54 protein-coding genes, 1 tRNA gene and 3 pseudogenes (1 of these 58 cut by a window edge) are annotated in these 56293 nt (G+C 66.9%); 35 read left to right on the top strand and 23 right to left on the bottom strand.

Translation table 11 applies throughout. The features are described from left to right. Positions 1 to 688: the 5' portion of a M18 family aminopeptidase gene (locus A5681_RS03640; RefSeq protein WP_197498499.1), read on the bottom strand. The gene continues 572 nt to the left of window position 1, outside the view; 688 of the gene's 1260 nt are visible here — the first part of the coding sequence; it begins with the start codon at positions 686 to 688; its stop codon lies off the left edge, out of view. 166 nt (positions 689 to 854) lie between these two features. Between A5681_RS03640 and A5681_RS03635 the strand changes: the two genes are divergently transcribed. From A5681_RS03635 to A5681_RS03625, 3 genes are all read left to right on the top strand, one after another. Beyond that, complete coding sequence (locus tag A5681_RS03635; RefSeq protein WP_067269460.1) at positions 855 to 1862, top strand: Dyp-type peroxidase; 1008 nt, start codon at positions 855 to 857, stop codon at positions 1860 to 1862. Continuing rightward, entirely contained in the window at positions 1862 to 2659 is a 798-nt protein-coding gene (locus tag A5681_RS03630) for a family 1 encapsulin nanocompartment shell protein (protein ID WP_067269458.1), read from the top strand. The genes A5681_RS03635 and A5681_RS03630 overlap by 1 nt, the downstream gene beginning before the upstream one ends. A 67-nt stretch (positions 2660 to 2726) precedes the next feature. Beyond that, positions 2727 to 3467, top strand: a complete 741-nt coding sequence (locus A5681_RS03625) for an SDR family NAD(P)-dependent oxidoreductase (RefSeq protein WP_067269456.1) — start codon at positions 2727 to 2729, stop codon at positions 3465 to 3467. A gap of 14 nt (positions 3468 to 3481) precedes the next feature. Here the strand turns inward: A5681_RS03625 and A5681_RS03620 are convergent, their stop codons facing one another. Further along, entirely contained in the window at positions 3482 to 5185 is a 1704-nt protein-coding gene (locus A5681_RS03620; RefSeq protein ID WP_067269454.1) for an MOSC and FAD-binding oxidoreductase domain-containing protein, read from the bottom strand. Positions 5186 to 5407: 222 nt separating this feature from the next. On the opposite strand from A5681_RS03620, the gene A5681_RS03615 reads away from it, so the two are divergent. From A5681_RS03615 to A5681_RS03585, 7 genes are all read left to right on the top strand, one after another. Further along, entirely contained in the window at positions 5408 to 6280 is an 873-nt protein-coding gene (locus A5681_RS03615) for an alpha/beta fold hydrolase (RefSeq protein ID WP_067269452.1), read from the top strand. Between the two features lie 77 nt (positions 6281 to 6357). Continuing rightward, a complete protein-coding gene (locus tag A5681_RS03610; RefSeq protein WP_067269450.1) occupies positions 6358 to 7047 on the top strand; it encodes a TetR/AcrR family transcriptional regulator in 690 nt (229 codons plus the stop codon). Next, complete coding sequence (locus A5681_RS03605) at positions 7044 to 7718, top strand: TetR/AcrR family transcriptional regulator (protein ID WP_067269449.1); 675 nt, start codon at positions 7044 to 7046, stop codon at positions 7716 to 7718. The genes A5681_RS03610 and A5681_RS03605 overlap by 4 nt, the downstream gene beginning before the upstream one ends. A gap of 142 nt (positions 7719 to 7860) precedes the next feature. Next, positions 7861 to 8907 (top strand): zinc-binding alcohol dehydrogenase family protein, encoded by a 1047-nt coding sequence (locus A5681_RS03600; protein WP_067269448.1) that lies wholly within the window; start codon positions 7861 to 7863, stop codon positions 8905 to 8907. 40 nt (positions 8908 to 8947) lie between these two features. Beyond that, positions 8948 to 9628: a haloacid dehalogenase type II gene (locus A5681_RS03595; protein ID WP_067269447.1), complete on the top strand. Its 681-nt coding sequence runs from the start codon at positions 8948 to 8950 to the stop codon at positions 9626 to 9628. Positions 9629 to 9655: 27 nt separating this feature from the next. Then, complete coding sequence (locus tag A5681_RS03590) at positions 9656 to 11110, top strand: dihydrolipoyl dehydrogenase family protein (protein WP_067269445.1); 1455 nt, start codon at positions 9656 to 9658, stop codon at positions 11108 to 11110. A 3-nt stretch (positions 11111 to 11113) separates the two neighbouring features. Continuing rightward, the gene (locus tag A5681_RS03585) at positions 11114 to 11572 is read left to right on the top strand and encodes a cupin domain-containing protein (RefSeq protein ID WP_067269443.1); all 459 of its coding nucleotides are present in this window, start codon (positions 11114 to 11116) and stop codon (positions 11570 to 11572) included. On the opposite strand, the gene A5681_RS03580 is transcribed toward A5681_RS03585, so the two are convergent. Next, positions 11566 to 12003 (bottom strand): VOC family protein, encoded by a 438-nt coding sequence (locus tag A5681_RS03580; protein WP_067269442.1) that lies wholly within the window; start codon positions 12001 to 12003, stop codon positions 11566 to 11568. The two genes, A5681_RS03585 and A5681_RS03580, sit on opposite strands and share 7 nt — an antisense overlap. A 64-nt stretch (positions 12004 to 12067) precedes the next feature. On the opposite strand from A5681_RS03580, the pseudogene A5681_RS28105 reads away from it, so the two are divergent. The 4 genes and pseudogenes from A5681_RS28105 to A5681_RS03565 form a co-directional block, all read left to right on the top strand. After that, positions 12068 to 12140, top strand: a pseudogene (locus A5681_RS28105) (hypothetical protein); the annotation flags it as partial. Positions 12141 to 12314: 174 nt separating this feature from the next. Beyond that, the gene (locus A5681_RS03575) at positions 12315 to 12779 is read left to right on the top strand and encodes a YbjN domain-containing protein (protein WP_067269440.1); all 465 of its coding nucleotides are present in this window, start codon (positions 12315 to 12317) and stop codon (positions 12777 to 12779) included. A gap of 251 nt (positions 12780 to 13030) precedes the next feature. After that, positions 13031 to 13846, top strand: a complete 816-nt coding sequence (locus A5681_RS03570) for a lysophospholipid acyltransferase family protein (RefSeq protein ID WP_067269438.1) — start codon at positions 13031 to 13033, stop codon at positions 13844 to 13846. 72 nt (positions 13847 to 13918) lie between these two features. After that, complete coding sequence (locus A5681_RS03565) at positions 13919 to 15298, top strand: WS/DGAT/MGAT family O-acyltransferase (RefSeq protein ID WP_067269436.1); 1380 nt, start codon at positions 13919 to 13921, stop codon at positions 15296 to 15298. Here the strand turns inward: A5681_RS03565 and purQ are convergent. The 3 genes and pseudogenes from purQ to A5681_RS03550 all read right to left on the bottom strand — a co-directional run bounded on the left by purQ (position 15295) and on the right by A5681_RS03550 (position 17003). Then, positions 15295 to 15969, bottom strand: a complete 675-nt coding sequence (gene purQ, locus A5681_RS03560) for a phosphoribosylformylglycinamidine synthase subunit PurQ (RefSeq protein WP_067269434.1) — start codon at positions 15967 to 15969, stop codon at positions 15295 to 15297. The two genes, A5681_RS03565 and purQ, sit on opposite strands and share 4 nt — an antisense overlap. Further along, positions 15966 to 16205 carry a phosphoribosylformylglycinamidine synthase subunit PurS gene (gene purS / locus A5681_RS03555; RefSeq protein WP_067269430.1) on the bottom strand — a complete coding sequence of 80 codons (240 nt, stop codon included), beginning with the start codon at positions 16203 to 16205 and terminating at the stop codon, positions 15966 to 15968. Before purS ends, purQ begins: the two co-directional genes overlap by 4 nt. 61 nt (positions 16206 to 16266) lie before the next feature. Then, a pseudogene (locus A5681_RS03550) lies at positions 16267 to 17003 on the bottom strand (ATPase). Here A5681_RS03550 and A5681_RS03545 point away from each other — a divergent pair. Then, positions 16980 to 17618 carry an MBL fold metallo-hydrolase gene (locus A5681_RS03545; protein ID WP_067269425.1) on the top strand — a complete coding sequence of 213 codons (639 nt, stop codon included), beginning with the start codon at positions 16980 to 16982 and terminating at the stop codon, positions 17616 to 17618. The pseudogene A5681_RS03550 and the gene A5681_RS03545 sit on opposite strands and share 24 nt — an antisense overlap. A 51-nt stretch (positions 17619 to 17669) precedes the next feature. Here the strand turns inward: A5681_RS03545 and A5681_RS03540 are convergent, their stop codons facing one another. Together A5681_RS03540 and A5681_RS03535 are read right to left on the bottom strand one after the other, a co-directional pair. After that, positions 17670 to 19337, bottom strand: a complete 1668-nt coding sequence (locus A5681_RS03540; protein ID WP_067269423.1) for an FAD-binding dehydrogenase — start codon at positions 19335 to 19337, stop codon at positions 17670 to 17672. A 48-nt stretch (positions 19338 to 19385) separates the two neighbouring features. Then, positions 19386 to 20090 carry a DUF2334 domain-containing protein gene (locus A5681_RS03535; RefSeq protein WP_067269421.1) on the bottom strand — a complete coding sequence of 235 codons (705 nt, stop codon included), beginning with the start codon at positions 20088 to 20090 and terminating at the stop codon, positions 19386 to 19388. 146 nt (positions 20091 to 20236) lie between these two features. Between A5681_RS03535 and A5681_RS03530 the strand changes: the two genes are divergently transcribed. Then, the gene (locus A5681_RS03530) at positions 20237 to 21856 is read left to right on the top strand and encodes a DHA2 family efflux MFS transporter permease subunit (RefSeq protein ID WP_067269419.1); all 1620 of its coding nucleotides are present in this window, start codon (positions 20237 to 20239) and stop codon (positions 21854 to 21856) included. Between the two features lie 215 nt (positions 21857 to 22071). Next, on the top strand, positions 22072 to 23703 hold the full coding sequence (locus A5681_RS03525; protein ID WP_067269418.1) for a DHA2 family efflux MFS transporter permease subunit: 1632 nt from the start codon (positions 22072 to 22074) through the stop codon (positions 23701 to 23703). A 78-nt stretch (positions 23704 to 23781) separates the two neighbouring features. On the opposite strand, the gene A5681_RS03520 is transcribed toward A5681_RS03525, so the two are convergent. Both A5681_RS03520 and A5681_RS03515 read right to left on the bottom strand, forming a co-directional pair. Beyond that, a complete protein-coding gene (locus A5681_RS03520) occupies positions 23782 to 25920 on the bottom strand; it encodes a S9 family peptidase (RefSeq protein WP_067269417.1) in 2139 nt (712 codons plus the stop codon). Further along, the gene (locus A5681_RS03515) at positions 25917 to 26804 is read right to left on the bottom strand and encodes a phosphoribosylaminoimidazolesuccinocarboxamide synthase (protein ID WP_067269416.1); all 888 of its coding nucleotides are present in this window, start codon (positions 26802 to 26804) and stop codon (positions 25917 to 25919) included. The genes A5681_RS03520 and A5681_RS03515 overlap by 4 nt, the downstream gene beginning before the upstream one ends. Positions 26805 to 26868: 64 nt before the next feature. Here A5681_RS03515 and A5681_RS03510 point away from each other — a divergent pair, with 64 nt between their 5' ends. Continuing rightward, a complete protein-coding gene (locus tag A5681_RS03510) occupies positions 26869 to 27489 on the top strand; it encodes a hypothetical protein (RefSeq protein ID WP_067269415.1) in 621 nt (206 codons plus the stop codon). Here A5681_RS03510 and A5681_RS03505 read toward each other — a convergent pair. The 3 genes from A5681_RS03505 to purB are packed head-to-tail and all read right to left on the bottom strand — an operon-like array spanning position 27454 to position 31132. Continuing rightward, positions 27454 to 28473 (bottom strand): tellurite resistance/C4-dicarboxylate transporter family protein, encoded by a 1020-nt coding sequence (locus A5681_RS03505; protein WP_067269414.1) that lies wholly within the window; start codon positions 28471 to 28473, stop codon positions 27454 to 27456. The genes A5681_RS03510 and A5681_RS03505 overlap by 36 nt on opposite strands. Next, positions 28470 to 29717 (bottom strand): cytochrome P450, encoded by a 1248-nt coding sequence (locus A5681_RS03500; RefSeq protein WP_067269413.1) that lies wholly within the window; start codon positions 29715 to 29717, stop codon positions 28470 to 28472. Before A5681_RS03500 ends, A5681_RS03505 begins: the two co-directional genes overlap by 4 nt. Then, positions 29714 to 31132: an adenylosuccinate lyase gene (gene purB, locus A5681_RS03495; protein WP_067269411.1), complete on the bottom strand. Its 1419-nt coding sequence runs from the start codon at positions 31130 to 31132 to the stop codon at positions 29714 to 29716. Before purB ends, A5681_RS03500 begins: the two co-directional genes overlap by 4 nt. Positions 31133 to 31359: 227 nt before the next feature. Here purB and A5681_RS03490 point away from each other — a divergent pair, with 227 nt between their 5' ends. Further along, positions 31360 to 32106, top strand: coding sequence for a DUF429 domain-containing protein (locus tag A5681_RS03490; protein ID WP_067269409.1), 747 nt, complete (start codon positions 31360 to 31362; stop codon positions 32104 to 32106). Here the strand turns inward: A5681_RS03490 and A5681_RS03485 are convergent. Beyond that, the gene (locus A5681_RS03485) at positions 32040 to 32702 is read right to left on the bottom strand and encodes a TetR/AcrR family transcriptional regulator (RefSeq protein ID WP_055401730.1); all 663 of its coding nucleotides are present in this window, start codon (positions 32700 to 32702) and stop codon (positions 32040 to 32042) included. The genes A5681_RS03490 and A5681_RS03485 overlap by 67 nt on opposite strands. A gap of 73 nt (positions 32703 to 32775) precedes the next feature. On the opposite strand from A5681_RS03485, the gene A5681_RS03480 reads away from it, so the two are divergent. After that, on the top strand, positions 32776 to 33687 hold the full coding sequence (locus tag A5681_RS03480; protein WP_067269407.1) for an alpha/beta hydrolase-fold protein: 912 nt from the start codon (positions 32776 to 32778) through the stop codon (positions 33685 to 33687). A 172-nt stretch (positions 33688 to 33859) separates the two neighbouring features. Further along, positions 33860 to 35443: a gamma-glutamyltransferase family protein gene (locus tag A5681_RS03475; RefSeq protein ID WP_067269405.1), complete on the top strand. Its 1584-nt coding sequence runs from the start codon at positions 33860 to 33862 to the stop codon at positions 35441 to 35443. On the opposite strand, the gene purD is transcribed toward A5681_RS03475, so the two are convergent. Both purD and A5681_RS03465 read right to left on the bottom strand, forming a co-directional pair. Beyond that, positions 35437 to 36708, bottom strand: a complete 1272-nt coding sequence (gene purD / locus A5681_RS03470) for a phosphoribosylamine--glycine ligase (protein WP_067269404.1) — start codon at positions 36706 to 36708, stop codon at positions 35437 to 35439. The two genes, A5681_RS03475 and purD, sit on opposite strands and share 7 nt — an antisense overlap. 49 nt (positions 36709 to 36757) lie before the next feature. Next, a complete protein-coding gene (locus A5681_RS03465) occupies positions 36758 to 37189 on the bottom strand; it encodes a MarR family winged helix-turn-helix transcriptional regulator (protein WP_067269402.1) in 432 nt (143 codons plus the stop codon). A gap of 58 nt (positions 37190 to 37247) precedes the next feature. On the opposite strand from A5681_RS03465, the gene A5681_RS03460 reads away from it, so the two are divergent. Then, positions 37248 to 38333, top strand: a complete 1086-nt coding sequence (locus A5681_RS03460; RefSeq protein WP_067269399.1) for an aldo/keto reductase — start codon at positions 37248 to 37250, stop codon at positions 38331 to 38333. A gap of 9 nt (positions 38334 to 38342) precedes the next feature. Here A5681_RS03460 and A5681_RS03455 read toward each other — a convergent pair whose 3' ends face one another. From A5681_RS03455 to A5681_RS03440, 4 genes are read right to left on the bottom strand one after another with little or no spacing between them, the layout of a single operon-like run. Beyond that, positions 38343 to 38777 (bottom strand): carboxymuconolactone decarboxylase family protein, encoded by a 435-nt coding sequence (locus A5681_RS03455; protein WP_067269397.1) that lies wholly within the window; start codon positions 38775 to 38777, stop codon positions 38343 to 38345. Next, positions 38777 to 39634 (bottom strand): NAD(P)-dependent oxidoreductase, encoded by an 858-nt coding sequence (locus A5681_RS03450; RefSeq protein WP_067269396.1) that lies wholly within the window; start codon positions 39632 to 39634, stop codon positions 38777 to 38779. Before A5681_RS03450 ends, A5681_RS03455 begins: the two co-directional genes overlap by 1 nt. After that, the gene (locus tag A5681_RS03445; RefSeq protein WP_067269394.1) at positions 39631 to 40380 is read right to left on the bottom strand and encodes an SDR family oxidoreductase; all 750 of its coding nucleotides are present in this window, start codon (positions 40378 to 40380) and stop codon (positions 39631 to 39633) included. The genes A5681_RS03450 and A5681_RS03445 overlap by 4 nt, the downstream gene beginning before the upstream one ends. Positions 40381 to 40398: 18 nt before the next feature. Then, positions 40399 to 41865, bottom strand: coding sequence for an aldehyde dehydrogenase (locus A5681_RS03440; RefSeq protein WP_067269393.1), 1467 nt, complete (start codon positions 41863 to 41865; stop codon positions 40399 to 40401). A 208-nt stretch (positions 41866 to 42073) separates the two neighbouring features. Between A5681_RS03440 and A5681_RS03435 the strand changes: the two genes are divergently transcribed. From A5681_RS03435 to A5681_RS03395, 9 genes are all read left to right on the top strand, one after another. Continuing rightward, on the top strand, positions 42074 to 42712 hold the full coding sequence (locus A5681_RS03435; protein ID WP_067269390.1) for a TetR family transcriptional regulator: 639 nt from the start codon (positions 42074 to 42076) through the stop codon (positions 42710 to 42712). Next, the gene (locus A5681_RS03430) at positions 42709 to 43926 is read left to right on the top strand and encodes a cytochrome P450 (protein WP_067269387.1); all 1218 of its coding nucleotides are present in this window, start codon (positions 42709 to 42711) and stop codon (positions 43924 to 43926) included. The genes A5681_RS03435 and A5681_RS03430 overlap by 4 nt, the downstream gene beginning before the upstream one ends. Further along, entirely contained in the window at positions 43927 to 44751 is an 825-nt protein-coding gene (locus A5681_RS03425) for an SDR family oxidoreductase (RefSeq protein ID WP_067269386.1), read from the top strand. Then, positions 44748 to 46103, top strand: coding sequence for a cytochrome P450 (locus A5681_RS03420; RefSeq protein WP_067269385.1), 1356 nt, complete (start codon positions 44748 to 44750; stop codon positions 46101 to 46103). The genes A5681_RS03425 and A5681_RS03420 overlap by 4 nt, the downstream gene beginning before the upstream one ends. Positions 46104 to 46110: 7 nt before the next feature. Further along, the gene (locus A5681_RS03415) at positions 46111 to 46317 is read left to right on the top strand and encodes a ferredoxin (RefSeq protein ID WP_067269383.1); all 207 of its coding nucleotides are present in this window, start codon (positions 46111 to 46113) and stop codon (positions 46315 to 46317) included. A gap of 2 nt (positions 46318 to 46319) precedes the next feature. Further along, positions 46320 to 46859 (top strand): hypothetical protein, encoded by a 540-nt coding sequence (locus A5681_RS03410; protein WP_067269381.1) that lies wholly within the window; start codon positions 46320 to 46322, stop codon positions 46857 to 46859. Positions 46860 to 47112: 253 nt separating this feature from the next. Continuing rightward, positions 47113 to 48240 carry an NDMA-dependent alcohol dehydrogenase gene (locus A5681_RS03405; protein ID WP_067269377.1) on the top strand — a complete coding sequence of 376 codons (1128 nt, stop codon included), beginning with the start codon at positions 47113 to 47115 and terminating at the stop codon, positions 48238 to 48240. Positions 48241 to 48262: 22 nt separating this feature from the next. Next, positions 48263 to 50320, top strand: a complete 2058-nt coding sequence (locus tag A5681_RS03400) for an NAD(P)/FAD-dependent oxidoreductase (RefSeq protein ID WP_067269375.1) — start codon at positions 48263 to 48265, stop codon at positions 50318 to 50320. Positions 50321 to 50334: 14 nt separating this feature from the next. Further along, a complete protein-coding gene (locus A5681_RS03395; protein ID WP_067269373.1) occupies positions 50335 to 50754 on the top strand; it encodes a ketosteroid isomerase family protein in 420 nt (139 codons plus the stop codon). 16 nt (positions 50755 to 50770) lie between these two features. Here the strand turns inward: A5681_RS03395 and A5681_RS03390 are convergent, their stop codons facing one another. Then, the gene (locus tag A5681_RS03390; RefSeq protein WP_067269510.1) at positions 50771 to 51427 is read right to left on the bottom strand and encodes a dihydrofolate reductase family protein; all 657 of its coding nucleotides are present in this window, start codon (positions 51425 to 51427) and stop codon (positions 50771 to 50773) included. Between the two features lie 151 nt (positions 51428 to 51578). Between A5681_RS03390 and A5681_RS03385 the strand changes: the two genes are divergently transcribed. Next, on the top strand, positions 51579 to 51983 hold the full coding sequence (locus tag A5681_RS03385) for an HIT family protein (RefSeq protein ID WP_067269372.1): 405 nt from the start codon (positions 51579 to 51581) through the stop codon (positions 51981 to 51983). Here A5681_RS03385 and A5681_RS03380 read toward each other — a convergent pair. Together A5681_RS03380 and phoP are read right to left on the bottom strand one after the other, a co-directional pair. Then, a pseudogene (locus tag A5681_RS03380) lies at positions 51955 to 53413 on the bottom strand (sensor histidine kinase). The gene A5681_RS03385 and the pseudogene A5681_RS03380 sit on opposite strands and share 29 nt — an antisense overlap. 40 nt (positions 53414 to 53453) lie before the next feature. Then, a complete protein-coding gene (gene phoP / locus A5681_RS03375) occupies positions 53454 to 54173 on the bottom strand; it encodes a two-component system response regulator PhoP (RefSeq protein ID WP_067269368.1) in 720 nt (239 codons plus the stop codon). A 156-nt stretch (positions 54174 to 54329) separates the two neighbouring features. On the opposite strand from phoP, the gene A5681_RS03370 reads away from it, so the two are divergent. The 3 genes from A5681_RS03370 (at position 54330) to A5681_RS03360 (ending at position 56115) form a co-directional block, all read left to right on the top strand. Further along, complete coding sequence (locus A5681_RS03370) at positions 54330 to 55046, top strand: hypothetical protein (RefSeq protein WP_067269365.1); 717 nt, start codon at positions 54330 to 54332, stop codon at positions 55044 to 55046. Between the two features lie 28 nt (positions 55047 to 55074). Beyond that, positions 55075 to 55149, top strand: a tRNA-Thr gene (locus A5681_RS03365). Positions 55150 to 55266: 117 nt separating this feature from the next. Continuing rightward, complete coding sequence (locus A5681_RS03360; RefSeq protein ID WP_082968181.1) at positions 55267 to 56115, top strand: DUF4383 domain-containing protein; 849 nt, start codon at positions 55267 to 55269, stop codon at positions 56113 to 56115. The last annotated feature ends 178 nt before the right edge of the window (positions 56116 to 56293 follow it).

The following is a 56293-nucleotide window of genomic DNA, read 5'->3' as shown; positions in this document are numbered from 1 at the left end:
CATAACAGCTGGCTTGGTTGTCCAGGCGCGGCGCGCTGAGCAGGTCACGGTCGGCGCCGATCACCGTCGACGGGGTCAGGTCGTGGGTCATCAGGTCGGCGGCCAGCACGCTCGTCGGCGTCACGCCGGCGCGTTCGGCGACGAAGTCGATGAACCGCTTCATCTCGGCACCGGTTCCCCAGACCGCGTTAACGTGGCGTTGCGGGTCCAGCGTCAGCGATTTGCGGTCTTCGGCGAGGTGGATGGCCAGCTGGGGTACCCGCAGGATCGGGTCGTCGATGCGGACCAGCCGATGCTCGATCCCGGCGCCGTCCTGCACCGACAACCGTCCGCTGATACCCAGGTCGCGATCCAGCCAGGAGTTGAGCCACGCCCCGCCGTACGGCTCCAATGCGACCACGCGCCACCCGGCGACCACCCGATCGGGATACTGCTTGACCCGCAAGTTCGGGCTGTCGGTGTGCGCGCCGACGATCCGGAACGGGCCGTCGGCGCGCACGGAATTCCAGGCGACCAGCGAAGCGGCCCGCACCGTGAAATAGCTACCCGGTTCCGTCGGCCACCGGTCAGCCTCGCTCAGTTCGGTGAAGCCGGCAGCGGTCAGCCGCGCGGCCACCGTGGCGCAAACGTGAAAAGGCGACGGAGAAGCGTCGATGAAATCGCAGAGGCCTGCGGCGCTGGCCGACATGTTGATCATCATGGCTGTCGACGACGACCGTCGCCAGGCTGGGCCCGATTGCGCGGCTCCTTCTTCGCGCACTTCCTGCGCTCAGCGTCGCCACGCTAGGCCCGATTGCGCGGCTCCTTCTTCGCGCACTTCCTGCGCTCAGCGTCGCCACGCTAGGGTCAGCAGAGTGCCTTCCGTCCAGCCACAGCCCATCCTCGAGCCGTTGACGCCTGCGGCGGTCTTCTTGGTGGTGACCATCGACGACGGCGGAGAAGCGACAGTGCACGACGCGCTGCCGGACATTTCCGGGCTGGTGCGCGCAATCGGATTTCGCGAGCCGCCGAAACGGTTGTCGGCCATCGCCTCTATCGGCTCGCAGGCCTGGGATCGCTTGTTCTCCGGCCCCCGTCCGGCAGAGCTGCACCCCTTCGTCGAACTGAACGGCCCGCGGCACACCGCGCCGGCCACGCCCGGGGACCTGCTGTTCCACATCCGGGCGGAGAGCCTGGACGTCTGCTTCGAATTGGCCGACCGCATCCTGCGATCGATGGCCGGTGCGGTCACCGTCGTCGACGAGGTGCACGGATTCCGCTACTTCGACAACCGCGACCTGCTGGGCTTCGTCGACGGCACCGAAAACCCGGACGGCCCACTGGCCGTCAGCGCCACCACCATCGGCGCCGAGGATCCCGACTTCGAAGGCTCGTGCTACGTGCACGTGCAGAAGTATCTGCACGAGATGTCCTCGTGGAACGCGCTGTCGGTCACCGATCAGGAGCTGGTGATCGGCCGCACGAAACTGGAGAACCTCGAACTGGATGACGAGGAAAAGCCGGCCAACTCCCACATCGCCCTCAACGTCATCACCGATGCGGACGGCACCGAATTGAAGATCGTGCGGCACAACATGCCGTTCGGCCAGCTCGGAAAGGGTGAGTATGGCACGTACTTCATCGGGTATTCCCGCACGCCGCAAGTGACCGAGCAGATGCTGCGCAACATGTTTCTCGGCGATCCACCCGGCAACACCGACCGAATCCTCGAATTCTCCACCGCGGTCACCGGTGGCCTGTTCTTCTCGCCCACCGTCGACTTCCTCGACGATCCACCACCCCTGCCCGCAGTGCCGGTGGCCGAAACCCCTGCCGTGCATGACGGCTCACTTTCGATCGGCAGCCTGAAAGGAACCAGTTGATGAACAACCTTTACCGCGAGTTGGCACCGGTCACCGAAGCGGCTTGGAAAGAAATCGAAACCGAGGCGTCCCGGACGTTCAAACGCCATATCGCCGGGCGCCGGGTAGTCGACGTCAGCGAGCCGGGCGGTCCGGTGACCGCGGCGGTCAGCACCGGCCGCCTGGTCGACGTGACGTCACCCTCTGACGGCGTCGAAGCCCACCTGCGAGCGAGCAAACCCCTTGTCCGGCTGCGTGTTCCGTTCGCTCTGTCCCGTTATGAAATCGACAACGTGGAGCGCGGCGCGCAGGACTCGGACTGGGACCCGGTCAAGGCCGCCGCGAAGAAATTGGCGTTTGTCGAGGACCGCGCCATCTTCGAGGGTTACCCCGCGGCGTCGATCGACGGCATCCGCACCTGCAGCTCCAACAAGCCGCTGACCCTGCCGGCTGATCCCCGCGAGATTCCGGACGTCATCACGCAGGCGATTTCCGAACTGCGGCTGGCCGGTGTCGACGGTCCTTATTCGGTGCTGCTGTCCGCCGACGTCTACACGAAGGTCAGCGAAACCACCGAGCACGGCTACCCGATCCTCGAGCACATCGACCGGCTGGTGCCCGGGGACATCATCTGGGCGCCGGCCATCGACGGCGCGTTCGTGCTCACCACCCGCGGCGGCGACTTCGATCTGCAGCTCGGGACCGATGTGTCGATCGGGTACACCAGCCATGACGCGGAGACCGTGCAGCTGTATCTGCAGGAAACGCTGACGTTCCTGTGTTACACCGCGGAGGCGTCGGTCCCGCTGAGCTCCTAGGAATATTTGGCGGCGTCCGGCTGCTGTCGGGGAGACAAGTGAACTTCTCTCCCGGAGGCAGAGTTCGATGGCAACAACAATGGCCGGCTCCACCGCGTTGGTGACCGGAGCCACATCCGGTATCGGCCGCGAGATTGCGCTACAGCTGGCGGAACGCGGGGTGGCGGTGGTGGTGCACGGCCGCAGCGCCGAGCGCGGCGCCAAGACGGTCCGTGATATCGAAAACGCCGGTGGCACGGCCCGTTTCGTCGCGGCCGACCTCAACGACGCCGACGACGTGCGCCGCCTGGCGGCCGAGGCGGGACCGGTCGACATCCTGATCAACAACGCCGGCATCTACGAATTCGGAGCCACGATAGAGACGGATGACGCGGTATTCGACGAGCATGTGAGTGTGAACCTGCGCGCGCCTTACATCTTGGTCCAGCAGTTGGTGCCGGGCATGATCGAGCGCGGCGGCGGCTCGGTGGTCAGCGTGAGCACCGTCGCGGCTTCGGTGCCGGCGAGCGGTGCCGGCATCTATGGCGCCACCAAGGCCGGCCTCGAATTGCTGACCCGCGTATGGGCGGATGAGTTCGGGTCAGCAGGGGTGCGCGTGAACGCGATCTCCGTCGGACCCACCGACACCCCCGGTACCGCGGCGCTACCCGGCATGCTGGAGGCGGTTGCGGCCACCACCGCGTTGGGCCGACCGGCCGATCCGAGTGAAATCGCCAGCGTGGTCGTCTTTGTCAGCGCCGCCGACGCCAGCTACATCAATGGCGCCGTCGTGCCCGTGAGCGGCGGTCAACGCGCGATCAGCGCCTGAGGCAACGGTTTTCGCTACAGGTCCAGCACGAGCTCGGTTTCCGGAGCGGCCGAGCAGATGAGCACCGTGCCCTGCTCGGGCGGCTCCAGAGGTTGCTGGACGTAGGCGGTTCTGCCGGCAACGACGCCGGTGACGCACAGATGACAGACGCCGCTTCGGCAGGAAAACCGGGTGGGTACGTCGCAGGCTTCCGCCAGCTCGAGGATGCTTCCGTATGCGGACGACCAGGTGACCGTCAGGCCGCTGCGCGCGAACGTGATCGGCGGCCCCGTCCCTGGAAGCCCCGCTGGAGGGTGCGGCGCGTTGCGCGGGGTGTCGTCGACGACGCCGGGGTTGATCGGCGGCAGGGCGCCGAAAAGTTCGCTATGGATCCGCTCGGGGGCCAGACCGCCGGCGGCGAGTGCGTCGCGCATGTCGCTCATGAACTGGGTTGGGCCGCAAAGGTATGCAGTGGCACTGGCCGGGATACCAAGCGCCGCGATGGCGGGGCGGTCCAACCGGCCTTGGGTCTGCGTATAGAACACCGACAGCCGAGCACTCGGCAGGGATTCGACCAAACTGGCGACTTCCGTTGCGAATGCTTGCGTTTCGCGGTTACGGGTGGTGTGCAGCCACCAGATGTTACGGTTGCTGCCGGCCGCCGCGAGCGCGTGCAGCATGGCCAAGACGGGTGTGATGCCGATTCCCGCCGACATCAGCACCACCGGGCCGCCGCCGTCGGCGAGGCAGAAGTCGCCGCGCGGGGCAGCGGCCTCGACGACCGAACCCGGCTCGACGTGCTCGTGCAGCCACGAGCTGACCAGACCGTGCTCTTCCCGCTTGACGCTGATGCGGTAGCGCCCCGCTGCGGGGTCCCCGGAGAGGGAGTAACTGCGCAGCGGCGCCGGCGCACCGGCGCCGGGGATTCGCACCGTCAGATATTGCCCCGCCAGCGGCGCCGGCAGCGCGGAATGGTCCTCGGCCTCCAGCTCGATGGACATCACCTGTGGGCTTTCCCTGCGCACCCCCGTGACCCGCAAGGGCCGAAACCCAGCCCACGCGGGTATCGCGGCCGCAGGCTCGGAGGCCGATCCCTGCGGTGATGCGAGCATGTCCCGGAACGACTGTTGCCAGCCCGGACTGAGCGCGGGGACGTCGATGATCTTGTGGAGGAGCTCGAGATCACGGTCCGGCAAGTACAACAGCGCATCGACGTCGGCGACGCTGAGCGCATGGCGACCGCGGCGGGTACGCACGATGTCATCACCCGCGCGCACCTGCCCTTCGGAAATCACCCGAAAGTAAAATCCTGGCCTGCGTTGGGAGACAAGAAGATTCGGCATCCTGGGTTCGTTGAGGCGCATTCCAACCCGGAAGCAGGTGACGCGGGGTTGGGTGACCTCGAACTCGGCTTCACCGATACGGTAGCGGTCACCGATGCATACCTCGTCGTCGGGCAGCCCGCTGATGGTGAAGTTCTCCCCGAAGTGGCCCGGCACGAGGTCGTCGCGGCCCAGATATTTCTTCCAGAAGTCGTATGACTCGGTCTGATACACCATGACGGCGCGCTGCTCGCCGCCGTGGCCACCGAGGTCACCCTGACCGTCGCCGTCGATATTCAGCCGACGTACCGTGACCGGCCCTTCGACAGGAGTTTTCCAGATTCCCGTATAGACGGTCTTGTCCCGCCACTGCACGTTCTGGGGCAGCCCCACGTTCACCGATATCAGCTTGCCCACCGGGCCACCTCCGCAGGCCCTGACTGGAGGGCTGGCTCACACTATGCCAGCCAGAAGCCAACGGCAACATCGGACGACGACATCGCTAGGTGCGGCGCCGCGACTGTTGCGCGGAGCGCGATCCGGTGCATACTGGGTTGCATAACCCAGAACCTCGGCTCAGCGCGGCGTTCGTTGAAATTCGTCGCTCAGCGTTCGAGGGCGAATGCAGGGAGGAACGCCATGGCGGCTGTCCATCATCGTTACGTCACCGTCGACGGTCACCGGCTGTTCTTCCGCCAAGCGGGCGACCCGAACCATCCCGCGCTGGTGCTGTTGCACGGGTTTCCCACCAGCTCCTACATGTTTCGCCATCTGATCCCGATGCTGGCCGACCGCTACCACGTGATCGCACCCGATCACCTGGGCTTCGGGCTATCCGACGCGCCGTCCGCCGAGGAGTTCGACTACACCTTCGACGCGCTGACCGACCTCACCGCCGCACTCCTGCGCGCCGCCGACGTCGACCGGTACGCGATATACGTCCAGGACTACGGCGCGCCGATCGGCTGGCGGCTGGCGCTGCGCGACCCGTCGTCGATCACCGCGATCATCACCCAGAACGGGAACGGCTACGACGCGGGATTCGTCGACAGCTTCTGGAAGATCGTGCGCGCTTACCAAAGCGAACAAACGCCCGAGACCGAGGACGCGGTCCGGCAGTTCCTCACACTGGATGCCACTCGATGGCAATACGTCACCGGCGTTGCCGACGAGACCCTCGTCGACCCCGAATCATGGCACCACGATTACGCGCTCATATCGCGACCGGGCAACGATCTGGTGCAGCTGAAATTGTTGCGGGACTACGCAACCAACGCGCCGCTCTACCCGCGCCTGCACGAATACTTCCGCGCCAGCCAGGTACCGCTGCTGGCGGTGTGGGGCCGCGGGGACGAGATCTTCGGCCCGGCCGGCGCCCAGGCGTTCGCCGACGACCTCCCCAATGCCGAGATCCGCCTGCTCGACGGCGGACACTTCCTGCTCGAGTCCGCACTCGACGAGGTAGCCGAGCTGATCGGGGGCTTCCTCGCCAGGGCCGACATCGCTGCCTGACCGCGCCCGCCGGCCGCCGGAGCATCAATGGGTTGGATATCCCATAGTTCGGGGCGGCCGAGGGTTAGCCTGACGCGATGGCCCATCCCGATGTTCGCGACGAACAACGGTTGACCGCCAAGGGGCGTGCCACCCGGGATCGCATCGTGGAAGCGGCCGCCCGGCTGATCGTCACCGAGGGCCTGTCGGCTGCCAACATGGAGAACGTCCGCAGGGCGGCGTCGGTCAGCGGATCACAGCTCGCCCACTATTTCGCCGATAAGGCCGCACTCATTCGCGCGGTCATCCGACGCCAGATCGGGGTGGTTCTCGACTTTCACCGCCAGCCCAGGCTCGGAGGTTTGACCACGTTCGACGACTTCGAGCGGTGGGGCGATCTCAACATGCGATATCTCAGGCGCATCGGCTATTTCGGCACGCCGACCTACCACGCTCTCGCGGCCCAAGTGGCGAAGTCGGACGAGCCGACGCGGGAAACGCTGGCCACCGGCTATTGGCAGTGGATCGACCTGCTCGAGGCAGCGATCCGGCGGATGAAAGATAACGGCGTCTTGGTCGGTTCCGCTGACCCGAGACGGTTGGCAATGGTCATCGTCGCCGCACATCAAGGTGGTGGCACCCTGGCCTTCACCTACCGGGCGGAATGGCCGCACGCCGACGCGGTGCGCTTCGCGATCAACTACCTACGCACGTTCGCCACCGATCCGAACGAGCGAGCGCCCCGGCCGGCACGGCGTACCCGGCGCCGGGCGAGGACCGCCACGTGAATACCGAGAGCTCGCAACGATTTACCCGCAAGGGATTGGCGACGCGCGCACGCATCGTTGACGCGGCCGCGCGGCTCATGTTCGAGCGCGGCGTCGCCAACACGAGCATCGAGCAGGTACGGCGTGCGGCCCGAGTGGGCGGCTCGCAAATCGCGCATTACTTCCGGGACAAACGCGAGCTGACCCGTCAGGTCGTTGCCACTCGCCGCGACGACGTGCGCGCGTTCCACACCCAGCCACCGCTGGGTGCCCTGGACAGCATCGCCGCCCTGCAGGCCTGGGCCGACGCCTGCGTCGCCGAAGCCGACGCCGTGTATCGGGTCGGCGGTTGCGTCTACGGCTCCTTGGCGGGCGAGCTGATCGACTCCGACGACGAGATCCACGACGAGCTCTCCGCCGGTTACGACCAGTGGATCGAGCTGTTCGAGACCGGTCTTGATGCGATGCGCCGGCGCGGCGACCTGCGCCCCGACGCGGACCCGCGACACCTGGCGGTGTCGTTGGTTGTCGCTCACCAAGGCGGCGCCATGCTGACATACGCCACCGGGGATGCGGAACCGCTGCGCGCCGCTGTCAACGCCGGCGTCGACTACGTCCGCTCCTTCACAACACAGGCACGCGCGCGCCGAGCCACCTCGACGCGGCAGCGCGGCGCGGAACGATCCAAGTAGGCTCATGACTTCTCTGGACAGAATGGGATAGCTAGCCCATAATAATTGGGTTGGTTGGCCCAGTAAGGTCGGCGACGGCTCACCGGTTCGATGGGCAAGCCCGATTCCCCAACGCCTGCTGAAGATTTGGGAGGAGCGGCACGTGTCCACCACCAATGCACCCGAGGTACCCACCGCACCCGCGGTAGTCCGTGAGCGGCCCGGCGGGGAAACCATGCGGGCGATCATCCTCAAGGGATTCGGCGGCCTGGACAGCCTGGTCCACACCGACATCCCAAAGCCCCTGCCCAAGGACGGCGAAGTGGTGATCGAAGTCAAGGCCTTCGGCATCAATCACGCCGAGCTGCACATGCGCCGGGGCGAATGGGCCGAAGCCGCGGAGGTCAGTGGCATCGAATGCGTCGGCATCGTCGACTCGTGCCCGAGCGGTGAGTTCCGCGTGGGCGCCAAGGTGGCGGCGCTGATGGGCGGCCTCGGCCGAACCATCAATGGCAGCTACGCGCAGTACACCCGCGTGCGGGCGGCGAATGTCGCCCCCATCGAATCCGATCTGCCCTGGGCAGACTTGGCCGCGCTGCCCGAAACCTTCGCCGTCGCATGGACGTGCCTCTTCCGTAATCTCGACCTCGAGGCCGGGCAGACTCTGGTCCTGCGCGGCGCGACCTCGTCGCTCGGGCAGGCCGCACTCAAAATGGCCGTCGCCGCCGGCGCGCGCGTCATCGCCACCGCCCGAAGCCACGGCCGGTTTCCCATGCTCGAGGGGCTGGGCGCGTCGCGTGTCGAATTGGAAAGGCGCGACCTTGCCGACCACCTCCCCGAGGCCAAGCAAGTCGACGCCGTCCTGGATTTGGTCGGCAACAGCACCATCCTGGATTCTCTCGACATGCTGCGCCGCGGCGGAACGGCCTGCCTGGCGGGATGGCTGGGCGGGCTGGACCCGATCGGGGATTTCAATCCGCTGTTGCGCATGGCGAGCGGGGTCAATTGGAACTTCTTTGGCAGCTTCGTCTTTGGGACTCCCGGCTTTCCGCTGTCGGACGTCCCCCTGCAAGACATCGCGCGCCAGGTCGCCGACGGTGCGCTGGAGGCCAGGCCGTCCCGCGTCTTCGCTTTTGACGAGATCCGCGAGGCGCACCGCGTGATGGAAGCGGGGCAGGCGGGCGGCAAGATGGTCGTCGTTCTGCAATGAGGGGCTCACGGTCCCATACTGAAAAGATCGAGGCCTGACAATGCGCGTACCCTCCGTACTGGTTTTCGACGTCAACGAAACCTTGGTTGACATCGAGTCACTCGCACCACTTTTCACCGAACTGTTCGGCGATCAGCGGGTGCTCCGCGAGTGGTTCGCCCAGCTGGTCATGTACTCGATGTCCGCGACATTGGCGGACAGTTACGTGGACTTCTCCACCCTGGCCCAAGGCGTGCTTCGCATGGTCGGCGATATCCACGGCGTGGCCGTCTCCGACGATGACGCGCACCGCCTGAAGGCCGGCTTACTCACCATGCCGGCCCACCCGGACGCGGTGGAGGGGCTCACCATGTTGAAGAACAACGGTTTTCGTTTGGTCACGCTGACCAACTCACCACCCAACCCGGACGGCCCGACCACGCTGCAGAGTTCCGGGCTGGCCGAATTCTTCGAACACCAATTGAGCGTCGACGCCTGCCACGCCTTCAAGCCGTCGCCAACCGTGTACCGATACGCGTGCGAGACGCTCGAGGTGGCCCCGGCCGACTGCATGATGGTGGCCGCTCACGTGTGGGACACCCTTGGGGCCCAGAATGTCGGCTTCAGCACTGCGCTCATCACCCGCCCCGGCAATCCACCGCTGCCCGTCGACGCGCTGCCCCAACCGAACCTGGTAGCGAAAGACCTGCGCGAGCTGGCCGCGAAGCTCATCGCCAACTGAGGACAACCCGGGGGAGGACCACGGACCATGGCAGCACACGAGGAAGCCGGCTACGACGTCATCGTGCTTGGCGCCGGACCCGTCGGGCAGAACGCCGCGGAGAGCGCCCGGGCGGCGGGCCTGAGCGTCGCGCTGGTCGAGCGCGAACTCGTCGGCGGTGAGTGTTCCTATTGGGCCTGCGTTCCCAGCGAAGCAATGCTGCGTCCGGTGATTGCCGTATCGGAAGCCCGCCACGTCGACGGCGCCCGTGAGGCGGTCCGCGGGCGCATCAGCGTTGCGGGGGTCTTCGGCCGCCGAAACCGCTACGTCAGCAACTGGGACGACACCGGCCAGGCCGACTGGGTCGGCGGAATCGGGGCCACCCTGGTACGCGGCCATGGCCGGTTGGATGGCCCCCGACGAGTCGCGGTCACCGCGCCCGACGGAGCCACGTCCGTGCTGACCGCGCGGCACGCGGTCGTGATCTGCACTGGAAGCAAGTCTTCCCTACCCGACGTGCCCGGCATCGATGAAGCCAGGCCGTGGACCAACCGCCAAGCCACCGACAGCGGCTCCGTTCCCGAGCGGCTCGCTGTCGTAGGCGGCGGTGGCGTGGGCGTCGAAATGGCTACCGCGTGGCGGGGATTGGGATCTCAGGTGACCCTCCTCGCGCGGGGGCAGGGCCTACTCCCCCGGATGGAGCCCTTCGTGGGTGAACTCATCGGCCGCGGCCTCGCCGATGCTGGCGTGGATGTGCGCGTCGGCGTATCGGTCCGCGCGCTGCGCCGGCCCGACGGCGGGGCGGTGACCCTCGAATTGGACGATGGCTCCGAATTAGAAGTCAGCCAAGTGCTTTTCGCGACGGGCCGGGCACCGCTCACCGACGACATCGGTCTGCACACCGTCGGGCTGGCACCCGGCGACTGGCTCGAGGTCGACGACACCTGCCAAGTGCGAGCGATAGAAGACGGCTGGCTGTACGCCGCGGGTGACGTCAATCACCGGGCCCTGCTGACCCATCAAGGGAAATATCAGGGCCGCATCGCTGGAGCGGCCATCGGAGCGCGGGCCGCGGGCGCCCCGGTGGACACCGCGCCGTGGGGTAGGCACGCAACTACCGCCGACCATCACGCGGTGCCGCAGGCCTTCTTCACCATCCCCGAAGCAGCCGCGGTCGGGCTGACGGCCCGGCAAGCCGAACGGGCCGGGCACCGGGTGCAAACCGTCGATGTGCAGATTGGCGACGTCGTGATGGGGGCCAAGCTTTATGCGGACGGGTACTCCGGACGGGCAAGGATGGTGGTGGATCTCGACCGCGGGCGCTTGCTAGGGGTCACATTGGTCGGGCCGGGGGTCACCGAAATGCTCCATTCCGCCACCATCGCCGTTGCGGGCGAGGTGCCCATCGACCGGTTGTGGCACGCCGTGCCCTGCTTCCCCACGGTCAGCGAGCTGTGGCTGCGGCTCCTCGAGGCGTATCGGGATGCGTCGGACCATAATTGAGGCATGGCCACCGCGGACGGATTCCACCCCGATTTCGACGAGACAACGACGCAGTCCACCCCCAATCGGGTGCACCTCGTCAAGGCGGGGGACATCAGTTCCGACACCGCGCAATCCGAGGGACTCCGCCGGTTCGCCGCGCTCAGCGGAACGTCGGTCGGTGCCGAGAAGTTGTGGATGGGAGAGACACACGCGTCGCCCTCGACCGTCTCGTCCAACCACCACCACGGCGACTCCGAAACCGCTATCTACGTGCGCAGCGGCCACCCGGAATTCGTCTTCCACGACGGAGACCAAGAGGTGCGCATCTCGACTTCACCCGGTGACTACGTGTTCATCCCCCCGTATCTGCCGCACCGGGAGGAAAACCCCGATCCGAACACACCGGCGGAAGTCGTCATCGCGCGCAGCACCCAAGAGGCGGTCGTGGTGAACTTGCCGGCGTTGTATCCGCTTCAGTAAACGGCGATTTCGACGAGATTCCCGTCGACGTCGCGGCAGTAGTGCGAGGTCATCGGACCCAGAGCCCCTGTCCTGGCGACGGGCCCCGCAACGATCTCCGCTCCGGAGCGCACGAGGTGGGCACGCACCTCGTCCGGGCTGCACCGAGTGATGAAGCACAAGTCCTCGGACCCGGCCGCTTCGACCGACCCGGTGACCCATTCGGGATCGTCGCGCAGCGCCCCGACGGGCCGCAGGTTCAGTTTCTGCTCCCCGAACCGCAGGGCGACTCGGTTGGACGACCCGAACGTTTCCCGCCGCATCCCAAGAACCCGCTCGTACCACGCCGCGGTGGCCTCGACGTCTCGGCAGTTCAGCACCACATGGTCAATCCGTTCCACATTGAGCCCCACGTTCGGCCTCCCTACGGCTGGGCGAAAACCATTCGGCATCAGACTAATCCGACTTGGTGCAACGCGTTCGACGACGGCAACCGCGGCCACCGTCACGCATTAGCGCGTGCCGCGCGGCGGGCGGCTGCCCAGTGAGCGGGCTGATCGATCGCTCCGGTTTGAGCCGGGTGACCGTCTCCTCAACGACCATGCCGGGTCCCGGCGCCGGGATCGTCGAGCGGCGCCGCACTGACTGACCTCGGCGGCCGACGCAAGTCGCCCCGACCGCTCAGCCAATTCTCAACAGATTCTTCGGTGACTCATGGCTTGCCTCCCAGCATCCGCAAAGCCACTGGCCGCAGCATATTTCCATGACGAACGAGCCCATGTGCGCGAACCTGGTCGAACGGTACCTGCGCGCGCGAGGGCGGCGCTATTTCCGCGGCCACCACGATGGCGAATACTTCTTCGTGATCGGCGCCCACCGGCGCCTGCACGTCCATCTCGAGATCTCGCCCGCGCACGGCGATGTGCTGATCATCCGGGTGACTCCCGGCTGCTTCTTCCCCGCCACCGAGCGGCCCTGGCTGGTGCACTTCTCGGACACGTGGAACCGCCAGGATCGCGAAGTGACGGCGATCGTGCACGGCTCATCCGATCCGCAGCGGATCGGCGTGGTGGCGCGCAGGTCGCACTGGATCCGACGGAACGTCTCGTTCGATGATTTCGCCGCCTTCGTCGACCGCACCATCGCGGACGCGACCGACCTGTTCGACGAATTGAGCCCGGCCGTCGTGCTGCCGACGGCACACCCGTTGCTGCGCGACGCGGGCTGACGCATGCGATGGGGCGGACCCCCGCCGAACGCTAGCGACGTCTCCGTTCCGCGCCGATGAGCCGACAAAACCGAAATCCGGAGTGCCAACCGCCGTTTGAGGCGTGCCGCCCGGCGCGAAAACCGTCCAGCAAACGGATATGACATTCTCCTATTTGGAGAGTAGCCTATGTCGTGCAGGTACGGGGGTTTGAGATCTGGGTCACACCGGCAATCAATAGCAAAACGGATTGAGACGAACGGCGGGGAGCCATGGCGGGCAGCGGCGTTGAGGTGACCGACAACCACGAGACCACCAAATGGGACCCCGTGTTCACCGAGCAGGTCAGCAAGGCCCTCGGACCGCTCATCAAGCGGTGGTATCGCGCCGAGGTGCGCAACATCGATAACGTCCCGCCGTCCGGCGGCGCGTTGGTCGTCTCCAACCATTCGGGCGGCATGCTCACGCCGGACGTGTTGATCTTCTCCCCGGCGTTCTACAACAAGTTCGGCTACGACCGCCCGGTCTACACGCTGGGCCACTACGGCATCTTCATGGGCCCGCTGGACGGCTGGCTCCGCAGACTCGGGGTCATCGAGGCCAGCCGTGAAAACGCCGCAGCAGCGCTGCATTCTGGTGCCGTGGTGCTGGTCTTCCCCGGCGGCGACTACGACTCCTACCGGCCCACCTTCAGCGCCAACACCATCGACTTCAACGGCCGCACCGGCTACGTGCGCACAGCCATCGAGGCCGGGGTGCCGATCGTGCCCACCGTGTCGATCGGGGGCCAGGAGACACAGCTCTTCTTGAGCCGCGGAAATTGGCTGGCGCGCAAGCTGGGGCTGACCAGGGCGCGCATGGACATTTTGCCGGTGAGCTTCGGGTTCCCCTTTGGGCTCAGCGTGATATTCCCGCCGAACCTACCGCTGCCCGCCAAGATCGTCACCGAAGTACTCGAACCGATCGACGTCACCGCTCAGTTCGGTGGTGATCCCGACATCGACGAAGTCGACGCGTACGTGCGCGGGGTCATGGAGTCGGCCCTCAAACGGCTGGCCGGTCAGCGCCGGCTGCCCATCCTCGGCTGACCCCACGAAACCGGGGGTCGGCGACATGCGAAATCCACTGCAGCGCAAGGTGATCGCGTGGCGGGCTGAGGCATGAAACGGCTGAACGGCATGGACGCGATGCTGCTCTACAGCGAAACGCCCAACCTCCACACCCACACGCTGAAAGTGGCGGTCATCGACCCCGCTGACTCCGAGTTCGGCTTCGACGCATTCCGCGGCCACGTGCGTCGACGGTTGCACCTGCTGGAACCGCTGCGCTACAAGCTCGTCGACATTCCCTGGCAGCTGCATCATCCGATGTGGCAGGAGGACTGCGCGGTTGACCTCGACTACCACCTGCGGCGGGTACAGGTCCCGGCTCCCGGCGGGCGGCGAGAGCTCGACCGAGTGATCGGCGAGGTCGCGTCCACGCCGCTGGACCGCAGCCGCCCGCTGTGGGAGTTTCACTTCGCCGAGGGCCTGGCCGGGGGACGGTACGCGCTGATAGGCAAGGTCCATCACGCATTGGCCGACGGTGTGGCATCCGTGAACCTGTTGGCACGCGCCATGGATCTCGAGGACGGGCCCACCGACGAGCGCGACAACGACGAAGCGGGCGTCACCGCGTCGGCCGCCGACCTGCTGCGCGCCGCCGCTCGCGATCACGCCCGGCAGATCGCCGAACTCCCCGGGCTGCTCAGGGACGCCGCCACCGGATTGACGCGGGTGCGCCGCCGGTCCAAAGAACGCGGGGCACACCCGGATCTGGCCGAGGCCTTCGACGCTCCACCGACGTTCCTGAATCACGTGGTGTCGCCCCAGCGGCGGTTCGCCAGCGCGACGCTGCCGCTGCCCGACGCCAAGGTGACCGCCAAAGCGCTGGGCATCACCATCAACGACCTGATACTGGCCACAGCGACCGGCGGACTGCGCACGCTGCTGCTGGCCTACGACGGCGCGGCCGATCGGCCGCTCATCGCCTCGGTGCCGACCGCCACCGACAAGTCGAACCGCGTTACCGGCAACGAGATCAGCGGTCTGATGATTTCGCTGCCGGTGCACGTCGCCGATCCCGTCGAGCGGGCACGGCTGGTGGCACTGGCAACCCGGATCGCCAAGGAAGATCACGAGATCCTCGGCCCGGAGCTGTACGGCCGGCTGATGGCCTACCTGCCGACCGCCGTCGCCCCGGCCGCGTTTCGCTGGCTGGGTCGGCGCGACGCCCCCAACAAGCTGATGAACGTCGCCGTCTCGAGCGTGATGGGTCCGCGCGAGCGCGGCCATTTCGGTGGCGCGACGGTCAGCGAGATCTACTCCACCGGGGTGCTATCACCGGGCGCCCCGGTCAACATCACCGTCTGGAGCTACGTCGACCAGCTGGGCGTCGCCGTGCTCACCGATGACCGAACGTTCAAAGATCCGCACGAGGCGACCGACGCCATCTGCGCATCGTTCGCCGAATTACGCGCCGCGGCAGGGGTTTCCGCCTAGACCGAAAGCGCCGCGTCCAAAACCGAATAGAACAGGCCCAGTCCGTCGTCGGACGGGCCGGTCAACGCTTCGATGGCGTGCTCGGGATGCGGCATCAGTCCGACCACACGACCGTTGGCGGAGCTGACGCCGGCGATGTCATGCAGTGAGCCGTTGGGATTGTCGTGGTAGCGGAACACCACCCGGCCCTCACCCTCGAGCTCCTCGACGACGTCGGCGGGCGCCACGTAGCGGCCTTCGCCGGACTTCAGCGGCACCAGCAGGTCCGCGTCGGGCGCGAAACGCGACGTCCAGGCCGTCGATGTCGACGCCACGCGCAACCACACGTCGCGGCAGACGAAGTGCAAACCGACGTTACGGGTCAGTGCCCCCGGCAACAGCCCCGCCTCGCAGAGGACCTGAAACCCGTTGCAGATGCCCAATACTGGCATGCCGCGGTTCGCGGCGGCCACCACTTCGCCCATCACGGGGGCGAACCTGGCGATCGCGCCCGCGCGCAGGTAGTCGCCGTAGGAGAAACCGCCGGGCACCACCACCGCGTCGACACCCTTGAGGTCGGCGTCGGCGTGCCACAGGCTGACGGCCTCGGCACCGACACGCCGCACCGCGCGGGCGGCGTCGACGTCGTCCAGGGTTCCGGGGAACGTGATGATGCCGATCCGCGCGTTCACTGAGTCTCCCGGCTGATCGTCCAGTCCTCGATCACGGTGTTCGCCAAAAGGGTCTCCGCTATGTCGGCGAGCACGGAGTCGTCGACGGTTTCGTCCACTTCGAGTTCGAACCTTTTGCCCTGTCTGACTTCTGAGATCCCCGGATGACCCAGCCGGCCCAGCGCGCCGACAATAGCCTGACCCTGCGGGTCGAGAATCTCCGCTTTGGGCATCACATGAACGACTACCCGGCCCACCGGCGCTCCTCCTCAGATTTGTCTCCGCGCCAACTCTACCGGCGAAAGCGCAGCTGGGCCGCTACGGGCACGAGGCAATGTAGGCATCACACAGGGGCGCAGTCATCGCGTTCAGCACCGGGTCGTCGGCCATGGCAGGCCAAGCGACCTGCGGCGGCGCCGACGACCAGAGTGTGAGCTCGGTGATCGTGCTGCTCGACGGGTGGGCGACCAGGTACGTATGCATGATGACGGGGCCGCTGATCACCGCGGCCATCCGATTCGATTCGTCGGTGGTGATCGACGGGGATTGCAGCGGTGCCCGCTGCTGGCAGGAGCGCAGCGCGGCAACGGCAGTGCTGAACGCCGAAGACGCGATCGCGCCGCCGTTGGCGGTATCGCCGCGCCAGTGCAGGATCTGCGCCTGCAACTGCCACTGCCCGTCGGGATGGGTGACGGTCGCGCGCGCCGCGACCGCCGAGTCGCGGGGGTCGTGCGGCACCGGGGCTGTGGCGCACAGCTCCTCGAAGCGGAATCGGGGCCCGGGCGCCGCGCCGGTCACCTGCGCCGCCAGCCCCGCCAGCGCCGGCCAGCCGTAAACGGGGTCCAGTGGCACGGCTCGTCGCTGCATCCAGGCGGAATCCGGAATCTGGTCGCATACGGGCGGGCAAGCCTGCGGCTCGGCATGTGCGGGCACCGCGACGATGAACGCCACCGCGAGGCCGCCGACCACAACCATGGTCGCCAGGATCACCCGCATCGGCATCACTCTCCCGTCAGGGCACAATCGTAAACATGCAACTGACGCATTTCGGCCACTCCTGTCTACTTGCAGAATTCGACCACACCCGCGTGCTCTTCGATCCCGGAACGTTCGCGCACGGTTTTGAGGGCATAACGGGGTTATCGGCCATCCTGATCACCCATCAACACCCCGACCACGTGGACGGGGCTCGCCTCCCGGCGCTGCTCGATGGCAACCCGGGGGCGGCGCTGTACGCCGACCCGCAAACCACCGCCCAGCTCGGGGCGCCGTGCCAGGCGGTGCACGTCGGTGACGAACTGCGCATCGGTGAACTGACGGTGCGCGCCGTGGGCGGCAAACACGCCGTCATCCACCCGGAAATCCCTGTGATAGAGAACATTTCGTTTTTGGTGGGCGACGGTGACCATCGGGCCAGGCTGATGCATCCCGGTGATGCGTTGTTCGTGCCCGACGAGCCGGTGGACGTGTTGGCTACGCCGGCGGCCGCCCCGTGGATGAAGATCTCCGAGGCCGTCGACTACCTGCGCGCGGTCGCCCCCGCGCGCGCCGTGCCCATCCACCAGGGCATCATCGCCCCCGACGCGCGGGGCATCTACTACGGCCGACTCACCGAGATGACCACCACCGACTTCCAAGTGCTTCCCGAAGAAGACGCGGTCAACTTCTGACTCGGCCGAGCGTCATGCCCGCGTGACGTTCGGCGCCGCCGCTCGGGCGCGCTAGGCGATATCGTCGCCGACACCGCGGCCGGCGGATCGCCCGGAGAATATGCAGCCCCCCAGGAAGGTGCCCTCCAGGGCGCGGTAGCCGTGCACGCCGCCGCCGCCGAACCCGGCCACCTCACCCGCGGCGTACAGCCCTGTCAGCGGCGTTCCGTCGGCCTTCAGCACGCGGCCCGCCAGGTCGGTCTCTATGCCGCCCAACGTTTTGCGGGTCAGGATGTGCAACTTGACCGCGATCATCGGCCCCGCCTTGGGGTCGGTCAGCCGGTGCGGTGCCACCACCCGGCCCAGCCGGTCGCCGAGGTAGCCGCGCGCGGCGCGGATGGCGGTGATTTGTCCGTCCTTGCTGAACTTGTTGGCCACCTCGCGGTCGCGGGCGGTCACCTCGGCCTCCACGGTGGCATAGTCCAGCGGCGCCACGTTGGGCAGCTTGTTCATCGCGGTCACCAACTCGCGCAACGAGTTTGCAGTTACGAAGTCCACTCCGCGGTCGACGAATGCCTGCACCGGCCCGGGTGGTCCGGAGCGCGCCCGGTTACGCAGCAGCTCTCGCAGGCTCTGCCCGGTCAGGTCGGGATTCTGCTCCTGCCCGGAGAGCGCGAATTCCTTCTCAATGATCTTGGCGTTCAACACGAACCACGTGTAGTCATACCCGGATCTGGTGATGTATTCCAACGTGCCCAGGGTGTCGAAGCCGGGGTAGAGCGGTACCGGCAACCGCTTGCCGGTCGCGTCCAGCCACAGCGACGACGGTCCGGGGATGATGCGGATGCCGTGCATCGGCCAGATCGGGTCGTAGTTGGTGATGCCCTCGGTGTAGTGCCACATCCGGTCCGGATTGATCACCCGGGCACCGGCCCGCTGGGAGATTCCGATCATCCTGCCGTCAACGTGGGCGGGCACCCCGCTGAGTAGCTGCTCGGGTATGCGGCCCATGCGCTGGGGCCAGTTCTTGCGCACCAGCTCGTGGTTCCCGCCGATGCCGCCGCTGGTCACGATGACCGCGGGTGCGCGAAATTCGAATTGCCCCACGGGAGTTCGCGACGACGCGACACCCCTGGGTGCGGCCGAAGGCTCGAGGACGGTGCCCCGGACGCCGGTCACCGCCCCACCCTCGACGATCAACTCGTCGACCTGGTGGCGGTGCGCGAAGCGCACAGTGGAGCGGTCCCGCAGCTGACGGGCGAAGGTCTCAACCAAGGCGGGCCCGGTGCCCCAGGTGATGTGGAAGCGCGGGACCGAATTGCCGTGTCCCTGTGCGTCATAGCCGCCACGTTCGGCCCAGCCCACCAACGGGAAGATCTTCAGGCCCCGGTCACGCAGCCAACGGCGTTTCTCCCCCGCGGCGAAATCGACGTAGGCGTGCGCCCATTGCCGTGGCCAGTAGTCCTCGGGCCGATCGAACGCCGCGGTTCCGAGCCAGTCTTGAAGCGCAAGCTCGTGGCTGTCGCGGATCCCCAGACGGCGCTGCTCGGGGCTGTCGACGAAGAACAGGCCGCCGAACGACCAGAAGGCTTGCCCACCCAGGTTGGCGCTGCTCTCCTGGTCGAGGATCAACACCCGCAGGCCCCGGTCCACCAATTCGCAGGCGGCCACCAAGCCTGCCAGCCCCGCGCCGACGATGATGGCGTCGGCACCGAACCCCGCGGCCGAAGAATCGCTCATGTCCGACCAGGGTAGTGCCCGAGCGGAGCGGGTTGAGGAGACGCTTCGTCAGGCCGCGTCGAGAATGGCCTTATCGCGCTGCCAGCGGTACACGGTCGGAGCGCAGCCGTGCATCAACGACAAGTCGACAGCGTCGACCATGGCCTGCAGCGGCCCAGGTTTGCGCAAGTGGCGGGCGGCCACGGCGACGCGCACGACGCCGCCCCGGCGGGCGATCCGCTCGGCGGACAGCACCACCATCCGGCACCACCACGGTTCGGTGAGAAAGCCTTCGCCGATGCCCAATACGCGCGAGCGCACGGTGGTGTGCCGGACCAAGTCGGTGATGCCGTGCAGATCCGCGAGCAGCCGAAAGCCGTTGTCCGGTAAGGCTTTGACAACGCCCGGCGACACCACCCAGCCGGGCGCCGCGAACAGCCGGGTGCGCAGCCCGAGGTGCTCGAGCACCCGGTCGGCGGCCATCAGCCGCAAGTTCGCCTCATGCGCCCGCAGGATCGCGAATTCACCGCGGCGCTTCTTGGTGGCCGCATCGTCATAGCCGTGCAGCACGATCGCGTCACCACCGGACCTCCGGTCGGTCAGCCATTCGACGGTGCGCGGGTCGCGGTCGAGTCGATAGTCACCACTGAGCCGGGGAGCAACCAACAGCGACACCGGGACATTGCGGGCATCCATTTGAGCGCAGAACGCCTCAACGTCAGCGAGGGTGCGTTCGCCGATCCCCGAGACCGAGACGATCAATTTTCCAGCCACACCCGCAGTTTGACGATCTCAGGTTGCGGAACGGTGAAGGACACGCAGACGGCAGGCGTATATCGACACCGAAAGGCCGCAGGTCGTGCGGGCTGAGCGCCGCCCGGAAAGGGGCCGTGGGCAGACCGCGGGTGAATCGGTTCGATATGCTAAGCAACGCCATGGATCAGGCCCCGTACGTAGCGGCCGACACTCCGCTGCCTTACGACCCCGCCCCGCCGCCGGGCGCGGGCGAACGGGACTATCCCGACAAGCTGGACGCCGGCCTGTTGCGGATTTCCGGCGTCTGCATCCTGGCCACCGTCATGGCGATCGTGGACGTCACCGTGGTCAGCGTCGCTCAGCGCACTTTCATCGACCAATTCGGGTCTTCACAGGCCGTTGTCGCATGGACGATGACCGGCTACACGCTGGCGTTGGCGACGGTCATACCGATCACCGGGTGGGCGGCCGACCGATTCGGCACCAAACGGCTTTTCCTGGGCTCGGTGCTCGCCTTCACCCTGGGCTCCCTGCTGTGCGCGCTGGCCGCAAATATCTTGCAGCTCATTGTCTTTCGGGTTGCCCAAGGGATCGGCGGCGGGATGCTGCTGCCCCTGAGTTTCATGATCCTGACCCGGGAAGCGGGCCCGCGTCGACTCGGCCGCCTGATGTCGATCCTGAGCATCCCGATGCTGCTCGCCCCGATCGGCGGCCCGATCCTGGGCGGCTGGCTCATCGACAGTTCGAGTTGGCGGTGGATCTTCCTGATCAACCTGCCGATCGGAGTCGTCACCATCGCGCTCGGGGCGATCATCTTTCCCCGGGATCACCCGGCGCGGTCGGAGACCTTTGACCTCGTCGGCGTGCTGCTGCTGTCACCCGGCCTGGCCACGTTCCTGTTCGCGATGTCATCGATCCCGCGATGCGGCACCGTCGCCGACCGACGCGTGCTCATACCGGCCGCCATCGGCCTGGCCTTGATCGCCGGGTTCGTCGCGCACGCGTGGCACCGCGCCGATCACCCCCTGATCGATCTGCGGTTGTTTCGTAACCCGGTGCTCACCCACGCCAACGTGACGATGCTGGTATTCGCCGGCGCCTTCTTCGGCGCCGGCCTACTCCTGCCGAGTTACTTCCAGCAGGTGCTGCACCAGACCCCGATGCAGGCGGGCCTGCGGATGATCCCGCAGGGACTCGGCGCCATGCTGACCATGCGTCTGACAGGGCCATTGGTGGACCGGCAGGGGCCCGGCAAGATCGTGCTGGTCGGTATCGCGCTGATCACCGCCGGACTCGGCACGTTCGCCGTCGGCGTGGCCAGGCAGGCGGACTACATGCCCACGCTGCTGATCGGCTTGGCAATCATGGGCCTGGGAATGGGCTGCACCATGATGCCGTTGTCAGTCGCCGCGGTGCAGGCGCTGGCCCCGCACCAGATCGCCCGGGGCACGACACTGATGAGCGTCAGCCACCAGGTGGGCGGATCGGTCGGCACGGCCCTGATGTCGATGATCCTGACCAATCAGTTCAATCGCAGCGAGAACATCGTGGCCGCGAACAAACTCGCGGCGTTAAAAGAGCAGGCCGCGCTCAGCGGAATCCCCGTCGATCAGTCCGCGATACCGCGCCAGACGATGAGCGCCGGCTTTTGGGACAACGTGGTGCATGACCTTTCCCGCGCCTACACGGCGGTATTTGTGATAGCGGTGGTGTTGGTGGTGTTCACGATCATTCCGGCCTCTTTTCTGCCGAAAAAGCCCGCGAGCCAAACGGTGGGCAGTTAGGGCGAGGCCCTGTCGGCGCCCACGAGGCCGCGGGCCGTCCGCAACCATGGGTACAGCAGCGACATACGCAACCCAAGCTCGATCAACGCGTTGACGCCCGGCTCCACACGGGCCGACGCATCGTGTCCGACCGCCAGCCCCACCCCTGGCCAGCGCGTAAAGGCACTGGTGAACGAAACGCCTAAAAGCTTCTACGGAAGGGTACCGGTATAGATATGCTCGGCAGCACCATGCAGAAAGCCTTTTCCGCCACTTCAGATGACACGGGCGGTCCGGATAGCGGTTCCGCTTCAACCAAAAAATCGGGCGCGGACAAACACGAGTCTCCCGACAGGCTTGACGCTGCGCTGCTCCGCGTAGCCGGCGTGTGCGGGCTCGCTTGCATCATGGCGATCTTGGACAACACAGTCGTACTGGTCGCGCAACCCACTTTCCTGGCCGAATTCGGCTCGACCCAGGCCATCGTCTCCTGGACGATCGCGGGCTACATGCTCGCTTTTGCGACCGTGATTCCGGTGACCGGCTGGGCAGCCGACCGATTCGGCACCAAACGGCTTTTCATGGGTTCGGTGCTGCTGTTTACGGTGGGCTCGTTGATGTGCGCGTTCGCGCCGAACATCCTGACGCTCATCGTCTGTCGGGTGCTGCAGGGTATCGGTGGCGGCATGCTGTTGCCCCTGAGTTTCGTGATCTTGACTCGCGAGGCCGGCCCAAAACGCGTCGGCCGCCTCATGGCAGTCGGGGGCCTTCCGATTCTGTTTGGGCCGATCGCCGGCCCGATTCTCGGTGGTTGGCTCATCGACGCCTACGGCTGGAAATGGATTTTTCTGGTAAACCTCCCGGTTGGCGTCGCCGTGTTCGCTCTAGCAGCCGTCATGTTCACCAAAGATCGCTCGACGCCGTCGGAGGCATTTGACTTCGTCGGAGTACTGCTGCTGTCGCCCGGTGTAGCAGCTTTCCTTATCGGGGTTTCGTCCATTCCAGGCCGCGGAACGGTCGCCGACCGCTACGTGTTAATCCCGGGACTGGTCGGGTTGGCTTTGATCGTCGCGTTCGTACTGCATGCCTGGTATCGAGCGGACCACCCACTGATTGACCTGCGGCTCTTCCAGAATCGAGTGGTCACACAAGTAAATGTGACATTGCTGATATTCGCCGTCGCCTTCGTCGGAGTGGGGCTGCTGGTTCCGAGTTATTTCCAGGTCGTACTGCATCAGACGCCCATGCAGGCGGGTCTGCACATGGTGCCGGTCGGAGTCGGTGCCCTCGTGACCATGCCGCTCGGCGGGGTAATCGTCGACCGACGAGGACCGGGCAAGATCGTGGTCGTCGGCCTTGCGCTCATGACCGCAGGGCTCGGTTTGTTCACTTTCGGGGTCGCCCAGCAGGCTGCCTATCAACCGACACTGCTGGCCGGGCTGACGATTATGGGCCTGGGCATAGGCCTCACCACGACGCCACTCAATGCGGCGCTCATGCAGTCTCTGACACCACATCAGATTGCTCGCGGGACGACGCTGATGAGCGTCAACCAACAGATAGGTGGGTCGACCGGAGCCGCCTTGATGGCTGTGATATTGACCAATCAATTCAATCACAATGCATATATCAGCAGTGCGAATAAATTGGCAGCGCTGCAGGATAGCGCGACGCGGCGCGGTCAGCCGATTGATCCATCCACCATTCCGCGGCAAACGACCGCCCCCGACTTCGCGGGTAATCTACTGCACAGCCTTTCGCACGCTTACACAGTGGTCTACGTCCTGGCTGTCGTGTTGGTGGCGTTGACGATCATTCCGGCTTCGTTTCTGCCAAGGAAGGCAGCGAGTCAGAACGTCGCCGAGTAGGCCGCCCATGACGACCGTTCCGGCCCGTTATGTCCCGCAGGGACGGCAGGCCGAGCACACCAATTCTGGACCAGCCACCTAATCGCCGTTTTCGCCACCGCCGTGGTCGACACCGGCAGCAGCCAACAGCCAGGCGTATTGGAAGGCGGTCTCCTGCCACGCCTTATAGCGACCGCTGACTCCGCCGTGTCCGGCGTTCATTTGCGTCTTCAGCAGTATCGGGCTGCCGTTGCCGTTGGCATGCCGCAACGCCGCTACCCATTTGGCCGGCTCGACGTAGTACACCCTGGTGTCGTTGAGTGACGTCATCGCCAGGATGGCAGGGTACCGCTTGGCCTCGACGTTTTCATACGGCGAATATGACTTCATGTACGAGTAGACGTCCTTGTCCTGCAACGGGTTTCCCCATTCGTCCCACTCGGTGACGGTCAGCGGCAAGGACGGATCCAGGATGGTGGTAAGCGGGTCGACGAACGGGACCTGCGCGAGGATTCCAGCGAACAGTTCGGGCGCCAGGTTGGCGACCGCCCCCATCAGCAGGCCGCCCGCGCTGCCCCCCAGGGCCACCAGCTGGCGCGGCCGAGTGACGCCCGTATCCACCAAATGCTTTGCCACCGCGACGAAATCGGTGAAGGTGTTCTTCTTCTCCAACAGCTTGCCGTGCTCGTACCACGGCCGGCCCATCTCACCACCCCCGCGGACGTGGGCGATCGCAAACACCATCCCCCGGTCGAGCAGCGACAGCCGAGCGATGGAAAAGCTGGGGTCGGTGCATATCTCGTAGGCACCGTAGCCGTACAGCAGAGCCGGTGCGGGGAACTCGACACCGACGCGATGCACGATGGATACCGGGACGCGGGCGCCGTCGTCGGCGATCGCCCAGTCGCGCCGCTCCACGTAGTCGGCGGTCCGGTAGCCACCGAGCACCGGTTGTTCGCGCAGTAAGGTGCGTTCACCGGTCGCGAAGTCGACGTCGTACACCCGCGCCGGGACGACCAGCGAACCCGCCCTGATTCGCAGCTTGGGCGCGCGCCAGTTGGGGTTGCCGGCAAGACCGGCCGACATCAGCTCGGATTCGAAGGAGATCTCCTCGGGCTCGCCGTATTCCCCTCCGGCGCCGATGTCCCACACCTGCAGCCGGGGCAACGCCTCCCGCCGGTAGCTGACCACCAGATGGCCGGCGAAGGCGTCGACGCCGTCGAGTCGCACGTCGTCGCGGTGCGCGATGAGGGTGCGCTGCTGCGTCGGGTCGCTGACCGGCGCTTCGGTGAGGGTGAAGTTGACGGCGTCCTCGTTGTGCAGGATCAGGAACCGGTCTTGACCACCAACGACCGCGTGTTCGACCGCGTACTCGATGCCTTCGCGCCGTGGCAGCACGACGGTGAACGGTGCGTGCGGGTCCGCGGCGTCGGCGTACCGATACTCGGAGGTGATCGAGGAACCCGATGCGATGAAGACGTAGGCCTCGCTGCGAGTGAGCCCGACGCCGAGCCAAAACCGTTCGTCGGCCTCGTGATACACCAGCTCCGACTGTTCGCCGGAGCCCACGCGATAGCGCCAGACCTTATCCGGGCGGTGGGCCGCATCCAGGGTCAGGTAGTACACCGTGTGGTTGTCGGCCGCCCAGGTCGCGCCCGCCCCGATGTCGACGATCTCGTCCGGATACCGTTCGCCGGTCCGCAAGTCCTTGAACCGCAACGTATAACGCTCGTCGCCTACAGTGTCGACGGAGTATGCCAGCAGATGCCCGTCCAGGCTGACGGTGGCGGCACCGAGCGCGAAGAATTCGTGCCCCTCCGCCTCGGCGTTCGAGTCGAGCAGGATCTGCTCGCCGGGCACTTCGGTGTCCTCTTCCATGATCGGCGGGTCCCAGTCATCGGGATTGCCCACCGGACAGCGGCATTGAACGCGGTACTGCTTTCCCTCGAAGGTTCGGGCGTAATACCACCAATCGCCCTGGCGCGTCGGAACGGACAGATCGGTCTCCTTGGTACGCGCCTTGATCTCGGCGAAGATCTTCTGCCGCAACGGTTCGAGATCGGCCGTCATCTTATCGACGTAGTCGTTTTCCGCCTCGAGATAGGCGATGACCTCGGGATCGGACTTGTCACGCAGCCATTCATAGGGATCGATGAAGACGTCCCCGTGATGCTCACGCCGGGTGTCCCGCCGCTTGGCGACGGGTGGTACGGGGGCTGCGGCCGTCGTCTCCGTCACGCGCCGATCCAGTCGCCGAAACTCAAGCCGGAAATGCGTTCGTAGGCATCGATGTAGCGGTCGCGGGTCGCGCCGATGATGTCGTCGGGCAGCGGTGGTGGCGGCTGCGAGCCGTGACGGTCCCAGCCCGACTCGGGGCTGGTGAGCCAGTTTCTGACGAACTGTTTGTCGAAGCTCGTCTGCACCACCCCAACCCGGTAGTCCTCGGCCGGCCAGTATCGCGAGGAGTCCGGGGTGAAGATCTCGTCGGCCAGCAGCAGGTTACCGTCGCGGTCGGTGCCGAACTCAAACTTGGTGTCGGCGATGATGATTCCCCTCGTCAGGGCGTGGTCGGCGGCCTGAACATATGTTTGCAGCGTCCGGTCGCGCAGCTGGTTCGCCCGCACCCCGCCGACCAATTCGATCACCCTGTCGAACGAGATGTTCTCGTCGTGATCGCCCAGCGCGGCTTTGGTCGCCGGGGTGAACAGCGGCTCGGAGAACTTGCTGGCCTCGACCAGGCCGGGCGGCAGCGTGATGCCACAGACCTTCCCGGTCGCCTGATAGTCCAGCAGGCCGGACCCGGTGAGGTAACCACGCGCCACACACTCCACCGGCAGCATCTCCAGGCGCCGCACCACCAGCGCGCGGCCCAAAACCTCCTCGGGGATGCGCGGGTCATCCGGTGGACCGGCCAGGTGGTTGGGCGCGTCGACCAGACCGAAGAAGAAGACGCTCATCGCGGTGAGGATGCGACCCTTGTCCGGGATCGTGCTGTCAAGGACGTAGTCGTACGCCGAGATCCGGTCGGTCGCGACCAGCAGCAGATGTTCGTCGTCGACGGAAAAGATCTCGCGGACCTTTCCGCTGGCCAGGTGCTGGTATTCGGACAGTGCGGGGCGCATCGGGTCAGCCTAACGGGCACCCGAATAGGGGTCGCGTGTCGGGAGCTGTGCTGGGATCGAGAGCATGACCCCGCGGTTCTTGCCCTACTCCACCCGCCCGGGCCGGCTGATGGCCCAGCTGCTCAGCGACTTCGCCGTCGTTGTGTGGACCGCCATCTGGCTGCTCGTCGGCCTGGCGGTTTACGACGCCGTGTCCACCATCGCCGAGGCCGGCCGGCAGGTCGAGAGCGGCGCGCACGGCATCGCCGGCAATCTGGCCTCGGCCGGCCACGGCGCCCAGCACATCCCCTTGGTTGGCGACGCGGTCAGTCAGCCGCTGAATTCCGCGAGCCAGGCGGCGCTCGACCTTGCCGGCGCGGGCCACGACCTGGACTCGACGGCCAGCTGGCTCGCAGTCCTGCTGGCGATGGCCATCGCCGCCGTACCGATCCTCGTCGCGGATGTGCCGTGGCTTCTCCTGCGGCTGCGGTTCTTTCGGCGGAAATTGACGGTGACCGCCCTGGCGGCGACCCCCGCCGGCGAGCAACTCCTTGCCCTGCGGGCATTGACGAACCGGCCGCCGGGCAAGCTCGCCGCTGTCAGCGCCGATCCGGTCGGCGGCTGGCGCCGCGAGGATCCGCTCACCATCAGGGCCCTGGCCGCCCTCGAATTACGGGCGGCCGGCATCTCGATTGGTGGACGGTGACAGCGCGCGGCCGAGGAGCAACAGCCCGGCGACCACCACAACAACCCACGCCGCCAACGCATCCCAGAAGAAAACCAGCGAGACCGTCAGCAATGACCGCTGGCCGGTTTCGCTTGCCATGGCATAGCTCGCCGCGGAATACATGCCCAGCGGGAACACGAACGCCCACCACACGCCGGCGAACCGCAGCATGTTGGGCCGCCGGCTGATCCGGTGCAGACCGAAGTAGATCAGCGGCGGTATCCATACGGTGGCGGTCACCCACGTCACGACGGTCACGATGCGCACGGGGCCGGCCAGCCAGGTGGGCGCCAGCGAGTGGATGTCGTCGCCGGCCAGCGTGGCAATCGCCATGCCGCCCATCAAGATCCAGGTATCCGGCTCGAACCCGTCCCGGTCCTGTCGCTCGTTGACGACCCGCCACAGGATCAGCCAGGTCATCAGTCCGTAGATCAAGATGGCCGCTACCCACACGGCGACGGCCACCGCCAGCCACCAGCGCTCGCCGGTGTGATAGGCCGCGCGGGCGATCACGATCGCCAGCCCAGAGGTTCCCACGCTGCCCAGTTCCCATGCCCCGTGGGCATCGTCGCGCAGCGCAACCCACCCGCGCGCGAACATGTTGCGCACGCTGACAGCCACCAGAATCAACCAGGAGCACAGCCCCACCCCGCCGAGCACCCGCAACACCCACACGTGGGCCGACAAGCGGGTGTCGATCACCGCGCAAGCGGCGACGAAGGTGAAGAGCCGAAGGGTGACATCGGGGTCGCTGAGGTCCCAGCGCAACGTCCGCCGCCTGCCGACGACCGCGGTGACCACCAGTGCGACCAGAAACACCAGGCCGACGGTGGCGATGACGCCCAGTGCGTCGCTGATCCAGCGGTAGCCGTGGTTGCGTGCGGCGATCGAGAGGATTCCGGTCGCCATCACGGCGGCGAAGACGTCCGGTGCCGGCTCGACATCGGCGCGTCGGATCGTCACCTCTCCTCGAGAAGTTCCACGACCAGGTGACGGATGCCGGTATGCCGATTGCTGCGGGCCCATTCGACAGGCCGGACAACCCGCACCGCACCGAACCGGGAGAACAGCTCCTCATAGAGCACGCGGAGTTCCAGCCGGGCCAGGTTGGCGCCCAAGCAGTAGTGCACGCCCTGACCGAATCCCAAGTGCGGGTTGGGTTTTCTGGTGATGTCGAATTCATCGGCGCGCTCGAACGCGCCGGGGTCACGGTTCGCCGAGCCCTCCCAGACCTGGACCTTCTGCCCCGCCTCGATCGCCTGTCCACCGAGCGTGACGTCGCGCGTGGCGGTGCGCCGTTTGGACGGCGATGGCGACGTCCACCGCACGATCTCCTCGACGGCGGTCGGCAGCGCATCGAGATCCGCGCGCAGGGCGCGTAGTTGCTCCGGGTGCTCGGCGAGCGCCAACAGCCCACCGGCGACCGCGTTGCGCGTCGTCTCCGCACCCGCGCTGAACAACAGGCTGAAGAACAAGTAGAGCTCGAGGTCCGATAGCGACGGCGCGTCCAGGTCGTCGACGGTTGCGTTCGCGACGACCGACAGCATGTCATCGGTCGGCTCCGCCCGCTTCGAGGCGATCAACTGCTGGCCGTAGTCGTACATCCGCGACCCAGCCTCCTCGACCGACAGCTGAGAAAGGGACGCCTTGCGCGAACCGCCGAAATCGAACTGCGGCTCGATGGCCTCGAACAACCAATGCCGTTCGGACTCGGGGACTCCCAGCAGGATGCAGATCATCTGCATCGGCAGTTCGGCGGCGATGTCGACCAGGAAGTCGAACGGTTCGCCGGGCACCACCGCATCGAGCAGCCGTCGTGCCCGCGCCCGCAGATCATCCTCGACCAGCCGTATCATTCGCGGCGTCAGGCCGGAGCTGACGAGTCGCCGGATCTGGGAATGGCGTGGGTCGTCCATCATGTTGAGCACCTGGCCGGCGATCGCCAGGTCCTGCAGCAGCGTGCCACCGTAGGGGCGCCCGCCCCCGGTAACCGAGGAGTATGTCGCCGGGTCCTTAAGAACCTCAAGGGTTTCCGCATACGTGGCGACGGACCAGAAGCCCTCGCCGTCGGGGGTGTTGTCGGTCGGCTCATGCCAGTACACCGGCGCCTCGCGGCGGTGGATGGCGAACAAGTCGTGCGGAAACCCGTTGGCGAAGTTGTCCAGATCGGTGAAGTCGATCCCCGCGAGCGCACCGGCGAGGGTCACAGGATCGCACCGGGAGCGTATTTGGCGGCATCCGGGTAGCGGCTCACCAACGCGTCCACCAACGCGGCGACCTCGTCCACCTGGTCTCCGGCGGCGCCGATGAACGCCTTCTTGTCCGCCAGTGCGGCATCCAACGCCGCTCGGTCCAGCGGCAGCCGCTCGTCGGCGGCCAACCGGTCCAGCAGATCGGGCTCCGCGCCGCGTTCCCGCATGGCCAGGGCCGTCGCGACCGCATGTTCGCGGATCACGTGATGCGCGGCCTCGCGGCCCATGCCGGCGCGGACCGCGGCGATGAGCACCTTCGTGGTCGCCAAGAACGGCAGGTAGCGGTCCAGCTCGCGGGCGATCACCGCCGGGTAGGCGCCGAACTCGTCGAGCACGGTCAGGAAGGTCTCGATCTGTCCATCGATAGCAAAGAAGCTGTCGGGCAACGCAACTCGGCGCACCACCGAGCAGAACACGTCGCCCTCGTTCCACTGGGCACCCGCCAGCTCGGCGGCCATCGACGCGTAGCCGCGCAGCACCACCTGCAGCCCGTTGACGCGCTCACAACTTCGGGTGTTCATCTTGTGCGGCATCGCCGAGGACCCGACCTGGCCCGGCGCGAACCCCTCGGTGACCAGCTCGTGCCCGGCCATCAGCCGGATGGTGTGGGCCATCGACGACGGCCCGGCCCCCAACTGGACCAGAGCCGAGAGCACATCGTGGTCCAGCGAACGCGGGTACACCTGCCCGACGCTGGTCAAAACGCTTGCGAAGCCGAGAAATTCGGCCACCCGCCGTTCCAGCTCGGCCAGCTTCGCCGCGTCGCCGTCCAGCAGGTCCAGCATGTCCTGGGCGGTGCCCATCGGACCCTTGATGCCGCGCAGCGGGTAGCGGTCGATCAGCTCCCGCAGTCGAGTCAGCGCGATCAAAGTCTCTTGCGCGGCAGAGGCGAACCGCTTGCCCAGCGTGGTGGCCTGCGCGGCGACGTTGTGGCTGCGTCCGGCCATCACCAGGTCGCGGTAGGCCACCGCCCGCTCGGCGAGCCGGGCCGCAACCGCGACGCCGTGGGAGAACACCAGTTCCAGCGACCTTCGGATCTGGAGCTGCTCCACGTTCTCGGTGAGGTCGCGGCTGGTCATTCCCTTGTGCACGTGCTCGTGGCCGGCCAGCGCGTTGAATTCCTCGATCCGGGCCTTGACGTCGTGGCGCAGCACTCGCTCGCGGTCCGCGATCGAGGCCAAGTCGACGTCGTCGAGCACCCGCTCGTAATCGGCGATCGCGTCCTGCGGAACGTCCACACCCAGCTCCGCCTGCGCCCGCAGCACCGCCAGCCACAACCGGCGTTCCGCGACGACCTTGGCCTCCGGCGACCAGATCGCGACCATTTCCGCGCTCGCGTACCGGTTGGCCAGGACGTTCGGAATGCTCACAGACATAGAGCTTACGATCGGCCCGCCCCGCTGACCGGCTTGCGGTCACATTGGCCACATCTGCCTCTGCGATGGCCGGCTCCTCAAGTGCCCGCCTTTGCGCGACAACGCGTGGAGGTCTCTCTCCGCCGTCGACTTGTCGCTATGAGGCGGGCACAACGCGCCCCGTTCCGGGGCGATGCCCCTGTGGCCAAAGTGACAGGCAGCGGCCCCATACCCTGGGCAGGGTGTACTTCGCCGGCGTCGATCTGGCCTGGGCCGGGCGCAACCCCACAGGTGTGGCGGTCGTCGACGCCGGCGGCCACCTCGTGCACATCGGCGCGGCAGGCGACGACGCCTCGGTGCTCGCCGCGTTGTCGCCGTACGTCCGGGAAAACTGCGTGGTCGCCTTCGACGCGCCGCTGGTGGTGACCAACCCGACCGGCCAGCGTCCCGCCGAAGCGGCGCTCAACCGCGACTTCCGCAGGTTCGAAGCCGGCGCGCATCCGGCCAATACCGCGAAACCGGAATTCGCTGACGGACCGCGGGCGGCGCGATTGGCCAGCGCGCTCGGCCTCGAGTTGGACCCGCGCTCATCGGCGCCGCGCCGCGCCATCGAGGTCTATCCGCATCCGGCGACCGTGGTCTTGTTCCGGCTGGCGCGAACGCTCAAGTACAAGGCCAAGCCCGGCCGTGGCCTCGACCAGCTCCGATCAGAGCTGCACTTGCTGATGGACGGCATCGAGAGGCTGGCACACGCCGCGGTGCCGTTAGACGTGGCGGCCCATGACGATTGGGGCCGGCTGCGCATGTGCGTAACCACCGCCCAGCGCAAGAGCGAGCTGCGCCGCGCCGAGGATCCGATCGACGCCGTCGTCTGCGCCTACGTGGCGTTGTACGCACAACGCCGCCCGGCGGATGTGACGATCTACGGCGACTTCGCCACCGGGTACATCGTGACGCCATCGCTGCCCGCCGACCGCACGGGCCGCTGATCGATCGGCGCGAGCACGTCGATGAGGTCGACCACCGTTCCCAGCGCCGCCGCGCGTGGATCGCGACCTTCGACCAAGGCGGACACCACGGAACCGTCCACCGCGCAGATCAGCGTGCACACCAGCTCGATGTGCACCGTCCGGCCCGATCGCTCGATGGCCTCGGCCACGGCCTCGGCGCGCTGCCGCAGACTGCGACGCATGGTCTCGCGCAACGCGGGCAGCCGGGTGCACGCGATGTGTCGCTCGTAGCGCGAAATCAGTTGGTCGCTGAGTCCCGGGCTGGACACGTCGCCGACGAGCAGGTCGACCAACACCTCGGCGATGGTTTCGGGACCGCGACGCCGGCGGGAAAGTGCGGTGACGCGCGACCGCAGTTGCGCCACCTCGATCATCGCGATGTGTTCGACGGCGCGCGCTATCAAATCATCAAGGGACGAGAAGTAATACGTGGTCGACGCCAACGGAAGTCCGGCGCGCCGAGCGACCGCGCGGTGCCGCACCGCCTCGAAGCCGCCCTCGGCAAGCAGCTCGGCGGCGGCGCTGACGAGCGCATACCGTCGACGTTCTCCCTTGGGAGTAACCGCTGCCGTCACGAGTAGCCATCGTGCCAGTCAAAGTGGTACTGCATTGCCATTTCCGCCAAACGGCCCGCCAAACGAACGTGGCATGATGGCCCGCATGCCCGACCTGAGTCGCCGTGCCCTGCTGGGCCTCGGAGCCAGCGCGGCCGCGGGCGCAGTCGGCACTTATGCCCTCGACATCCTGTTCAAGCCCCGGCCGTCTCAGGCCATGCCGCTGTCGCCGGCCGGCACCCAGGCTCCGCTGGCGCCGCCGCCGCCCCTCGAGCCGGCCTCGCCGGGTCAGCCGGCACCCACCATGGTGACCGGTTCCTTCGTCTCGGCGGCACGCGGCGGCGTCAACACCAACTGGGCCATCGCGCGTCCGCCCGGCCAGACCAAGGCGCTGCGGCCGGTGATCGCCCTGCACGGCAAAGGCAGTGATGCGTCGACCGTGATGGCCGGCGGCGTCGAACAGGGTTTGGCGCAGGCCGTCAACGCGGGGCTGCCGCCCTTCGCGGTGGTCGCCGTGGACGGCGGCGGCGGTTATTGGCACAAGAGGGCCTCCGGTGAGGACAGCGGGGCGATGGTGCTCGACGAGCTCATACCCATGCTGGGCAACCAGGGCCTGGACACCTCGCGGGTGGCGTTTTTGGGGTGGTCGATGGGCGGCTACGGCGCGTTGCTGCTCGGCGGGCGGCTCGGTCCGGCGCGCACCGCGGCCATCTGCGCGGTCAGTCCCGCTCTGTGGCTGTCCTCCGGCGCCGCTGCGCCCGGCGCGTTCGACGGGCCCGACGATTTCGCGGCGAACTCGGTGTTCGGAATGCCGGCGCTGGCGTCGATTCCCATTCGAGTCGATTGCGGCGACAACGATCCCTTCTACGGCGCCACCAAGCAGTTCATCGCGCAACTGCCCCATCCGCCGGCGGGCGGCTTCTCACCCGGCGGGCACAACGCGGAATTCTGGAGTTCGCAGCTGCCCGCCGAGCTGACCTGGATGGCGCCGCTGTTGACGGCCTGAGGCCGACCGTTGTGGGCGCGCGTCACGCCAGTCACTCCGGCGCCAGCGGACGTCCACCATGCGAATCGAACCCTTGCTATCGCAGGCGATATCAAATTCGGAGCGAGCACAATGCCTTTCGCGGGCCGGACTTCCGTTGGGCCCGTTCGATACCTCGTGCGACGATCACAGGGTGACCGCACCCTTCGACTGGAACCTCCCGTACGCCTGGCCGCGAAAGCCCACCCTGGCGGAGAACGTGGTGTGCACGTCACAACCGCTGGCCGCGCAAGCGGGGCTCCGCATGCTCGCCGAGGGCGGCAGCGCGGCGGACGCGGCCGTCGCCACCGCCATCGCCCTGACGGTCGTGGAGCCGGTATCCAATGGCATCGGCTCGGACGCCTTTGCCATCGTCTGGGACGGCCGGCAGTTGCACGGCCTGAACGCGTCGGGCCGCTCACCCGCGGCCTGGACCCCGGAATACTTCGGCGGCAACGCCGTTCCCGCGCTCGGCTGGAACGCGGTGACCGTGCCCGGCGCGGTGTCGGCGTGGACCGAACTGCACGCCAAGTTCGGCAAGCTTCCGTTCGACAGGCTCTTTGCACCCGCAATCGACTACGCGCGCAAGGGCTTTCTGGTCTCTCCGACGGTCGCCGACCAATGGGCGGCGCAGGTGCCACTCTTCGAAAATCAGCCCGGCTTCGCAGCGGCGTTCATGCCCGCCGGCCGGGCACCCAAACCCGGCGAGGTGTTCAGGTTTTCCGAGCAGGCGGCCACGCTGGAGAAGATCGCCGCGACCCACGGTGAGGTGTTCTACCGCGGTGAACTGGCCGACCAACTCGAGGCACACGCGCTGGCCAACGATGGCGTGATGCGCGCGAGCGACCTCGCGTCTCACCGGGCCGACTGGGTAGGCACGATCAGCGGAAGCTACCGCGGATACACGGTTCACGAAATTCCGCCCAACGGCCAGGGCATCGTGGCGTTGATCGCGCTCGGGATCCTCCAGCATTTCGACATGTCTTCGTTGCCTGTCGATTCGGCCGAGAGTTTGCACCTGCAGATCGAAGCGCTCAAGCTGGCCTTCGCCGACGCGCACGCGTACGTGTGCGACATCGACCACATGCGGGTCCGTCCGGAGGACCTGTTGGACGCGGAGTATCTGAGGCAGCGGGCCGGCCTGATTGACCGCAACCGGGCGAAGCCGGCGTCGGCGGGCACGCCCCGAGGCGGCACCGTATACCTCACCGCCGCCGACGCATCGGGGATGATGGTGTCGATGATCCAGTCGAACTACATGGGGTTCGGGTCCGGCGTGGTGGTACCGGGAACCGGGATCTCGCTCCAGAACCGGGGAGCGGGTTTTGTTGCGGATCAAGGGCATCCGAATCGGGTCGGGCCGAACAAGCGGCCCTTCCAAACGATCATCCCGGGCTTCGTCACCAAGGACGGTGCACCGGTGATGAGCTTCGGAGTGATGGGCGGCCCGATGCAACCCCAGGGCCATGTGCAGGTCATGGTCCGCATCGCCGACTACGGCCAGAACCCGCAATCGGCTTGCGACGGCCCCCGGTTTCGCTGGGTACAGGGCATGCAAGCCAGCTGCGAGCCGGGGTTTCCCCCGTCGACGCTCGACGAATTGCGTCGTCGCGGACACGACCTGCTCGCGGTGGATGACTACAACCAGTTCGGCAGCTGCCAAGCGATCTGGCGCCTCGACGGCGGATATTTCGCGGTCAGCGATCCCCGTCGCGACGGCCAGGCCGCGGGTTACTGAACGCTGATCTTGCCTTCGGCGGCCAGCAGCGCGATGTCACTTCGAAAATGACCGCCCGGCAACCGAATCGACCCCATCAGCTGATAAGCCTGGGCCCGCGCGGCGGCGAGGTCGGCGCCGGTGCCCACCACCGACAGCACCCGGCCGCCCGAGGAGACGACCTCCCCGTCATCGCGGCGCGCCGTGCCCGCGTGTAACACTCCCTCGGCCTCGGCTCCGGCGACCACGTCGCCGATGCGGGGCCGACCGGGATAGTTTTCCGCCGCCAGCACCACCGTGACGGCCGCCCCGCGGTGCCAGCGCAGTTCGCCGAAGTCGGCCAGTTTGCCGGCGCCCGCGGCGTACAGCAGCTGCCCGAGCGGTGACTCCAGCAACGCGAGCACCGCCTGAGTCTCGGGATCGCCGAAGCGGCAGTTGAATTCGACCACCGCCGGCCCCTTGCCGGTGATCGCCAACCCGGCGTACAGCAAACCGCAGAACGGGCTGCCGCGCCGAACCATCTCGGCCGCAACGGGTTCGACGATCTTGCCGACGATGTCGCGGTACACCACGTCGGGAAGCCACGGAACCGGTGCGTAGGCGCCCATGCCGCCGGTGTTGGGCCCGGTATCGCCATCGCCGGCACGCTTGAAGTCCTGCGCGGGCAACAGCGGCACCACGGTTTCGCCGTCGACGACGCAGAACAGCGACACCTCCGGGCCGTCCAGGAACGACTCGAGCAGCACCGGGTGGCCCGCCTCGAGCAGCCCGGCGGCGTGCGCGCGCGCGACAGTCCGGTCCGCGGTCACCACCACGCCCTTGCCGGCGGCCAGCCGGTCATCCTTCACCACCCAGGCCGGGTCGCCGGCCGGCGGCCCGAACCGGTCCAGGGCGGCGTCCAAATGGGCCGGGCTGTCAACGGTTTCGCTGGTAGCGGTGCGCACGCCGGCCGCGGCCATGACCTCCTTGGCGAACGCCTTGGACCCTTCGATGCGGGCGGCGTCCTTACTGGGCCCGAAGCAGACGATGCCGGCGGTTCGCAGGGCGTCGGCCACTCCCAGCACCAACGGCACCTCGGGCCCGATCACCACCAGGTCGGCCCGGACCTCGCGTGCCAGGGCGACGACGTCTGGACCCGAGGTGATGTCCACGTCGTGCTGCTCGGCCAACCGTGCGGTCCCGGCGTTGCCGGGGGCCACAAATAGGTCCGTGACCTGCGGGTCTCTGCGAAGGGCCAGCAGCAGCGCATGCTCTCGGGCACCCGAACCGATCACCAGGACTCGCACGACACGTCAGACTAGCCGGGGCATAAGCCGAACGCCTATGCACCCGCGTTCACAGAATCTTTTCGAGCAGACCCTTGAGGTCTTTGCGCTGCGCCACCGTGAGGCGTCCGAGACGCTTGTCGAACTCGGCGGACAACAGCGCCAGCCCGTCCGCCGCGGCTTTGCGCCCGGCCGGGGTGAGCAGGAGTCGATGGCGCCGCAGATCGGCGGGGTCGATCTCGCGCCGCACGAAGCCCGCGGCCTCGAGCCGTTTGAGGTAAACCGTGACCGTCGCTTTGGGCATGCTCAACGTCGCCGCGAGTTCGGCCGGGTATGGGTGCTCATCGATCTCCGCGAGCAGGAACAGCTCCTTGGACTCGAGCCCCAGCGCGCAGATGTCCGCCTCGGCGCACGAGATCACCGACAGCAGCACCCGGTAGTTCAACGACCAGACCCTGGCCGCGTCGACCGCCGGCACCGACTTGCCAGATTGTTCAGACATGAACTAGTTTAGAAATGAACAAACCCATAATCGAACAATTTACCAGAAAGCGGCCATTATGCCTCTGGATCAGTATGTGACACTCGGACGCTCCGGCCTGCGCGTCAGCCCGTTGTGCCTGGGAGCTATGACGTTCGGCGAGGACCTCGGCTGGGGCACCAGTGTCGAAGAGTCCCAACAGATCATCGATCGTTACACCGACCTCGGTGGCAACTTCATCGACACCGCCAACTTCTACACGCGGAGCCACTCCGAGAAGATCATCGGCGACCACATCGGGCGCGACGCCGGTCGCCGCGATCGCCTGGTGATCGCGACGAAGTTCAGCGGCAACCTGTATCCGGGCGATCCCAACGGAGGCGGCTCGGGCCGCAAGTCGTTGATCAACGCCTGCGAAAACTCGCTGCGGCGACTGCAAACCGACTACATCGACCTGTACTGGCTGCACATCTGGGACGCGAACACACCGATCGACGAGACGATGGCGGCGCTCGACGACCTCGTCCGCGCGGGCAAGGTGCGCTACATCGGCGTCTCGGACACCCCGGCGTGGAAGATCGCTCAGGCCAATCTCATCGCGCGGTTCCGGGGCTGGTCGAGTTTCGTCGGCCTGCAGGTCGAGTACTCGCTGCTGGAACGCTCCATCGAGCAGGAGCTGGTTCCGATGGCGTCCGAATTCGGGCTCGGCATCACGCCGTGGTCGCCGCTCAAGGGGGGCGTGCTCAGCGGCAAGTACACCCGGGCCAATGCCGGCCGGCAGGACGCCGACCGCGGCGCGATGGTCAATGCCTTCCTCAACGAGCAGACCTACGCGTTGATCGACGAGCTCGAGACCATCGCCAAGGCCCACGAGACGACGGTCGCCAGTGTGGCGCTGGCCTGGGTGCGCGCCCAGCCGGCCGTCTCGTCGGTCATCATCGGGGCGCGCCGGCTCTCGCAGCTCGACGACAACATCCGCGCCGTAGACGTGGACCTCAGCGCCGATGAACTGGCCCGGCTCGACGCGCTGACCAAGCCGGAGTTCGGGTTTCCGAACAACATGCTTCAGATGGCGCCGGGCATCCTCAACGGCGGGACGTCGGTCAACGGCGTGTCCGCGCCGATCTCCGAGTACGTGATGCCCGAAGGAGCGCGGCCGTACTGACCCACCGGGTCAGTCCTTGTCGCCGGAGTGCATCTTCAGCGCGGTGTCCACATTGGCCTTCTTGTCCTCCCCCGCCCCTTTGGCGGCGGCCTTCTTGCGCTTGGCGACGACGGCGTCGACGGCGCCGTTGAGCGCGGAACCCAGCGGGAACCCGAGATAGTGGGTGAGGAAGACGGCCATCTCCTTCAACTCGGTCTCGGTGAGCTCCCCGTTGAGCAATGCGGCGTTGATCTGAATCTCGGCCAGGTCGCGGTTTCCGATCGCGGTCACCGCGGTCAGCGTCATGATGCGCTTGTCACGCATCGACAATCCCGGTCGTGTCCAGATGCTGCCGAACAGGTGGTCGACGGTCAGGTCGAAATACGCGTCGCCCTCGATGTTGGGCATTTCCCAGCCGTAGACCTCGTTCATCTTCTCGAGGCCCTTGCGGCGACGTTCGTCCATCACGCCTCTTTCTCTGTGTGTGGCACCCCGAGGCCGGCCGCCAGCCCGGCGTACGCCAGCCTGGCCAGCGGCAGGTCGACGGAGACCGCCTCGCCCAACTCCAGCGCCAGGCTCAGGTCCTTCTCGCCCAGACCACGGGTGTGCGTGAACGGCTGATACAGAAAGTGTTCTGGCGCAAGGTCGTTCATGTCATCGCGGACCATGATCGCGCCCGGCCCGCCGGTGAGGGCGTCGGTGTGCCGCACCACCCGGCCCAGCGCCTGCAGATCCAGGCCCGCGGCCTCGGCGAGTTTCATGGCCTCGCATGCCGCGACATACGACGTGAACGTCAACATGTTGCGGGCCAGTTTCATTCGCGTCCCCGCGCCCGGCTCGCCGGCGTGGATGACCAGCGCCGCCCAATGTTTGAACGCCGGTTTGATCCGTTCGTACACCTCGCGATCGGCTCCGACCATTGTGGCAAGTTCACCTTTCGCGGCGGCGGCCGCACCGCCGCTGACGGGGGCGTCGACGATGTGAATACCTTGCGGGTTGAGTTCGGCCGCCAGCTCAACAGCCGTCGTGTCGCTGATGGTCGAATGGATCGCGATGACGGTGCCGGGCTTGGCGTGGGCGGCCAGCTCGCCGACGACCTCGCGCACCTGGGCGTCGTTGAGCACGGTGACATGGATGATGTCGGCGGTCGCGACGTCGGCGACGCTGTCGGCGAGGCCGGCGCCCTTCTCGGCCAGCGGTGTCATCGCCTCCGTGCGGATGTCGTAGACCGTCACCCCGCCGGGCCACTCGGTCATCTTCGTGGCCATCGGGGCACCCATGTTGCCCAAACCGATGTAGCCGAGCTTCAGTTCCTCACTCATGAGCGGATTATCTGCCCGCCGTCGACGTTGAAGATCTGCCCGGTGATCCACGAGGCCTCGTCGGAGAGCAAGAACAGGCACATCCCCACCAGGTCCTCGGGAGTCCCCATCCGCGACAGCGGAAGGCCCTTGACGATGTCGGCCACCATCTCCTGCGGCGTGGTCGTCCGGTTGGCCTCGGTGTCGATGGGGCCGGGCGCGATCGCGTTGATGCGGATGTTCTGGCCGCCGAGCTCGCGCGAAAGCTGTTGTGTCAGACCGTTCACGCCGACCTTGGCCAGGCCGTAGTAGTTCGAGTACAACCACGCCGCCGTGGACGACTGATTGACGATCGCCCCGCCGCCGCGCTTGGCCATCTTCTTGTAGACGGCGCGGGTGCACCACAACGCGCCGTCGAGGTTGACGCTCATGAACTTCTTGTAGTACTCGGGGTCGATGGTGAGCAGGAAGTCCAGCTTCATGCCCCCGAAGATCGCCGCGTTGTTGACCAGGTAATCGATGCCGCCGAATTCCGCCAGCGTGCGATCCGCCATCGCCTTGGCCGACGCCGGGTCGGAGACGTCCACCGGGATGCTGATGGCCGTGCCGCCGTCGGCGGAGATCTGCTTGGCCACCGCTTCGGCCGCCTCGGCGTTGATGTCGGCGACGACCACGGCCGCGCCCTCGCGGGCGAGCGCCTCGGCGTAGGCCTGGCCGATGCCGCCGCCGGACCCGGTGACGATGCCGACCTTGTTCTCAAACCGCATGCTCTCAAGCTCCTCTGGTCAGATCGCCGTCGCGATGGTCTTGATTTCCAGGTATTCCTCGAAGCCGGCCACGCCCATCTCGCGACCGTTTCCGGACTGCTTGTAACCGCCGAAGGGCGCATCAGCCGAATACCACACGCCGCCATTGACATTGATCGTGCCAGCACGTACCCGCGCGGCGACCCGCGCCGCCCTATCGGGATCGGCGCCGAACACGGTGCCCGACAACCCATATGGCGAGTCGTTGGCGATGCGGACCGCGTCGTCGTCGCCGTCGTGCGGGATCACCGTCAGGACGGGGCCGAAGATCTCCTCGCGCGCGCAGCGCGCGTCGTTGCCCAGTCCGGCGATCACCGTCGGCTCGATGAAGAAGCCGACGTCGCGGTCGGCCGGGCGGCCGCCACCGCAGGCGAACGTCCCGCCCTCGGCGATGGCTGAGTCGAGATAGCCCTGTATCCGGTCCCGTTGGCGCGCCGAAATCACTGGGCCGCAAATTGTTCCGGGATCGGTGGGGTCGGCAGCCTTGATGCCGCCCATCGTGGCGGCTGCGATCGCGACAGCCTCGTCATACTTCGCTCGCGGCACCACCAGCCGGGTGGTGATGGCGCACCCCTGCCCGGCGTGCATGCACACCGAGAACCCGGCCATGCCCACCGCGCCGGCCAGGTCGGCGTCGTCGAGGACGATGAACGCCGACTTGCCGCCCAGCTCGAGGAACACCTTCTTGATGGTCGCGGCGCCGTCGGCCATCACGCTGCGGCCCGTGGCGGTTGACCCGGTGAACGAAATCATGTCCACCCGAGGGTCTTTGGCCAGCAATGCACCAACGCCGTGGTCGCTTGACGTCACGATGTTGATCACACCGGGCGGAAAGTCGGTGTGTTCGGCGATGAGTTCCCCAAGCACGGCGGCGCACCACGGGGTGTCGGGCGCCGGCTTCAGGACGACGGTGTTACCGGCGGCCAGCGCGGGGCCGATCTTGGCGAGGTTGATCTGATGGGGAAAGTTCCACGGGGTGATGGCGCCGACGACGCCGACGGCCTCACGGGCGATCGTGCGGCGGGTGGGGATGCCCATCGGTGACGCCTCGCCGAGATCCTGGTTGTATTCGTAGGATTCGGCGGTGTCCGCCGCGAACGCCAGGTCGTTGACGGGGACTTCGAGCTGAGCGATCGACGTGAGCATCCGGGGCGCGCCAACTTCGGCGATGGTCAGGTCGCGCAGCTCTTCGAGGTGCTGCTGCATCGCCTCGCGCAGCTGGCGCACGCACCGCACCCGCAGCTCGGTGTCGCGCGACCAATCCGTCTCGTCGAATGCGCGCCGGGCGGCGTCGATGGCGCGGCCCATGTCGTCGGCGTCGGCGTCGGCCGCCGCCCCAAGGACTTCCTCGGTGGCCGGATTGATCGTCGGGAAGGTGCCGGCACTGCCGGGCGCCATCTTGCCGTCGATGAAAAGTGCACTCACGCCGTCGGCCAGCAAGGCCATCTCCCGCTCCCGTCTGTGCGGCCAATCGCGATAGCGAATCGAGTGGACAGTTGTCCGATATCGTCCGATCGAACCATAGCCGCCGCGCCATCAGCGGTGCAAGGGCCGATCTCGCCAGGGCGCTCAGCCCAACGGGAAATAGCAGTTTGATCAGCATCTTTGTCGACCGGTCTTGCTTCCGGTCTGGTGGGTCCGATAGCTTGGACATGTGTCCAGCGATGCACTGGTGACGATCACGTCTCAGGCCGAGCACCAGAGCGGTCGGCCGGCGCGCAACCGCCGCCAGGAGGAGACGTTCCGCAAGGTGCTCGCGGCCGGCATCGAGACCCTGCGGGAGAAGTCGTACGCGGACCTCACGGTGCGCGCGGTCGCGGCCCGCGCCAAAGTCGCACCCGCCACCGCGTATACGTACTTCTCGTCGAAGAACCACCTGATCGCCGAGGTCTATCTCGACCTGGTGCGGCAGGTCCCCTACTTCACCGACGTCAACGACCCCATGCCCCACCGCGTCGAACAGGTGTTGCGGCACCTGGCCCTGGTGGTCGCCGACGAACCCGAGGTCAGCGCGGCGTGCACGACGGCATTGCTCAGCGGCGGCGCCGAGCCCGCGGTGGCCGCCGCGCGCGACCGGATCGGCGCGGAAATTCACCGCCGCATCACGTCCGCCATGGGCCCCGACGCCGACCCCACCGCCGTTTCCGCGCTGGAGATGTCCTTCTTCGGGGCGCTCGTGCAGGCGGGCAGCGGTGAATTCACCTACCGCGAGATCGCCGACCGGCTGGCCTACGTGGTGCGGCTCATCCTCACCGGCGCCGGAGAGACAAGCCAGGAGAAGACCACCGAATGACAGTCCACGTTGGCGACAACGAGCTGGTCCTCGATCCCTACGACTACGACTTCCACGAGGATCCGTACCCGTACTACAAGCGACTGCGCGATGAGGCCCCGCTGTATCGCAATGACGCCCTGAAGTTCTGGGCGCTGTCGCGACACCAAGACGTGCTGCAGGGATTCCGCAACAGCACGACCTTGTCCAACAAGTACGGTGTGTCGCTGGATCCGGCATCGCGCGGCCCGCACGCGTCCAAGACGATGTCGTTTCTGGCTATGGACGACCCCGCGCATCTGCGGCTGCGGACCTTGGTGTCAAAAGGGTTCACGCCGAGGAGGATTCGGGAAATCGAACCGCGCGTCACCGAGATCGCCACCCAGCACCTCGACGCCATGCTGGAACGGGCGAAGGACGGCGCGGTCGACTACGTCGACGAGTTCGCCGGGAAGCTGCCGATGGACGTCATCTCCGAATTGATGGGCGTTCCCGAACCGGATCGAGTTCAGGTCCGTGCCTGGGCCGATGGCGTGATGCATCGCGACGAGGGCGTCACCGACGTGCCGCCGGAGGCGGTCGAGGCCTCCATCAACCTGATCGTCTACTACCAGGGCATGGTGGCCGAGCGGCGCAAGAAGCCGACGGACGACCTGACCTCCGCCCTGCTGGAGGCCGAGATCGACGGAGACCGCCTCACCGACGACGAAGTGCTTGGCTTCATGTTCCTGATGGTGATCGCCGGAAACGAGACCACAACCAAACTGCTTGCCAATGCCGCCTTTTGGGGACACAAGAATCCGGACCAACTGACCCCGGTCTATACCGATCTTTCACTGGTGCCGCTGTGGGTCGAGGAGACCCTGCGCTACGACACCTCCAGCCAGATCCTGGCCCGCACCGTGTCCGGGGAGCTCACCCTGTACGACACCACCATCCCCGAGGGGGATGTCCTGCTGCTGTTGCCCGGTTCCGGCCATCGCGACGAGCGGGTCTTCGACAACCCCGATGACTACCTGATCGGGCGCGAGATCGGGCCCAAGCTCTTGAGTTTCGGCAGCGGCGCACACTTTTGCCTGGGCGCGCATCTGGCGCGGATGGAAGCCCGGGTCGCGCTCACCGAGTTGTTCAAGCGAATCCGCGGATACGAGGTGGACGAGGCCAACGCCGTCCGCGTCCACTCCAGCAATGTCCGCGGATTCGCTCACCTACCGATGACCGTGGAGGTCCGCTGAATGCCCCGCTTTGACCCCCTGCCCGAACGACGGCCGGCGATCGTGGCCGGCGCTTCCTCCGGCATCGGGGAGGCCACCGCCATCGAACTGGCGGCGCATGGCTTCCCCGTCGCCCTCGGTGCCCGCCGGGTGGAGAAGCTCAACGACATCGTCGGCAAGATCAACGCCGACGGCGGCGAGGCGGTCGGATTCCATCTGGACGTCACCGACCCCAACTCGGTGAAATCCTTTGTCGCACAGTCGGTCGACGCCCTCGGCGACATCGAGGTGCTGGTGGCCGGCGCGGGCGACACCTACTTCGGCAAGCTAGCCGAGATCACAACCGACGAGTTCGAATCTCAGCTGCAGATCCACCTCGTCGGCGCGAACCGGCTGGCCGCCGCGGTGCTGCCAGGCATGCTGGAGCGCCAACGCGGCGATTTGATCTTCGTCGGCTCCGACGTGGCCCTGCGCCAGCGGCCGCACATGGGCGCCTACGGCGCGGCCAAGGCCGCGCTGGTCGCGATGGTCACCAACTTCCAGATGGAGCTCGAGGGTACCGGCGTGCGGGCTTCGATCGTGCACCCCGGACCGACGAAGACGTCGATGGGCTGGAGCCTGCCGGCCGAGAAGATCGGCCCCGCACTCGAGGACTGGGCCAAGTGGGGCCAGGCCCGCCATGACTACTTCCTGCGGGCGGCGGACTTGGCGCGCGCCATCACCTTCGTCGCCGAGACCCCGCGCGGTGGCTTCATCGCCAACATGGAGCTTCAGCCGGAAGCCCCGCTGGCCGACAAGAAGGATCGCCAGAAACTCGCACTCGGCGAAGAGGGGATGCCGTCATGACAACTACCGCTATCGTGCCGCGGGTTTCCGGTGGCGAGGAAGAGCACGGTCACCTCGAGGAATTCCGCACGGACCCAATCGGTTTGATGAAGCGCGTCCGGGAGGAATGCGGCGATGTGGGTTGGTTCCAGCTGGTCGACAAACACGTCATCCTGCTGTCCGGCGCCCAGGCCAACGAATTCTTCTTCCGCTCCGCCGACGAGGATCTGGACCAGGCCGAGGCGTACCCGTTCATGACGCCGATCTTCGGCAAGGGCGTCGTGTTCGACGCCAGCCCCGAGCGGCGCAAGGAGATGCTGCACAACTCGGCGCTGCGCGGCGAACAGATGAAGGGCCACGCCGCCACCATCGAGGGCGAGGTCAAGAAGATGATCGCGGACTGGGGGCCCGAGGGTGAGATCGAGCTGCTCGATTTCTTCGCTGAGCTGACCATCTACACGTCGACGGCCTGCCTGATCGGGCTGAAGTTCCGCGAGCAGCTCGACCACCGGTTCGCGGAGTACTACCACATGCTCGAGCGCGGCACCGACCCCCTGTGTTACGTCGATCCGTACCTGCCGATCGAGAGTTTCAAACTCCGCGACGAGGCGCGCGTCAAGCTCGTCGCGCTGGTGCAGGAGATCATGGACCAGCGGCTGGCCAATCCGCCGAAGGACAAGTCCGACCGCGACATGCTCGACGTGCTGGTCTCGATCAAGGACGAGGAAGGCAAACCGCGCTTTTCGGCCGACGAGGTCACCGGGATGTTCATCTCGCTGATGTTCGCGGGGCACCACACCAGCTCCGGGACCTCGGCCTGGACGTTGATCGAGCTGATCCGCCACCCCGACGTCTACGCCGAGGTGTTGGCCGAGCTCGAGGAGCTGTACGCCGACGGCCAAGAGGTCAGTTTCCATGCGCTGCGGTCGATCCCGAAGCTGGACAACGTGGTCAAGGAGACCCTGCGGCTGCACCCGCCGCTGATCATCCTGATGCGCGTGGCGCAGGGCGAGTTCGAGGTGGAGGGCTTCCCGATTCACAAGGGCGACTTCGTCGCGGCATCCCCGGCGATCTCGAACCGGATTCCCGAGGACTTTCCCAACCCGGACGCGTTCAACCCCGACCGCTACAACAAGCCCGAGCAGGCCGACATCGTCAACCGGTGGACCTGGATTCCGTTCGGGGCCGGGCGGCACCGCTGCGTCGGCGCCGCCTTCGCCCAGATGCAGATCAAAGCGATCTTCTCGGTGCTGCTGCGGGAGTACGAGTTCGAAATGGCACAGCCGGCCGACAGCTATCACAACGACCACTCCAAGATGGTCGTCCAGCTCGCCCGCCCGGCGAAGGTGCGCTACCGCAAGCGGAAAGCCTGAGCACGCCATGGGATTTCGCATCGAAGCCGACCTGGATCTCTGCCAGGGGCATGCCATGTGCGAACTGGAGGCGCCGGACTACTTCCGGGTGCCCAAGCGGGGGAAGGTCGAAATCCTTGACCCCGAACCGCCCGAAGACGCCCGCGACGAAGTCGAACGCGCGGTCGAGATGTGCCCAACGCATGCACTGTTCATCAAAGAGAAAGAAGACTGACGATGGCGTCACGTGAGGAACTCGAGACATGGGTCGATCGCTGGCTGCAAGCCAACAAGGACTGCGAGAAGGCCGGTGACTGGCGACCGTTGGCCGACTTCTACGCCCAGGACGCCACCTACGGCTGGAACATCGGCCCTAAGGAAGACGTGATGTGCGTCGGCGTCGACGAGATCCGCGACATCGCCCTCGGCTTAGAGATGGAGGGCCTGGAGAACTGGGTGTACGAGTACCAAAAGGTCCTCATCGACGAGAAGCAGGGCGAGATCGTCGGCTTCTGGAAGCAGATCGTCAACAAGTCCGACGGCACCCAGGACGAGATCTACGGCATCGGCGGCAGCTGGTTCCGCCTGAACGCCGACAACCTCATCGAGTGGCAACGCGACTTTTTCGACTTCGGCCACGTCGCGAAGATGTTCGCGACCCTGATCGAGTCCGGCGACCTCAGCACCGGCATGCAGAAACGGATCGAGCGCAGCATCGCCGGCGAGAAGCTTCCGGGCTACTACCCGCTCGGCCAGGCACCGGTTCCGATCTGGTGACGGGCGATATTGCGATCGCCCGCGCTGCCGCGCTTGCGATCGCCGCGGGGCCGATGGCGGCGACCCGCCGCGCGCGGCGCCGGCGCGCCCGCGCTGCCGCGCTTGCGATCGCCGCACCAACCAAGCATTTGATTTGTTGCACGCGCTATGCTGACGCGACAAGGGTGCCTGTGGCGCCCGTCACCGAGTTGTCCGGCAAGAACGGGCCGGGCAGCACTGATCGATTCAAAGGCGAAATGGGGTCAGGACCATCGTGAAGACAAAAGGCGCACTGATCTGGGAGTTCAACCAGCCCTGGTCCATCGAGGAAATCGAGATCGGCGACCCGCAAGCGCACGAGGTCAAGATCCAGATGGAAGCGGCGGGCATGTGCCACTCCGATCATCACCTCGTCACCGGCGGAATCCCGATGGCCGGCTTCCCGGTGCTCGGCGGGCATGAGGGTGCGGGCATCGTCACCGAGGTCGGTCCGGGCGTCGAAGACATCGCCCCGGGTGACCACGTCGTGCTGTCGTTCATCCCGTCCTGCGGGCAATGCGCGACCTGTCAGGCCGGCATGCGCAACTTGTGCGACCTGGGCGCCGGTCTCCTCGGCGGTGCCGCCGTCTCCGACGGCACGTTCCGCATCCAGGCAAAGGGTCAGAACGTCTTCCCGATGACGCTGCTGGGCACGTTCTCGCCGTACATGGTGGTGCACCGCAGCTCGGTGGTGAAGATCGACCCTTCGGTCCCGTTCGAGGTGGCTGCGCTGGTCGGCTGCGGCGTCACCACCGGCTACGGCTCGGCGGTCCGCACCGCCGACATCCGGCCGGGCCAGGACGTCGCCATCGTCGGCGTCGGCGGGGTCGGCATGGCCGCGCTGCAGGGCGCCGTGAATGCCGGTGCGCGCTACATCTTCGCGATCGACCCCGTCGAGTGGAAGCGCGACCAGGCGCTGAAATTCGGTGCCACCCACGTCTATCCCGACATCAACGCGGCGCTGATGGGCATCATGGAGGTCACCTACGGCCTGATGGCCCACAAGGTCGTGGTCACGGTCGGCGAACTGCACGGAGCCGACATCGACAACTACCTCAACATCACCCAGAAGGGCGGCACCTGCGTGCTGACCGCCATCGGCAGCCTGCTGGACACCAACGTCAATCTGAACCTGGCGATGCTCACGCTGATGCAGAAGAACCTGCAGGGCACCATTTTCGGTGGCGGCAACCCGCAGTACGACATCCCGCAATTGCTGTCGATGTACAAGGCCGGCAAGCTGAACCTGGACGACATGGTGACCACCCAGTACCGCCTCGAGCAGATCAACGAGGGCTACCAGGACATGCTGGAGGGCAAGAACATTCGCGGCGTCATCCGGTACACGGACGCCGACCGGTAGCCAACCACCCGCTGAGTCGCGCGTGACCGGGTTCGGTCACCTGATGGCGCCGGGCCGCATCGGCGCCATGACGGTGCGCAACCGCATCGTCATGTCTCCGATGGAGACCATGTACGGCACGCCGGACGGGTTGCCGTCGGAGCGCACCCGCGACTATTTCGCCGCCCGCGCCGAGGGCGGCGTCGGCCTGATCACGCTGGGCGCCACCGGAATCGATCATCAACACCCCGAGACGCCCGGCGGCCTGCACCTGGCCACCGACGAAGCGGTCGACGCGCATCGGGCGCTGGTGGACGTCGTGCACGAGCACGGCGCCAAGATCCAGCCGCAGATCGTGCATGCCGGCCCCGACGGCCTGGGGCCCGAAATCTTCGGGGTCACGTCATTGGGACCGTCGGTGATTCCTTCCTACCTCACCGGGCGCCCGTCGGTCGAGATCAGCAAGCAGCAGCTGTGCGGTGTGTTCGATCTGTTTAAGGCCGCGGCGCGGCGAGCCGTCGAGGCCGGCTATGACGGCATCGAGCTGCACGCCGCCCACGGCTACATGCTGCTGGGCTCCTTCCTTGCCCCGCAACGCAATCGACGCACCGACGACTACCGCGGCGATGCACCGCGCGGCCGGGCGCGGGTGGTGCTGGAGGCGCTGGCCGCGATCCGCTCCGAGATCGGCGACGCCCTGCCGATCACGTTGCGCATCTCGGGCTACGAACGCGTCGCGGGCGGGCGGCCCATCTACGAGACGGCGCAGCTGGCACCTGAATTCGTGGCGGCCGGTGTCGACGCGTTTCACGTCAGCGGCGGGGTCATCGACCGGTTGGTGACCGGGATGGTCAACGGCGCCGACGACGGCGACGGGCTCAACGTCGGGGCCGCGGCCGCGGTCAAGCAGGTGGTCGACGTGCCGGTGATCGCCGTCGGCCGCATCCACGACCCGGTGCGGGCCGAACGGATCCTGGCCGACGGGCGTGCCGACTTCATCGCCATGGGACGTCCCCTGTTGGCCGACCCCGATCTCCCACGCAAGGTGCGCGAGGGGCGCGCACACCGGGTTCGCAAGTGCATCTCTTGCGAAAACTGCATCGACGCAATGGAACAGCGATTTTCGGTCGACTGTGCCGTCAATCCGCGTACCGGTAAAGAACGGGAATTGTCGGCGGCTCGCGCCGCGCGCGCGAAGCGCGTGGTGGTCATCGGCGGCGGGCCGGCCGGCATGGAGGCCGCGCGGGTCGCCGCCCAACGCGGTCACCGAGTCACCCTTTTCGAACGCAGCGCCGCATTGGGCGGGGCGTTGCGCTGGGCCTCGATCCTGCACCCGGAAAACCAGCCGTTCCTGCGCTACCTGCGCGACGAGATCAGCCTCAGCGACGCGGAAATCCGCCTGGGCCACGCGGTTTCGGCTCAGGATGTCGTCGATGCCGGCCCCGACGCGGTGGTCGTGGCCACCGGGGGCCGTGTCGCCGTGCCTGCGATCCCCGGGTGCGATCTGCCGCACGTGTACACCGGACCCGGATTGCGCGAACTGCTCGGTGGCCAAGCCCAATCCGATGCACCGGCCTGGCAACGGCTGGGGGCTTCCGCGCTCGGCGGCTGGCGGCAACGGCTCCTGCGGCCCGCCGCGGTTCGGCTGGCCAGCCGCGTCTGGATGCCGATCAAACGCCGGGTCACCATCATCGGCGGTGACCTGGTCGCCCTGGAACTGGCCGAATTCCTGGCGAGCCGCGGCCGGTTCGTGTCGATACTCGAACCCGGCAAGACCATCGCCCCGGAAGTGGGCAACAAACGCAAGACCGAACACATGGATCGCCTCGACCGGTTAGGCGTCACCGTGCTCGTCCGGGCGACCGTGGAACGGATCACCAGCGACGCGGTGGTGTTCACGTCGGTGGGAGGCGCCAGCCGGCGGCTGCAGGCCGACAGCGTCGTGCTGGCCGGCACGGTCGAACCCGACACCACTCTGTTCGACGCGCTGGTCGCCGCCCTGCCCGGCGCCCAGGTGCACGCCGCCGGTGACTGCACCGGGCTGGGACTGATTCGCAAGGCAACCGAGGAAGGCGCACGCGCCGCGTGCAAAATCGAGTGACAGGAGAGATAACCATGACCCAAACCGCTCAATCCCCGGCATTGACCGCGTCGCAGTCGTCCTGGCGCTGCGCGCAAGGCAAAGACCGGGACGGCTGGCTGGCGCTGATGACCGACGATGTCGTCATCGAGGATCCGATCGGCAAGTCCGTCACCAACCCCGACGGCACCGGGGTGCGCGGCAAGGCGGCCGTCGGCGAGTTCTTCGACAACAACATCGCCAAGAATCAGCTGACCATCACCTGCGAAGAGACTTTTCCGTCGAGCTCGCCCGATGAGATCGCTCATATTCTCGTGCTGCAGAGCAAGTTTGAGAGCGGGATGACCAGCAAGGTGCGCGGCGTGTTCACCTACAAGGTCAACGAGGCGGGGCTGATCACCAACATGCGCGGGTACTGGAACCTCGACGTGATGGAGTTCGGCCAGGAAGACTGAGCCGGCGGCGATTTGCCTAGCGGCGCGTAAAGCTCAGGTGCGTGACCCCGCTAGGGCTGGTCGTCGACTCCAGCTCAAATCGCCGCTCGAGGCCTTCCAGACCTTCCCACAACGACTCCCCGTGTCCCAGGACGATCGGCACCAGGACGACGTGCAGGTGGTCGACGAGGTCGGCAGCGAGGAATTGGCGGACGGTCGAGGGGCCCCCGCCCACGCGAACGTCGACATCTCCCAAAGTCTTTCGCACGTGCCGAAGGGCTTCCTCGGGACTGGCGTCGAGGAAGTGGAAGGTGGTGCCACCCTCCATCTCGATCGACGGTCGGGGGTGATGGGTGAGTACGAAGACCGGGGTATGAAATGGGGGATCGGCGCCCCACCAGCCTTTCCATTCCGCGTCGCCGTCTTGGTCCGCCCACGGGCCGCGCTGAGGCCCGAACTTGTTGCGCCCCATGATTTCGGTGCCGATTCCTCGCTCCCACATGCTGGCCATGGCGTCGTCGATGCCCGTCGTTCCGCCCGGCTCGCCGTGCATCGCGTGGAAGGTGCGGGTCGCGAAAAACCACTCGTGCAACCGACGCCCGGCGTGCCCGAACGGTGCGTCCAGGCTTTGGCCACTGCCCGTGGCGAAACCGTCGAGGGAGACCGAGAGGTTGTGCACGCGGACCTGTGGCATGGCGAATCTCCTGAACATCTATCCGAGTTGGCGATCTTGCAGGGATTGACCTTCGCCATCCGTCGAACTCATCGCCGAGGTTGCCGTCATGGTCGTGATGTGGACGGCGACCACAGCCGTGGCGGCAATTTCGACGCCCTATGCTGGGGCCATGGCGTCGATCTTCACCAAGATCATCAACCGTGAACTTCCCGGCCGTTTCGTCTACGAGGACGACGACGTCGTCGCGTTCTTGACGATCGAGCCCATGACCCAGGGCCACACACTGGTGGTGCCGCGGGCCGAAATCGATCAGTGGCAGGACGTCGACGGCGAGGCCTTCGGCAAGATCATGTCGGTGAGTCAGCTCATCGGTAAGGCCGTGTGCAAGGCCTTCAAGACGGAGCGCGCGGGGGTGATCATCGCTGGCCTCGAGGTGCCCCACCTGCACGTTCACGTCTTCCCCACCCGCCGCCTGAGCGACTTCGGGTTCGCCAACGTCGACCGCAACCCGTCACCGGAGTCCCTCGACGACGCCCAGGCCAAGATCAAGGCGGCGCTGGCTCAGTTGGCGTGAACTGGCTCCTGGGCCGGCACCTCGCTGACGCGGGGCAGCGTGACGCGGAAACAGCAGCCCTCCCCAGGTGAGGTCGTCACCTTGACGTCGCCACCGTGCGCGCGCACCAGTGAGTCGACGATCGACAGCCCCAACCCGGTTCCGCCGCTGGCGCGGGCCCGCGACGAGTCGGTGCGGTAGAACCGCTCGAACACCCGTGATGCGTCCTGCTCGGTCATGCCGGGTCCCTTGTCGGCCACTTCCAGCACCGCGTCGGCGCCCTTGGTGCCGACCCGAACGGTGACGTCGGCGTTCTCCGGGGTGTGCTGCAACGCGTTGGCGACGAGGTTGCTCAGCACCTGACGGATCCTCGGTTCGTCGCCGAGCACCTCCGGGGTGCCGGGGCCGTCGAGCACCTCCATGGTGATAGTGCGTTTCGGATCCATCGCCTGTGCGTCGTGAACCGCGTCGCTGGCCAGCGCAAGCAAGTCGACGCGGTTGTGCTCGAGCGGCCGCTGCACATCGAGGCGGGCCAGCAACAGCAGATCGTCGACCAGCAGGCCCATCCGGCTGGCTTCGCTTTCGATCCGGGACAGCAGCATGGCGACGTCGCGCGCGGCGCCCTGGCGATACAGTTCGGCGAAACCGCGGATGGTGGTCAGCGGGGTGCGCAGCTCATGACTGGCGTCGGTGATGAACCGTCGCATCCGCTCCTCGGATCCGCGGGCCTTTTCGGCCGACGACTCCGACGACGCGAGGGCCTGCTGGATCTGCGCGAGCATGCCGTTGAGGGCCAGGGACAGCCGGCCCACCTCGGTGCGCGGATCACGTTCGGGCACACGGCGATCCAGCTGGCCCGCGGCGATCGCCGCGGCGGTCTGCTCGACCTCGGACAGCGGCCGCAGGCTGCGCTGGACCACCGCGAAACCGGCGATGCCGACCACCACCAGCACCGCGACCCCGATGCCGATCTGCAACCAGACGAGGGAGCTGACCGTGTGTTGGACGTCGGACAGGTCGATCGCGACCGTCGTCAGGCCGTGCGGGCCACGCACCGACACCGCGCGCCACAGGATGTCGGACCCGTTGACCGAGGGCAGCGTCGTCGGGTTCGGACCCACGTCGTTGTTGGCCGGCAGCGCCGGTTCTGCGTTGCGGTCGTTGATGGCGGTGAACGGGGTGCCGTCGGTGCCGATGCCGCGCACGTAAAACTTCGACGGCGGCCGGGCCGGGTCCGGGCCCTCATAGGGCGGCGGCGACTGCCGCCGCGGGGCCTGCGCCCAGCCCCGGGACGCGTCGAGCAGAGTTTGATCGATCCGGGCGACCAGGCTGTGCCGCAGGATCGACGTGACCGCGATGCCCGAGACAGCCAGGCCGCAGGCCACCAGGACCAGGGTGGCGGCGACCAGCCCTACCCGGAGCGGCAATCCGCGTCGATGCTGTGTGGCCATGTGGGTGATTCTTCGCTAGCGCTGGCGACCGAGCCCGGGCTCAGCGTGGTTCCCGCAACACATAACCGACTCCGCGCAACGTGTGCAGCAGCCGCTTCTCGCCGGTGTCGATCTTGCGGCGCAGGTACGACACGTAGGACTCGACGACATTGACGTCACCTCCGAAGTCGTATCGCCAGACGTGATCGAGGATTTTGGGCTTGCTCAAGACGGTGCCCGCGTTGATGACAAAGTAACGCAGCAGCGTGAATTCGGTCGGCGAGAGCGAGACCGGTTCGCCCGCCTTCCACACTTCGTGGGTTTCTTCGTCGAGTTCGATGTCGGCGAACGTCAATCGGGCGCTGCGGGGCTCGGCGCCGCCCTTGCCGGCCCGCCGGAGGATGACCCGCAACCGGGCGACCACCTCTTCGAGGCTGAACGGCTTGGTCACGTAGTCGTCGCCGCCGAGGGTGAGGCCGGCGATCTTGTCCTGCAACGAATCCCGGGCCGTGAGGAACAGCGCCGGGGCGTCGATGCCGTCGGCGCGCAGGCGCCGCAAGACCCCGAACCCGTCCATGCCCGGCATCATCACATCGAGGATCACCGCGTCGGGACGCGCTTCACGCGCCCGATCCAGCGCCTGGGCTCCGTTGGTTGCGGTGTAGACCTCGAAACCCTGGAATTTGAGGCTCACCGAGAGCAACTCGACGATGTTGGCCTCGTCGTCGACCACGAGGACGCGAGCCTCCGGTTTCGTTTCGGTTGGGGATGCCGCGGTCATCAGGTTCTTCGCCCCTTAGTTGAACGTTTCCTATGTGAAGATTGTGTGATTGCTGGGAGCTCAGTGCCAACACTCTGATAGTAGTCTGCCAGGAATCAGCGCATCGGCTTGGACCTGCGCCGGATGACGCCGCCGCGTCGCGAATAGACTCGTGGAATGAACTTCGCCGCACGGATCGTCGCGACCGCGACCGCCCCGGCACGCGTCGGGCTTGCCGCCGCCGACGCCGGCCTGACCGTCGCGAGCGCCGCGGTGGGTGTGGCGAAGCGGGCTTTGGGCGACAGCGGGACCGCCGGATCGACCGCCATGACATCGATGTGGGGAATCGACGACGCGATCGTTCGCGCCAATCGGCTCGCCCGCCTGCTGGACGACGACGCGCCCCTTGGGCGGGCGGTGGCGCCGGACGGGCCGATCGACCGGTTGCTGCGCCCAGGCGGGGTGGTGGACATGCTGACGTCGGAGGGCGGTCTGCTCGACCGCCTGACCGCGGAGGGTGGCGGGTTGCACCGCACGCTGCAGCCCGGCGGGCTGGCCGATCAGCTCGTCGCCGAGGACGGGTTGATCGAGCGGCTGCTGGCCGAGGATGGGCTGGCCGACCGGCTGCTCAGCGAGGGCGGCCTGGTCGACAAACTGACCGCGAAGAATGGACCGCTGGACCAGCTCACAGACGTCGCCGACACCTTGGCGCGGCTGACGCCCGGGATGGAAGCGCTGGAGCCCGCGATCGCCACGCTGCAAGACGCCGTCGTCGCGCTGACCATGGTGGTCAACCCGCTGAGCAACATCGCCGACCGCATTCCGCTGCCGGGTCGTCGGCGTCCCGCGTCCCGGTCGGTGCGCTCCACGCGTGTGATCGACAGCGGCGAGTGACCGATTAGGCTTGGACCGGTTCGATCCCGCCTCCTTAGCTCAGTGGTAGAGCACTCGCCTTGTAAGCGAGCGGTCGTCAGTTCAATCCTGACAGGGGGCTCCACGCGCCAGGTCGCGCGGCCAAGGTCTGCCGGCTCCCGGACGAAGACCGGTGGAGTAATCACGACCGCAATGGGTAGCCGATGCGATAGCAGTTGCTGTTCAGGCTGGAGGTCGCGCGATGCCGGTTACGGCGGGGCCAGTCCCGGGGGCGACGTCGGGTTTGCGCAGGGTCCGGATGGACCCGGGGCGGTTTCGTAGCGGGCGGTGGTTGCTGCTCGCCGAGGGCGTTCTGGTGTCTGCGTTCGGTATCGCCGGGCTGGTGTCGGCGGCGCTGCATCCGCGGGCGGGCCCGACCGGGACCCCGGTCCTCGGTCTGGCGGCAACACCCGCGGAAAGCGCCGTGCTGCTGGCGCTGGGAGTGGCGGCCATAGCGGCCGTCGCCCGTCGCCGCGCCGCAATCACGGTCACGGCGCTGAGTGCGGTGGCCTACACGTTGTTGCTGTTTTTCAGCAGCGTCGCAACGGCGCGCGCGATGCCGACACCGTTGGGGTTCCACGCGGCTGACATCGTCTTGCACGGTGTGCTGGCGGCGGTCAACTTCGCGCTGCTGATGTGGCTGATTCCCGACGAGCTGGGCGACGAGACCTGGGTGCCGCGACGGGGACGTGATCAGGGGCAGGCGTCGGCGACTGCAGCGGACCGCCCGCCAGATGCTTCGCCACCCGCGGTAACGGCGCCGCAGGTCGGCGCCCGGCGAAGCTCGTCCCCGGCGCCGGCAGAGGCAGCCCGCCCGCGACCGACCATGCCGGTCGACGCGGGCACAACGCATCGCGATCTGCCCGAGCGGTCGGGGATCCCGGCGACGCACAAGCCCGTGGCCCCGCACCTCGAAAACTCAACACCGGCGAACCACTTCGCCGCTGCGGCGCCGAGTGCGGTCCCGTCACGCCGCGTCGCGCCGGTGGTGGCCGCGGTGGCGGTTCTGGCGGCAGTCATCGGCGTCGTCGTGTGGATACGGCGCCGCTGAAACCATCTCGGGGTGAGCCCCCTGGTGGGTATCAGCCGGTTTGGCGTTCGTCGGGTGATGTCAGATTCCGGCGCAGATATGGACGAACGGGATCGGCGCGCAGATGCTGGCCGAGATGTATGGCCTAGGACCGTAATAACCACCCCAGGGCGGGGGCGGCGGTGGGGGGGGGGGGGGG

Origin of the sequence: Mycobacterium scrofulaceum (assembly GCF_001667885.1) — a bacterium.
Classification (GTDB): domain Bacteria; phylum Actinomycetota; class Actinomycetes; order Mycobacteriales; family Mycobacteriaceae; genus Mycobacterium; species Mycobacterium scrofulaceum_C.
This window is presented reverse-complemented; position numbering and strand designations above follow the sequence as displayed.

Coding starts and splice junctions, on each gene's coding strand:
- A5681_RS03630 (WP_067269458.1), top strand. CDS start 1,862: ATGAACAACCTTTACCGCGAGTTGGCACCGGTCACCGAAGCGGCTTGG.
- A5681_RS03625 (WP_067269456.1), top strand. CDS start 2,727: ATGGCAACAACAATGGCCGGCTCCACCGCGTTGGTGACCGGAGCCACA.
- A5681_RS03615 (WP_067269452.1), top strand. CDS start 5,408: ATGGCGGCTGTCCATCATCGTTACGTCACCGTCGACGGTCACCGGCTG.
- A5681_RS03610 (WP_067269450.1), top strand. CDS start 6,358: ATGGCCCATCCCGATGTTCGCGACGAACAACGGTTGACCGCCAAGGGG.
- A5681_RS03595 (WP_067269447.1), top strand. CDS start 8,948: ATGCGCGTACCCTCCGTACTGGTTTTCGACGTCAACGAAACCTTGGTT.
- A5681_RS03590 (WP_067269445.1), top strand. CDS start 9,656: ATGGCAGCACACGAGGAAGCCGGCTACGACGTCATCGTGCTTGGCGCC.
- A5681_RS03585 (WP_067269443.1), top strand. CDS start 11,114: ATGGCCACCGCGGACGGATTCCACCCCGATTTCGACGAGACAACGACG.
- A5681_RS03580 (WP_067269442.1), bottom strand. CDS start 12,003: ATGCCGAATGGTTTTCGCCCAGCCGTAGGGAGGCCGAACGTGGGGCTC.
- A5681_RS03575 (WP_067269440.1), top strand. CDS start 12,315: ATGACGAACGAGCCCATGTGCGCGAACCTGGTCGAACGGTACCTGCGC.
- A5681_RS03570 (WP_067269438.1), top strand. CDS start 13,031: ATGGCGGGCAGCGGCGTTGAGGTGACCGACAACCACGAGACCACCAAA.
- A5681_RS03565 (WP_067269436.1), top strand. CDS start 13,919: ATGAAACGGCTGAACGGCATGGACGCGATGCTGCTCTACAGCGAAACG.
- A5681_RS03545 (WP_067269425.1), top strand. CDS start 16,980: ATGCAACTGACGCATTTCGGCCACTCCTGTCTACTTGCAGAATTCGAC.
- A5681_RS03540 (WP_067269423.1), bottom strand. CDS start 19,337: ATGAGCGATTCTTCGGCCGCGGGGTTCGGTGCCGACGCCATCATCGTC.
- A5681_RS03530 (WP_067269419.1), top strand. CDS start 20,237: ATGCTAAGCAACGCCATGGATCAGGCCCCGTACGTAGCGGCCGACACT.
- A5681_RS03525 (WP_067269418.1), top strand. CDS start 22,072: ATGCTCGGCAGCACCATGCAGAAAGCCTTTTCCGCCACTTCAGATGAC.
- A5681_RS03515 (WP_067269416.1), bottom strand. CDS start 26,804: ATGCGCCCCGCACTGTCCGAATACCAGCACCTGGCCAGCGGAAAGGTC.
- A5681_RS03510 (WP_067269415.1), top strand. CDS start 26,869: ATGACCCCGCGGTTCTTGCCCTACTCCACCCGCCCGGGCCGGCTGATG.
- A5681_RS03480 (WP_067269407.1), top strand. CDS start 32,776: ATGATGGCCCGCATGCCCGACCTGAGTCGCCGTGCCCTGCTGGGCCTC.
- A5681_RS03465 (WP_067269402.1), bottom strand. CDS start 37,189: ATGTCTGAACAATCTGGCAAGTCGGTGCCGGCGGTCGACGCGGCCAGG.
- A5681_RS03460 (WP_067269399.1), top strand. CDS start 37,248: ATGCCTCTGGATCAGTATGTGACACTCGGACGCTCCGGCCTGCGCGTC.
- A5681_RS03455 (WP_067269397.1), bottom strand. CDS start 38,777: ATGGACGAACGTCGCCGCAAGGGCCTCGAGAAGATGAACGAGGTCTAC.
- A5681_RS03450 (WP_067269396.1), bottom strand. CDS start 39,634: ATGAGTGAGGAACTGAAGCTCGGCTACATCGGTTTGGGCAACATGGGT.
- A5681_RS03445 (WP_067269394.1), bottom strand. CDS start 40,380: ATGCGGTTTGAGAACAAGGTCGGCATCGTCACCGGGTCCGGCGGCGGC.
- A5681_RS03440 (WP_067269393.1), bottom strand. CDS start 41,865: ATGGCCTTGCTGGCCGACGGCGTGAGTGCACTTTTCATCGACGGCAAG.
- A5681_RS03430 (WP_067269387.1), top strand. CDS start 42,709: ATGACAGTCCACGTTGGCGACAACGAGCTGGTCCTCGATCCCTACGAC.
- A5681_RS03425 (WP_067269386.1), top strand. CDS start 43,927: ATGCCCCGCTTTGACCCCCTGCCCGAACGACGGCCGGCGATCGTGGCC.
- A5681_RS03420 (WP_067269385.1), top strand. CDS start 44,748: ATGACAACTACCGCTATCGTGCCGCGGGTTTCCGGTGGCGAGGAAGAG.
- A5681_RS03415 (WP_067269383.1), top strand. CDS start 46,111: ATGGGATTTCGCATCGAAGCCGACCTGGATCTCTGCCAGGGGCATGCC.
- A5681_RS03410 (WP_067269381.1), top strand. CDS start 46,320: ATGGCGTCACGTGAGGAACTCGAGACATGGGTCGATCGCTGGCTGCAA.
- A5681_RS03395 (WP_067269373.1), top strand. CDS start 50,335: ATGACCCAAACCGCTCAATCCCCGGCATTGACCGCGTCGCAGTCGTCC.
- A5681_RS03390 (WP_067269510.1), bottom strand. CDS start 51,427: ATGCCACAGGTCCGCGTGCACAACCTCTCGGTCTCCCTCGACGGTTTC.
- A5681_RS03385 (WP_067269372.1), top strand. CDS start 51,579: ATGGCGTCGATCTTCACCAAGATCATCAACCGTGAACTTCCCGGCCGT.
- phoP (WP_067269368.1), bottom strand. CDS start 54,173: ATGACCGCGGCATCCCCAACCGAAACGAAACCGGAGGCTCGCGTCCTC.
- A5681_RS03370 (WP_067269365.1), top strand. CDS start 54,330: ATGAACTTCGCCGCACGGATCGTCGCGACCGCGACCGCCCCGGCACGC.
- A5681_RS03360 (WP_082968181.1), top strand. CDS start 55,267: ATGCCGGTTACGGCGGGGCCAGTCCCGGGGGCGACGTCGGGTTTGCGC.